The sequence below is a fragment of the Streptomyces sp. Act143 genome, from assembly GCF_003143935.1.
GTDB lineage: Bacteria > Actinomycetota > Actinomycetes > Streptomycetales > Streptomycetaceae > Streptomyces.
In genome coordinates, this window is the sequence record NZ_QFRX01000001.1 from 9009356 (window position 1) to 9065578 (window position 56223).

The 56223-nt window shown below is 70.9% G+C and carries 56 protein-coding genes and 1 riboswitch (1 of these 57 running past the window's edge); of the genes, 36 read left to right on the top strand and 20 right to left on the bottom strand.

Translation table 11 applies throughout. From position 1 onward, the window contains the following. Positions 1-175 precede the first annotated feature (175 nt). From DI272_RS41165 to DI272_RS41210, 10 genes are all read left to right on the top strand, one after another. Positions 176-784, top strand: coding sequence for a CDP-alcohol phosphatidyltransferase family protein (locus DI272_RS41165; protein WP_109500250.1), 609 nt, complete (start codon positions 176-178; stop codon positions 782-784). Positions 785-898: 114 nt separating this feature from the next. Then, positions 899-3394, top strand: a complete 2496-nt coding sequence (locus tag DI272_RS41170; protein ID WP_109500251.1) for a mannose-1-phosphate guanyltransferase — start codon at positions 899-901, stop codon at positions 3392-3394. 167 nt (positions 3395-3561) lie between these two features. Further along, positions 3562-4398, top strand: a complete 837-nt coding sequence (locus DI272_RS41175; RefSeq protein ID WP_258314820.1) for a DUF881 domain-containing protein — start codon at positions 3562-3564, stop codon at positions 4396-4398. Continuing rightward, positions 4395-4727, top strand: a complete 333-nt coding sequence (locus DI272_RS41180; RefSeq protein ID WP_003988855.1) for a small basic family protein — start codon at positions 4395-4397, stop codon at positions 4725-4727. The genes DI272_RS41175 and DI272_RS41180 overlap by 4 nt, the downstream gene beginning before the upstream one ends. Before the next feature lie 5 nt (positions 4728-4732). Next, entirely contained in the window at positions 4733-5566 is an 834-nt protein-coding gene (locus DI272_RS41185) for a DUF881 domain-containing protein (RefSeq protein WP_109500253.1), read from the top strand. A gap of 61 nt (positions 5567-5627) precedes the next feature. Further along, positions 5628-6521, top strand: a complete 894-nt coding sequence (locus DI272_RS41190) for an FHA domain-containing protein (RefSeq protein ID WP_109500254.1) — start codon at positions 5628-5630, stop codon at positions 6519-6521. Between the two features lie 18 nt (positions 6522-6539). Then, entirely contained in the window at positions 6540-7277 is a 738-nt protein-coding gene (locus tag DI272_RS41195; RefSeq protein WP_109500255.1) for a MerR family transcriptional regulator, read from the top strand. Between the two features lie 77 nt (positions 7278-7354). After that, complete coding sequence (locus tag DI272_RS41200; RefSeq protein ID WP_004002801.1) at positions 7355-7828, top strand: bifunctional nuclease family protein; 474 nt, start codon at positions 7355-7357, stop codon at positions 7826-7828. Positions 7829-8087: 259 nt separating this feature from the next. Further along, positions 8088-8774, top strand: a complete 687-nt coding sequence (locus DI272_RS41205) for a MerR family transcriptional regulator (protein ID WP_109500256.1) — start codon at positions 8088-8090, stop codon at positions 8772-8774. A 59-nt stretch (positions 8775-8833) separates the two neighbouring features. After that, positions 8834-10219: a DNA polymerase IV gene (locus DI272_RS41210; protein ID WP_109500257.1), complete on the top strand. Its 1386-nt coding sequence runs from the start codon at positions 8834-8836 to the stop codon at positions 10217-10219. A gap of 76 nt (positions 10220-10295) precedes the next feature. Here the strand turns inward: DI272_RS41210 and DI272_RS41215 are convergent, their stop codons facing one another. Next, positions 10296-10673, bottom strand: coding sequence for a PRC-barrel domain-containing protein (locus tag DI272_RS41215; protein WP_109500258.1), 378 nt, complete (start codon positions 10671-10673; stop codon positions 10296-10298). Positions 10674-10804: 131 nt separating this feature from the next. Further along, positions 10805-10901, top strand: a riboswitch (glycine riboswitch). Positions 10902-11075: 174 nt separating this feature from the next. Between DI272_RS41215 and gcvP the strand changes: the two genes are divergently transcribed. Next, positions 11076-13961 carry an aminomethyl-transferring glycine dehydrogenase gene (gcvP, locus tag DI272_RS41220; protein ID WP_109500259.1) on the top strand — a complete coding sequence of 962 codons (2886 nt, stop codon included), beginning with the start codon at positions 11076-11078 and terminating at the stop codon, positions 13959-13961. 105 nt (positions 13962-14066) lie between these two features. Here the strand turns inward: gcvP and DI272_RS41225 are convergent, their stop codons facing one another. Further along, positions 14067-14486, bottom strand: a complete 420-nt coding sequence (locus tag DI272_RS41225; RefSeq protein ID WP_109500260.1) for a molybdopterin-binding protein — start codon at positions 14484-14486, stop codon at positions 14067-14069. A 96-nt stretch (positions 14487-14582) separates the two neighbouring features. Beyond that, positions 14583-14978, bottom strand: coding sequence for a molybdopterin-binding protein (locus DI272_RS41230; protein ID WP_109501305.1), 396 nt, complete (start codon positions 14976-14978; stop codon positions 14583-14585). Positions 14979-15581: 603 nt separating this feature from the next. Between DI272_RS41230 and DI272_RS41235 the strand changes: the two genes are divergently transcribed. From DI272_RS41235 to DI272_RS41255, 5 genes are all read left to right on the top strand, one after another. Then, positions 15582-17075 (top strand): glycoside hydrolase family 43 protein, encoded by a 1494-nt coding sequence (locus tag DI272_RS41235; protein WP_181387474.1) that lies wholly within the window; start codon positions 15582-15584, stop codon positions 17073-17075. Positions 17076-17294: 219 nt separating this feature from the next. Then, on the top strand, positions 17295-18590 hold the full coding sequence (locus DI272_RS41240) for an extracellular solute-binding protein (protein WP_109500261.1): 1296 nt from the start codon (positions 17295-17297) through the stop codon (positions 18588-18590). Between the two features lie 6 nt (positions 18591-18596). Beyond that, positions 18597-19595 (top strand): carbohydrate ABC transporter permease, encoded by a 999-nt coding sequence (locus DI272_RS41245; RefSeq protein WP_109500262.1) that lies wholly within the window; start codon positions 18597-18599, stop codon positions 19593-19595. Continuing rightward, complete coding sequence (locus DI272_RS41250; protein ID WP_109500263.1) at positions 19592-20452, top strand: carbohydrate ABC transporter permease; 861 nt, start codon at positions 19592-19594, stop codon at positions 20450-20452. The genes DI272_RS41245 and DI272_RS41250 overlap by 4 nt, the downstream gene beginning before the upstream one ends. Before the next feature lie 47 nt (positions 20453-20499). Further along, positions 20500-21537: an endo-1,4-beta-xylanase gene (locus DI272_RS41255; RefSeq protein WP_109500264.1), complete on the top strand. Its 1038-nt coding sequence runs from the start codon at positions 20500-20502 to the stop codon at positions 21535-21537. A 99-nt stretch (positions 21538-21636) separates the two neighbouring features. On the opposite strand, the gene DI272_RS41260 is transcribed toward DI272_RS41255, so the two are convergent. From DI272_RS41260 to DI272_RS41270, 3 genes are all read right to left on the bottom strand, one after another. After that, complete coding sequence (locus tag DI272_RS41260) at positions 21637-22683, bottom strand: LacI family DNA-binding transcriptional regulator (RefSeq protein WP_109500265.1); 1047 nt, start codon at positions 22681-22683, stop codon at positions 21637-21639. A 238-nt stretch (positions 22684-22921) separates the two neighbouring features. After that, positions 22922-23128, bottom strand: coding sequence for a DUF5999 family protein (locus tag DI272_RS41265; RefSeq protein ID WP_109500266.1), 207 nt, complete (start codon positions 23126-23128; stop codon positions 22922-22924). A gap of 279 nt (positions 23129-23407) precedes the next feature. Further along, positions 23408-23998: a hypothetical protein gene (locus DI272_RS41270; RefSeq protein WP_109500267.1), complete on the bottom strand. Its 591-nt coding sequence runs from the start codon at positions 23996-23998 to the stop codon at positions 23408-23410. Between the two features lie 554 nt (positions 23999-24552). Here DI272_RS41270 and DI272_RS41275 point away from each other — a divergent pair. Next, positions 24553-26070 (top strand): glutamate-cysteine ligase family protein, encoded by a 1518-nt coding sequence (locus tag DI272_RS41275; RefSeq protein ID WP_109500268.1) that lies wholly within the window; start codon positions 24553-24555, stop codon positions 26068-26070. A 125-nt stretch (positions 26071-26195) separates the two neighbouring features. On the opposite strand, the gene DI272_RS41280 is transcribed toward DI272_RS41275, so the two are convergent. Then, positions 26196-27968: a substrate-binding and VWA domain-containing protein gene (locus DI272_RS41280; RefSeq protein ID WP_109500269.1), complete on the bottom strand. Its 1773-nt coding sequence runs from the start codon at positions 27966-27968 to the stop codon at positions 26196-26198. 207 nt (positions 27969-28175) lie between these two features. Between DI272_RS41280 and DI272_RS41285 the strand changes: the two genes are divergently transcribed. Beyond that, a complete protein-coding gene (locus tag DI272_RS41285) occupies positions 28176-28976 on the top strand; it encodes a CPBP family intramembrane glutamic endopeptidase (RefSeq protein ID WP_109500270.1) in 801 nt (266 codons plus the stop codon). Positions 28977-28994: 18 nt separating this feature from the next. Here the strand turns inward: DI272_RS41285 and DI272_RS41290 are convergent, their stop codons facing one another. Further along, a complete protein-coding gene (locus DI272_RS41290) occupies positions 28995-29804 on the bottom strand; it encodes a PhzF family phenazine biosynthesis protein (protein WP_109500271.1) in 810 nt (269 codons plus the stop codon). Positions 29805-30197: 393 nt separating this feature from the next. Between DI272_RS41290 and DI272_RS41295 the strand changes: the two genes are divergently transcribed. The 3 genes from DI272_RS41295 (at position 30198) to DI272_RS41305 (ending at position 33378) form a co-directional block, all read left to right on the top strand. Then, positions 30198-30998 carry a cyclase family protein gene (locus tag DI272_RS41295; RefSeq protein WP_109500272.1) on the top strand — a complete coding sequence of 267 codons (801 nt, stop codon included), beginning with the start codon at positions 30198-30200 and terminating at the stop codon, positions 30996-30998. Further along, positions 30995-32635 carry a thiamine pyrophosphate-binding protein gene (locus DI272_RS41300; protein WP_109500273.1) on the top strand — a complete coding sequence of 547 codons (1641 nt, stop codon included), beginning with the start codon at positions 30995-30997 and terminating at the stop codon, positions 32633-32635. Before DI272_RS41295 ends, DI272_RS41300 begins: the two co-directional genes overlap by 4 nt. A 116-nt stretch (positions 32636-32751) precedes the next feature. After that, positions 32752-33378, top strand: a complete 627-nt coding sequence (locus tag DI272_RS41305; RefSeq protein ID WP_109500274.1) for a PadR family transcriptional regulator — start codon at positions 32752-32754, stop codon at positions 33376-33378. Positions 33379-33447: 69 nt separating this feature from the next. Here the strand turns inward: DI272_RS41305 and DI272_RS41310 are convergent, their stop codons facing one another. Then, positions 33448-33876, bottom strand: coding sequence for an SRPBCC family protein (locus DI272_RS41310; protein ID WP_109500275.1), 429 nt, complete (start codon positions 33874-33876; stop codon positions 33448-33450). Between the two features lie 114 nt (positions 33877-33990). Further along, the gene (locus DI272_RS41315) at positions 33991-34179 is read right to left on the bottom strand and encodes a hypothetical protein (RefSeq protein ID WP_181387589.1); all 189 of its coding nucleotides are present in this window, start codon (positions 34177-34179) and stop codon (positions 33991-33993) included. Positions 34180-34403: 224 nt separating this feature from the next. On the opposite strand from DI272_RS41315, the gene DI272_RS41320 reads away from it, so the two are divergent. The 3 genes from DI272_RS41320 to DI272_RS41330 all read left to right on the top strand — a co-directional run bounded on the left by DI272_RS41320 (position 34404) and on the right by DI272_RS41330 (position 37377). Then, on the top strand, positions 34404-35015 hold the full coding sequence (locus DI272_RS41320; RefSeq protein ID WP_375138096.1) for a Clp protease N-terminal domain-containing protein: 612 nt from the start codon (positions 34404-34406) through the stop codon (positions 35013-35015). A 218-nt stretch (positions 35016-35233) separates the two neighbouring features. Continuing rightward, the gene (locus tag DI272_RS41325; protein ID WP_375138097.1) at positions 35234-36253 is read left to right on the top strand and encodes a DMT family transporter; all 1020 of its coding nucleotides are present in this window, start codon (positions 35234-35236) and stop codon (positions 36251-36253) included. A 170-nt stretch (positions 36254-36423) separates the two neighbouring features. Then, the gene (locus DI272_RS41330) at positions 36424-37377 is read left to right on the top strand and encodes a DMT family transporter (protein WP_258314821.1); all 954 of its coding nucleotides are present in this window, start codon (positions 36424-36426) and stop codon (positions 37375-37377) included. A gap of 5 nt (positions 37378-37382) precedes the next feature. Here the strand turns inward: DI272_RS41330 and DI272_RS41335 are convergent, their stop codons facing one another. Together DI272_RS41335 and DI272_RS41340 are read right to left on the bottom strand one after the other, a co-directional pair. Continuing rightward, positions 37383-38015 carry an FMN-binding negative transcriptional regulator gene (locus tag DI272_RS41335; protein ID WP_109500278.1) on the bottom strand — a complete coding sequence of 211 codons (633 nt, stop codon included), beginning with the start codon at positions 38013-38015 and terminating at the stop codon, positions 37383-37385. After that, on the bottom strand, positions 38015-38701 hold the full coding sequence (locus DI272_RS41340) for a pyridoxamine 5'-phosphate oxidase family protein (RefSeq protein ID WP_109500279.1): 687 nt from the start codon (positions 38699-38701) through the stop codon (positions 38015-38017). Before DI272_RS41340 ends, DI272_RS41335 begins: the two co-directional genes overlap by 1 nt. 71 nt (positions 38702-38772) lie before the next feature. Between DI272_RS41340 and DI272_RS41345 the strand changes: the two genes are divergently transcribed. Then, positions 38773-40104, top strand: a complete 1332-nt coding sequence (locus DI272_RS41345) for an aminotransferase class I/II-fold pyridoxal phosphate-dependent enzyme (protein ID WP_109500280.1) — start codon at positions 38773-38775, stop codon at positions 40102-40104. Positions 40105-40359: 255 nt separating this feature from the next. Here DI272_RS41345 and DI272_RS41350 read toward each other — a convergent pair whose 3' ends face one another. Continuing rightward, positions 40360-41433 carry a DMT family transporter gene (locus DI272_RS41350; RefSeq protein WP_258314822.1) on the bottom strand — a complete coding sequence of 358 codons (1074 nt, stop codon included), beginning with the start codon at positions 41431-41433 and terminating at the stop codon, positions 40360-40362. Between the two features lie 74 nt (positions 41434-41507). Between DI272_RS41350 and DI272_RS41355 the strand changes: the two genes are divergently transcribed. After that, positions 41508-42410 (top strand): LysR family transcriptional regulator, encoded by a 903-nt coding sequence (locus tag DI272_RS41355; RefSeq protein WP_109500281.1) that lies wholly within the window; start codon positions 41508-41510, stop codon positions 42408-42410. A gap of 6 nt (positions 42411-42416) precedes the next feature. Here DI272_RS41355 and DI272_RS41360 read toward each other — a convergent pair whose 3' ends face one another. Next, positions 42417-42884 (bottom strand): pyridoxamine 5'-phosphate oxidase family protein, encoded by a 468-nt coding sequence (locus DI272_RS41360; RefSeq protein ID WP_109500282.1) that lies wholly within the window; start codon positions 42882-42884, stop codon positions 42417-42419. Between the two features lie 129 nt (positions 42885-43013). On the opposite strand from DI272_RS41360, the gene DI272_RS41365 reads away from it, so the two are divergent. Beyond that, positions 43014-43655 carry a cysteine hydrolase gene (locus DI272_RS41365; protein WP_109500283.1) on the top strand — a complete coding sequence of 214 codons (642 nt, stop codon included), beginning with the start codon at positions 43014-43016 and terminating at the stop codon, positions 43653-43655. Between the two features lie 3 nt (positions 43656-43658). Here DI272_RS41365 and DI272_RS41370 read toward each other — a convergent pair whose 3' ends face one another. Then, positions 43659-44078 carry a Rieske (2Fe-2S) protein gene (locus tag DI272_RS41370; protein WP_109500284.1) on the bottom strand — a complete coding sequence of 140 codons (420 nt, stop codon included), beginning with the start codon at positions 44076-44078 and terminating at the stop codon, positions 43659-43661. Between the two features lie 92 nt (positions 44079-44170). Between DI272_RS41370 and DI272_RS41375 the strand changes: the two genes are divergently transcribed. From DI272_RS41375 to DI272_RS41405, 7 genes are all read left to right on the top strand, one after another. Continuing rightward, positions 44171-44926 (top strand): HipA family kinase, encoded by a 756-nt coding sequence (locus tag DI272_RS41375; RefSeq protein ID WP_109500285.1) that lies wholly within the window; start codon positions 44171-44173, stop codon positions 44924-44926. Next, entirely contained in the window at positions 44923-45372 is a 450-nt protein-coding gene (locus DI272_RS41380; protein ID WP_109500286.1) for a DUF3037 domain-containing protein, read from the top strand. The genes DI272_RS41375 and DI272_RS41380 overlap by 4 nt, the downstream gene beginning before the upstream one ends. 183 nt (positions 45373-45555) lie before the next feature. Next, positions 45556-46317, top strand: a complete 762-nt coding sequence (fabG, locus tag DI272_RS41385; protein ID WP_109500287.1) for a 3-oxoacyl-ACP reductase FabG — start codon at positions 45556-45558, stop codon at positions 46315-46317. Between the two features lie 11 nt (positions 46318-46328). After that, on the top strand, positions 46329-47096 hold the full coding sequence (locus tag DI272_RS41390) for an SDR family oxidoreductase (RefSeq protein WP_109500288.1): 768 nt from the start codon (positions 46329-46331) through the stop codon (positions 47094-47096). A gap of 213 nt (positions 47097-47309) precedes the next feature. Then, entirely contained in the window at positions 47310-48890 is a 1581-nt protein-coding gene (locus DI272_RS41395; protein WP_109500289.1) for an ABC transporter substrate-binding protein, read from the top strand. A gap of 89 nt (positions 48891-48979) precedes the next feature. Next, positions 48980-49663 carry a uracil-DNA glycosylase gene (locus tag DI272_RS41400; protein WP_109500290.1) on the top strand — a complete coding sequence of 228 codons (684 nt, stop codon included), beginning with the start codon at positions 48980-48982 and terminating at the stop codon, positions 49661-49663. 107 nt (positions 49664-49770) lie between these two features. Beyond that, positions 49771-50298: a hypothetical protein gene (locus tag DI272_RS41405; protein WP_109501309.1), complete on the top strand. Its 528-nt coding sequence runs from the start codon at positions 49771-49773 to the stop codon at positions 50296-50298. 24 nt (positions 50299-50322) lie between these two features. Here DI272_RS41405 and DI272_RS44790 read toward each other — a convergent pair whose 3' ends face one another. Both DI272_RS44790 and DI272_RS41415 read right to left on the bottom strand, forming a co-directional pair. Further along, positions 50323-50820 carry a hypothetical protein gene (locus tag DI272_RS44790; RefSeq protein ID WP_109500291.1) on the bottom strand — a complete coding sequence of 166 codons (498 nt, stop codon included), beginning with the start codon at positions 50818-50820 and terminating at the stop codon, positions 50323-50325. A 160-nt stretch (positions 50821-50980) separates the two neighbouring features. Beyond that, positions 50981-51565: a TetR/AcrR family transcriptional regulator gene (locus tag DI272_RS41415; RefSeq protein WP_109501310.1), complete on the bottom strand. Its 585-nt coding sequence runs from the start codon at positions 51563-51565 to the stop codon at positions 50981-50983. A 175-nt stretch (positions 51566-51740) separates the two neighbouring features. On the opposite strand from DI272_RS41415, the gene DI272_RS41420 reads away from it, so the two are divergent. Together DI272_RS41420 and DI272_RS41425 are read left to right on the top strand one after the other, a co-directional pair. Beyond that, positions 51741-52925, top strand: coding sequence for an FAD-dependent monooxygenase (locus DI272_RS41420; RefSeq protein ID WP_109500292.1), 1185 nt, complete (start codon positions 51741-51743; stop codon positions 52923-52925). 12 nt (positions 52926-52937) lie between these two features. Next, positions 52938-53843 carry a Gfo/Idh/MocA family protein gene (locus DI272_RS41425; protein WP_109500293.1) on the top strand — a complete coding sequence of 302 codons (906 nt, stop codon included), beginning with the start codon at positions 52938-52940 and terminating at the stop codon, positions 53841-53843. Here DI272_RS41425 and lnt read toward each other — a convergent pair. The 3 genes from lnt to DI272_RS41440 all read right to left on the bottom strand — a co-directional run. After that, complete coding sequence (gene lnt / locus DI272_RS41430) at positions 53767-55335, bottom strand: apolipoprotein N-acyltransferase (RefSeq protein WP_109500294.1); 1569 nt, start codon at positions 55333-55335, stop codon at positions 53767-53769. The two genes, DI272_RS41425 and lnt, sit on opposite strands and share 77 nt — an antisense overlap. Before the next feature lie 72 nt (positions 55336-55407). Further along, positions 55408-55902: a nuclear transport factor 2 family protein gene (locus tag DI272_RS41435; protein WP_109500295.1), complete on the bottom strand. Its 495-nt coding sequence runs from the start codon at positions 55900-55902 to the stop codon at positions 55408-55410. Between the two features lie 100 nt (positions 55903-56002). Continuing rightward, positions 56003-56223, bottom strand: the final stretch of a protein-coding gene (locus DI272_RS41440; RefSeq protein WP_109500296.1) for an FAD-dependent monooxygenase. The gene runs 958 nt beyond the window's last position; 221 of the gene's 1179 nt are visible here — the last part of the coding sequence; its start codon lies beyond the right edge, outside the window — the gene reads right to left on this strand; its stop codon occupies positions 56003-56005.

Consider the following 56223-nt stretch of genomic DNA (forward strand, 5'->3'; position numbering starts at 1 on the left):
GCTAAGCCTTACAGCGCCGATGGTACTGCAGGGGGGACCCTGTGGGAGAGTAGGACGCCGCCGAACTCCTTTCATAGCTCCGGCTCTTGGGCATACCGCCCGAGAGCCGGAGCTTTTTTGTGTTGAGGTAGGGTCAGGGGGCATCGTTGGTACGTTTCCCACAGGAGGCCCCCGGGTGGAGGTCCAGGAGACTCGCGTCCAGACGGATCGAGTCCTCACCATCCCCAACATCCTCAGCATGGCGCGGCTCGTTGGCGTGCCTCTCTTCCTGTGGTTGATCCTCAGGCCCGAGTTCGGAGGCCCCGAGAGCGATGGTTGGGCGCTTCTGGTCCTCGCCTTCAGCGGTGTCAGTGACTACCTGGACGGCAAGCTCGCCCGGCGCTGGAACCAGATCAGCAGTCTTGGCCGGCTTCTGGATCCTGCCGCGGACCGGCTATACATTCTCTCGACTTTGGTCGGACTGACATGGCGCGAGATTCTGCCCATCTGGTTGACCGCTGTACTGCTGGCGCGTGAGCTGGTTCTGCTGGTGATGGTGGGTATCCTCAGGCGCCACGGCTATCCGCCGCCCCAGGTGAACTTCCTTGGCAAGGCCGCCACGTTCAACCTGATGTACGCCTTCCCCTTGCTTCTGCTCAGTGACGGAAGTGGCTGGCTCCCCTCACTCGCTGCTATTTTCGGATGGGCGTTCGCGGGATGGGGTACAACGCTGTACTGGTGGGCAGGAGTCCTCTACGTGGTTCAAGTCCGCCGCCTGGTTCGTGCGGACGCCATGGCCGATTGAACTCGCCGATTGGTGCAGTTGTAGGGCGCGATGGCCCGCCGTGGAAAAGTGCGGGACAATCTGGACGGGTGAAGTCGGCTAGACCGTCGTCTCTTGGAGGAGGACGCTTCCGACATGAAGGCCGTCGTGATGGCCGGAGGCGAAGGCACGCGCCTTCGCCCCATGACCTCGAGCATGCCCAAGCCGCTCCTACCCGTGGCCAACCGCCCGATCATGGAGCACGTTCTGCGGCTGCTCAAAAGGCATGGGCTCAACGAGACCGTCGTTACTGTCCAGTTCTTGGCTTCGCTGGTCAAGAACTACTTCGGTGACGGTGAAGAGCTCGGAATGGAGCTCTCCTATGCCAATGAGGAGAAGCCACTCGGTACCGCCGGAAGCGTCAAGAACGCCGAAGAGGCGTTGAAGGACGATGCCTTCCTCGTCATCTCCGGCGATGCCCTGACCGACTTCGACCTCACCGAGCTGATCAATTTCCACAAGGAGAAGGGCGCGCTGGTCACCGTCTGCCTGACGCGCGTTCCCAATCCGCTGGAATTCGGCATCACCATCGTCGACGAAGAGGGGAAGGTGGAGCGGTTCCTCGAGAAGCCCACCTGGGGGCAGGTCTTCTCGGACACGGTGAACACCGGTATTTACGTGATGGAGCCGGAGGTCTTCGACTATGTCGAGGCCGATGTGCCCGTCGACTGGTCCGGCGATGTCTTCCCTCAGCTGATGAAGGAAGGCAAGCCGATCTACGGCTTTGTGGCCGAGGGGTACTGGGAGGACGTCGGTACTCACGAGAGCTATGTGAAGGCCCAGGCCGACGTCCTGGAGGGCAAGGTCGACGTCGAGATCGACGGCTTCGAGCTCTCGCCCGGTGTGTGGGTGGCCGAGGGTGCGGAAGTGCATCCGGACGCTGTGCTCCGGGGCCCTCTCTACATCGGGGACTACGCCAAGGTCGAGGCCGGCGTCGAGATCCGTGAGCACACCGTCGTGGGATCCAACGTCGTCGTGAAGAGCGGGGCGTTCCTGCACAAGGCCGTGGTGCACGACAACGTCTATGTCGGGCAGCACAGCAATCTGCGCGGCTGTGTGGTCGGGAAGAACACCGACATCATGCGTGCGGCCCGGATCGAGGACGGCGCGGTCATCGGCGATGAGTGCCTCATCGGTGAAGAATCGATCGTGCAGGGCAATGTGCGGGTCTATCCGTTCAAGACCATCGAGGCCGGTGCTTTCGTCAACACCTCGGTGATCTGGGAGTCCCGGGGGCAGGCGCATCTCTTCGGTGCCCGCGGTGTCTCCGGGATTCTGAACGTGGAAATCACGCCCGAGCTGGCCGTGCGTCTCGCCGGCGCCTACGCGACGACGCTCAAGAAGGGGTCGACGGTCACCACCGCCCGCGACCACTCGCGTGGTGCGCGGGCACTGAAGCGCGCGGTCATCTCCGCGCTCCAGGCCAGCGCCATCGACGTACGAGATCTGGAAAACGTACCGCTGCCTGTGGCCCGGCAGCAGACCGCGCGGGGCAGTGCTGGCGGGATCATGATCCGGACCACGCCCGGGGTGCCGGACTCCGTGGACATCATGTTCTTCGACGGGCGCGGCGCCGACCTGTCGCAGGGCAGTCAGCGCAAGCTCGACCGGGTGTTCGCGCGGCAGGAGTACCGGCGCGCGTTCCCTGGTGAGATCGGGGATCTGCACTTTCCTGCGAGCGTGTTCGACTCCTACACCGGGTCGTTGCTGCGGAACGTCGATACGACGGGGATCGCCGAGTCGGGGCTGAAGGTCGTCGTCGACGCGTCCAACGGCAGTGCGGGGCTTGTGCTGCCCAGTCTGCTGGGCAAGCTGGGTGTGGACTCGCTGACCATCAATCCCGGTCTGGACGAGTCGCGGCCCACGGAGACCGCGGATGTGCGTCGGTCGGGGCTGGTGCGCCTCGGTGAGATCGTGGCGTCGTCGCGGGCCGCGTTCGGGGTGCGGTTCGACCCGGTCGGTGAGCGGTTGTCGCTGGTCGACGAGAAGGGGCGGATCATCGAGGACGACCGGGCGCTGCTCGTCATGCTCGACCTGGTGGCCGCGGAGCGGCGCAGTGGGCGGGTGGCGCTGCCGGTGACGACCACGAGGATCGCCGAGCAGGTGGCGGCGTACCACGGGACGCAGGTGGAGTGGACGACCACGTCGCCGGACGACCTGACGAGGGTGGGGCGCGATGACTCGACGATCTTCGGCGGTGATGGCAAGGGCGCGTTCATCGTCCCGGAGTTCAGCAGTGTCTTCGACGGTACGGCTGCCTTTGTGCGGCTCATCGGGCTGGTGGCGCGGACGCAGCTCACGCTCAGCCAGATCGACGCGCGGATTCCGCGGGCGCATGTGCTGAAGCGGGATCTGGCGACTCCCTGGGCCGTCAAGGGTCTCGTGATGCGGCGGGTCGTGGAGGCGGCCGGGGATCGCTTTGTCGACACGACCGACGGTGTGCGGGTCGTGGAGACCGACGGACGGTGGGTCATGGTGCTGCCGGATCCCGCCGAGGCGGTCACCCATCTGTGGGCGGAAGGCCCCGATGACGCCTCCGCCCAGGCGCTGCTGGACGAGTGGGCGGCGGTCGTGGACAGCGCCGGGCGCTGAAAACGGCAGCACGCGTGCGTGCCGGACAAGTGTCCCCAAGGGGGCCTGTCCGGCACGCCGGTGGGGCCATTCGGAGGTAGTGGTCGCGACGTGCGACGATGTGCGGCATGCCGCAGCCGCCCCCCGTTCGGAGCACTCCTCCACGCCCCTCGCGTCCGGACGCGTCCATGTCGCTGCTCACCAACGTCATGGACCACAGCCTTGATGACGGCTATGCCGAGGCGGCCGTTCGCAAGAAGGCCGCCGGCGAGGGGGGTCTGCCCAAGACGCTGCGGGCGAAGCTCGGCCTGGCTGCCGGGCTGGTGCTGGCGGCGCTGGTCGTGACCGTCGGAGCGGCGCAGGCGCGCGTCGCGGCGCCCGTGGTCGCCAAGGAGCGCGAGGAGCTGATCGACCGCATCGACCGGGAGACGGACGCGGCCGACACGCTGGAGGGCACGGTTGACGACCTGCGCGACGAGGTGAGCGCCATGCAGCGCGCCGCGCTCCGGGACAGCGGCGGCAGCGGACAGGCGGACCTGGTCGGCATCCTGTCCGGGGCCACGGCGGTGCACGGTCCTGGGGTGAAGCTGGTCGTGGACGACGCCAAGGAGGCCACCACCGGTGGTGACGGCGATCCGCGGGAGACCTCAGGGTTCTCGGACACCGGCCGGGTGCGGGACAGGGACATGCAGCGCGTGGTCAACGGGCTCTGGGAATCGGGCGCGGAGGCCATCTCCATCAACGGGCAGCGGCTGACGGCGCTGTCCGCGATCCGGGCCGCGGGCGACGCGATACTGGTCGACAACAGGCCGCTGGTGCCGCCGTACACGGTGCTCGCGGTGGGGGACGGGCAGCGGCTGAGCACCAGGTTCCAGAACAGCGCCGACGGCCTGTATCTGAACGCCCTGCAGGAGAACTACGGCATCCGGACGAGCATCTCCGCGGAGGCGGATCTCCGGCTGCCCGCAGCAACGAGTGTGATCGTACGTACAGCACAGCCGAGAACTGAGAAGGGCACATCGTGATCGCCGTACTGGGCCTCGTCGTGGGAGTCGTGGCCGGCCTGTTGGTCCGGCCTGAGGTTCCGGCGGTCGTCGAGCCTTATCTGCCGATCGCCGTCGTGGCGGCGCTCGACGCCGTCTTCGGCGGGCTGCGGGCCATGCTCGACGGCATCTTCGACGACAAGGTCTTCGTGGTGTCGTTCCTGTCCAACGTGGTCGTCGCCGCGCTGATCGTGTTCCTGGGCGACAAGTTGGGCGTGGGCGCGCAGCTGTCCACCGGTGTGGTCGTCGTCCTCGGCATCCGCATCTTCTCGAACGCCGCGGCGATCCGTCGGCACGTCTTCCGGGCGTGAGGCCGATGAGCGAACAGGACGGTACGCCGGGGAACAGGCTGCGCAAGGAGCTGCCCGAGGAGGCCCCCGCGGCGCCCTCGGAAGCGGTGTCTCCGGCCAAGGACGAGGAGCCCGGGCTCACCGGGCGCCAGCGGCTGGTTCAGGGGCTGTGGCCGCCGCGTGTCACGCGGGCCCAACTGATCGTCGCCGTGCTGCTGTTCGGCCTCGGATTCGGGTTGGCCGTGCAGGTGGCGTCGAACAGCGACGGCGACAGCGCGCTGCGCGGCGCCCGGCAGGAAGATCTTGTTCGCATTCTCGATGAACTGGATGACCGTACTCAGCGTCTTGAGGACGAGAAGACGGGTCTCGAGAAGCAGCGTGACGAGCTGGAGAACAGCTCGGACCAGGCGGAGGAGGCCCGGAAGCAGACGCTGGAGAAGGAGCGGCAACTCGGCATCCTGGCGGGCACGGTGGCCGCGCAGGGTCCCGGGATCACCATGACGATCGAGGACACGAAGGGGACGGTCGAGGCGGACATGCTGCTCGACGCGGTCCAGGAGCTGCGCGCGGCCGGTGCCGAGGCGATCCAGGTGAACGGCGTGCGAGTGGTCGCCGGCACCTATCTGACCGACTCCGGCAAGAGCGTGAGCGTCGACGGGAACAAGATCAACGCGCCCTATCGTTTCAAGGTCATCGGCAAGCCGCAGGACCTCGAACCGGCGCTCAACATTCCTGGAGGCGTGGTGCAGACTCTGGAGAAGGAGCAGGCCACGGTCACCGTAGAGCGGTCGACCAAGATCGTCGTAGACGCCTTGCGAGCCGTGAAGCAGCCTGACTACGCTCGGTCGTCCTCCCGGTGAACCGCGGGTGCATGAGGGACGTCCGGCCAGGGCATGAGGTTGCGGGGGGTCGGCGCACCGATTGGGTGGTGCGTGGTGGAAACTGTCTGGTGGATACGGACGTTGTCAGGATGTCCGGGTCGGCCGGTGTATGCAATCAGGGTTCGTCCTGCCCCACGGGCGGGTCTGTTTCGGTCAAGGGGAATCGCCCGTGAAGTTGTTTGCGAAGTTGTTCGGCAAGAGCGCGCGAGAGGGCAGCGACAATGCGAACGCGACCGCTCGCCATCGCGCACAGCCAGACGCGGAGGGCCAGCGCCCGCTGTTCCGGGACCAGGTGGGCGGTGACGTTCGCGGAGGTCAGGGCGCGCCGTCTGTTGACCCTGCGCAGTCCGGCGGCATAGGTTTCGGGCAGCCGTCAACCTCAAGTACGGGTGGAGAGTTTTCCATGTCGGCCCTGGTGTGTACGAGGTGCGGTAACCGCAACGCGGAGAACAGCCGCTTCTGTTCCAACTGCGGTGCGCCGCTGCGCGGTGGACCCGAGCGTCCGTCGGAGACGACCTCCACCATTTCCATCTCCGGTCTCGAGGCCTACGACGCCGAGGCCACCGGGCAGACGCAGATGCCGATGCTCTCCCCGGAGGCGCAGGCGGCCGTGGACGCGCTGCCGCTGGGTTCCGCGCTCCTGGTCGTGCGCCGCGGGCCGAACTCGGGCAGCCGCTTCCTCCTGGACGGCGACCTGACGACGGCCGGGCGTCATCCGCAGAGCGACATCTTCCTCGACGACGTGACGGTGTCGCGTCGGCACGTGGAGTTCCGTCGCCAGCCGGACGGCTCGTTCACCGTGGGTGACGTCGGCAGCCTCAACGGCACGTACGTGAACCGCGAGCGGATCGACACGGTGCCGCTGCACAACGGGGACGAGGTTCAGATCGGCAAGTACCGGCTGGTCTTCTACGCGAGCCAGCGGGGCTACTGACCCCGTCAGGGAAGGTCCATGCTTCAAACACCGAGCGGCGGTGCCGGTCACGGTACCGCCGCCGCGGACAGTGGGCTGATGAGCATCGGCTCGGTGCTCAACGTGCTGCGCGACGAATTCCCCGAAGTCACCATCTCCAAGATCCGCTTTCTGGAGTCCGAGGGGCTCATCGAGCCGCAGCGGACGCCTTCGGGGTACCGCAAGTTCAGCGCGGACGACGTCGAGCGTCTCGGCCATGTGCTGCGGATGCAGCGGGACCACTATCTGCCGCTCAAGGTCATCCGGGAGCATCTGGACGCCATGGCGCGCGGTGAGGCCGTGGCGCTGCCGGTGGTGGGGCGGCAACGGGACGGGGAAGCCCTCCAGGAGCCCTGGGAGGCTCCTACGGCGGCGCGGATCGGCCGGTCCGAGCTGATGGCCGCCGCCGAGATCGGTGAGCGGGAGCTCGCGGAATGGGAGTCGTACGGGCTCATCGCGCCGCTGCCGGACGGGGCGTACGACGCCGAGGCGGCCACCGTTGCGGCGCTCGTCGTCGAGCTGGGGCGGTTCGGGATCGAGCCGCGGCATCTGCGGGCGATGAAGGCCGCCGCCGACCGTGAGGCGGGGCTGGTGGACCAGGTGGTGGCTCCGCTGAAGCGCCACCGCAATCCGCAGACCCGGGCGCACGCCGAGGCCCGTACGAAGGAACTGGCGGGGCTGACGGTGAAGCTGCACGCTGCCCTGGTGCAGACCGCCCTCGGGGTGCGGCTGCCCTGAGGGGTGCGGACGCCGGATCGGGCCCCCGTTTCCTGCCCGACTACCCAAACGTCCCGGGCACGGCCTAGGGTTGCTGTGTGAACGAGCTCGATGTCGTAGGTGTCCGGGTCGAAATGCCCTCCAACCAACCGATCGTGCTCCTGCGTGAAGTGGGAGGCGACCGCTACCTCCCCATCTGGATCGGGCCGGGGGAGGCGACGGCGATCGCTTTCGCCCAGCAGGGCATGGCCCCCGCACGACCGCTGACCCACGACCTGTTCAAGGACGTGCTGGAGGCCGTCGGCCAGGAGCTCACCGAGGTGCGCATCACGGATCTGCGTGAGGGTGTCTTCTATGCGGAGCTGGTCTTCGCCAGCGGCGTAGAGGTGAGCGCTCGCCCTTCCGACGCCATAGCGCTGGCCCTGCGTACCGGAACGCCGATCTACGGCAGTGACGGTGTGCTCGACGACGCGGGTATCGCGATCCCGGACGAGCAGGAGGACGAGGTGGAGAAGTTCCGCGAGTTCCTCGACCAGATCTCGCCCGAGGACTTCGGTACCAGCAGCCAGTGAGACGGGGCCGGCCCGGCGGACCGGCCGTCCGAGACGGGTCGGCTGTGTGCGGTCGTCACGGAAATGCTGGCATTTGCCACCGGCGTGTGAGAGCGTCCTACGGCCCGTCTCAAGCGCATTCGGCTAGCCTTTCCCCGCGGTGGGGTACGGGAAACCACTCCTAGGGTGATTATCACTCGGCGTGCCGAGTGTGGCGATCGTTGACGCACCCCGGGTGACTGCCTACCGTCGAGAAGGCAGGTCAAGGACGGAGGTCGGCGTGAGAAGCAGCGGCGACGGTACGGCTGGGGGTGCCCCCGGACGCAGTCTCGGGGCGAGCGGTCCGTACCCTCCCCAGGGCTCTCAACTTCGTTCGAGTTGGGGGGACCCCCATCACGGCAGCGCGACCGACCACGCTCCGCAGCGACCGGCGGCCGTGCCGAGCAGTGGCGGAGGGGCGACGTCCATGGCGTCCGAGCAGATCGGCTACCGTGGTCCGACGGCCTGTGCGGCCGCCGGCATCACTTATCGGCAACTCGACTACTGGGCGCGCACCGGCCTCGTCGAGCCGAGCGTACGGCCCGCTCACGGGTCGGGAACACAGCGTCTGTACAGCTTCCGGGACGTCGTCGTCCTGAAGATCGTCAAGCGGTTCCTCGACACCGGTGTGTCGCTCCAGAACATCCGTACCGCAGTGCTGCACCTGCGGGAGAGCGGTTTCCGGGACCTGGAGCGCATGACGCTGATGAGCGACGGCGCCACCGTGTACGAGTGCACCTCGCCGGACGAGGTGCATGCGCTGCTCCAGGGTGGCCAGGGCATCTTCGGGATCGCCGTGGGCGTGGTGTGGCGGGACGTCGAGAGCGCCCTGTCGCAGCTGCACGGGGAGCGCATCGACACCGGTGAGACGCTCGTGGGCCACAACCCCGCCGACGAACTGGCGCGGCGACGCAACCGGGCGGTCTGAAGGGCCGCTTCCGGGCTCCGGGGGCGGCATTGTCAGTGGCGTAGGGCAGCATCGGAGATGTGAGAACCGCGCCCACGATTCTGCATCTCGACATGGATGCCTTCTTCGCCTCGGCGGAGCAGGCGTCCAAGCCGAGTCTGCGCGGGAAGGCCGTCGTCGTGGGCGGGCTGGGGCCGCGTGGTGTGGTGGCCACCGCGTCGTACGAGGCCCGGGTCTTCGGGGTGCATTCCGCGATGCCGATGGCGCAGGCGCGGCGGCTGGCGCCGAACGCCGCGTATCTCGTCCCGCGCTTCGGGTTCTACCGGTCGATCAGTGAGCAGGTGATGGCGCTGCTGCGGGCGTTGTCTCCGTTGGTGGAGCCGTTGAGCCTCGACGAGGCGTTCGTGGATCTGGAGGCCGGGGGAGCGGCCTGGGACGAAGGGTCCGCGAGGTTGACGGGGGAGAAGCTGCGCGCCGACATACGGGCGGTCACCGGGCTGACGGGGTCCGTGGGGCTGGCGGCGTCCAAGATGCTCGCGAAGATCGCCTCCGAGCAGGCCAAGCCCGACGGGCTCGTGGTCATCGAGCCGGGGACCGAGCGGGGGTTGCTCGGGCCGATGTCCGTGCGGATCCTGCCGGGGGTGGGGCCGGCGACGGGGGACCATCTGCGGCGGGCCGGTATCCACACGGTGGAGGAGATCGTCGAGGCGGGTGAGGACGAGCTCGTACGCCTGCTCGGAAAGGCCCATGGGCACGGGTTGTACGCGATGGCGCTGGCGCACGACGAGCGGCCCGTGGTAGCGGAGCGGGAGACCAAGTCCGTGTCGGTCGAGGACACGTACGACGTGGACATCCACGACCGGCTGCGGGTGGGGATGGAGGTGCAGCGGCTGGCCGACCGGTGCGTGCGGAGGCTGCGGGGGGCCGGGTTGTCGGGGCGGACCATCGTGCTGAAGGTGCGGCGGTACGACTTCTCGACGCTGACTCGGTCGGAGACCCTGCGGGGGCCCACGGATGATCCGGCCGTGGTGCGGGAGGCCGCGGCACGGTTGCTGGAGTCCGTGGACACTACGGGGGGTGTGCGGCTGCTGGGCGTAGGGGTTTCCGGGCTTGCCGACTACACGCAGGAGGATCTGTTCGCTCAGGCCGCGGGGGATCTCGCGGAGGTTCCCGAGGAGGAGTCGGGGGAGGCGGCCGGCGAGAGAGTGGAGGTGCCGGTCGAGCGGCGGTGGGTCACGGGGCATGACGTGACGCATGCCGAGTACGGGCATGGGTGGGTGCAGGGGAGTGGGCTGGGGCGGGTGACGGTGCGGTTCGAGACGCCGGATTCCGAGCCGGGGCGGGTGCGGACGTTTCGGGTGGAGGATCCCGCGTTGGCTGTGGCTGAGCCTTTGCCGGTGGTGCCGGTTGTGGACGGGACATCCGGACTTCGGCCTGAGGTGTGTTCCCGCCCGCACAACCCGTGACGGTTTCATGGCCGGGTACGGGTGGCCCCTGGGGTACGGGACCGCCGTCGGCGGCAGCGGGTGGTCGTGCGATGTTTCAGGCTTCCGCTTCCTCTGTTCCCGCCAGCTTGCCGAAGTCCCTGTCCGGGAGTGCGGGCGGTGCGGCCACGTCCAGGCCGTAGTGGTGGTACAGCTGGAGTTCCTGGTCGGGGGAGAGGTGGCGGCCGACCCCGAAGTCCGGGGCGTCCTTGATCAAGGAGCGTTCGAAGGGGACGCGGAGGGCGCCCTCGATCAGCTCGCTGGGCTCCAGAGGGACGAAGGCGTCCCGGGAGAACAGGCCGGTGCGTATGGCCGCCCACTCCGGCACGCCGGTCGCGTCGTCGAGGTAGACCTCGTCGATCGTGCCGATCTTGGTGCCGTTGCGGTCGAACGCCTTGCGGCCGATCAGGTTGCGCGGATCGATGTCGGTCTGCACAGGCCCTCCACTAGGTCGCGAATCGCAACTCATCCGTAAGCACTACAAAAGAGCACATCGGGGCGCGTGGCCACTCGAGGGCTCCTCTAGGAAGCGGCTTTTCGGGCGCTGGTAGGCTGGCAAGCGGCTGTTGACCCCGCGCGGGAGAGTCCTCCGGAGATCATCCGGGGGCGCCGAAGGAGCAAATCCTCCCCGGAATCTCTCAGGCCCACGTACCGCACGGGTGAGGTCACTCTGGAAAGCAGAGCGGTTGTCGACGGCTGCCGCTCTCACCGACGGTGAAAGCCGGACAGCACGCGTGTCCTGGTGAAGCTCTCAGGTTGAGATGACAGAGGGGGAGGCCGCCGGGACCCGCAGCCGTGGTGTCCCTCGAAGGTCGCGTCAGACCAGGAGGCCTCCGCAATGACCGCCCAACGCACTCCGCTCACCGAACTCGAGCAGGGGATTCCCTTCGAGCAGCGTCACATCGGCCCCGACCACGAGGCTCGGGCGAAGATGCTCGCGCACGTCGGGTACGGCTCGCTGGACGAGCTCACCGCCGCAGCGGTGCCGGATGTGATCAAGAACGCCGATGCCCTTGATCTGCCGGGAGCGCGTACCGAGGCCGAGGTGCTGGCCGAGCTCCGGTCGCTCGCCGATCGGAACCAGGTGCTCGGGTCCATGATCGGGCTCGGGTACTACGGAACCTTCACCCCGCCCGTCATCCTGCGCAACGTCATGGAGAACCCCGCCTGGTACACGGCGTACACGCCCTACCAGCCGGAGATCTCCCAGGGGCGGCTCGAAGCCCTCCTCAATTTCCAGACCGTGGTCGCCGAACTCACCGGGCTGCCGACCTCCGGTGCCTCGCTGCTCGACGAGGGCACGGCCGCCGCCGAGGCCATGGCGCTGTCCCGGCGCATGGGCAAGAACAAGAAGGGTCTGTTCCTCGTCGACGCGGACGCGTTGCCGCAGACCATCGCCGTGATCGAGACCCGCGCCGAGCCGACCGGCGTCGAGGTCGTCGTCGCCGACCTCAGCGACGGGATTCCCGCCGACGTGGCTGCGCGTGAGATCAACGGCGTGCTCATCCAGTACCCGGGCGCCTCCGGTGCCGTACGCGACATCAAGGCGGTCGTCGACCAGGCGCACGAGCTGGGTGCCCTGGTGACCGTTGCCGCCGATCTGCTGGCGCTGACGCTGCTGAAGTCGCCGGGCGAGCTCGGCGCGGACATCGCCGTGGGCACGACGCAGCGTTTCGGTGTCCCCATGGGATTCGGCGGGCCGCACGCCGGCTACATGGCGGTGCACGAGAAGTTCGCGCGCAGCCTGCCCGGGCGGCTCGTGGGCGTGTCCGTGGACGCGGACGGCAACAAGGCCTACCGGCTCGCCCTGCAGACCCGTGAGCAGCACATCCGGCGCGAGAAGGCGACCAGCAACATCTGCACCGCTCAGGTGCTGCTCGCCGTGATGGCGGGGATGTACGCCGTCTATCACGGGCCGGAAGGCCTCAAGGGCATCGCCCGGCGGACCCACCGGTACGCCCGTGTCCTCGCCGCGGGGCTGGCCGCCGGTGGGGTCGAGGTCGTGCACGCGGCCTATTTCGACACCCTGACCGTGCGGGTGCCAGGCAAGGCCGGTGAGGTCGTCGCCGCCGCCGCGGCGAACGGGGTCAACCTGCGTCTCGTCGACGCCGACCACGTCTCCCTCGCCTGCGACGAGACCACCGACCGCGCTCAGCTGGCCGCCGTATGGGCCGCGTTCGGGGTCGAGGGAGACGTCGAGGCGCTGGACGCCGTGGCCGAGGACGCGCTGCCGGGAGCGCTGCTGCGAAAGGACGAGTACCTGACGCACCCGGTCTTCCACCAGTACCGGTCCGAGACCGCGATGCTGCGCTACCTGCGCCGGCTGGCCGACCGGGACTACGCGCTCGACCGGGGCATGATCCCGCTGGGCTCCTGCACCATGAAGCTCAACGCGACCACCGAGATGGAGCCGGTCACCTGGCCGGAGTTCGGGCAGCTGCACCCCTTCGCGCCCGCCGAGCAGGCGCAGGGCTATCTGACGCTCATCCAGGAGCTGGAGGAGCGGCTCGCCGAGGTCACCGGGTACGACAAGGTCTCGCTCCAGCCCAACGCCGGATCGCAGGGTGAGCTGGCCGGTCTGCTCGCCGTACGGGGATACCACCGGGCCAATGGCGACGAGCAGCGGACCGTGTGTCTGATTCCGTCGTCCGCGCACGGCACGAATGCCGCCAGCGCTGTGATGGCGGGCATGAAGGTCGTCGTCGTCAAGACCGCCGAGGACGGTGAGATCGACGTCGAGGACCTGCGGGCGAAGATCGAGCAGTACCGGGACGAGCTCGCCGTCCTGATGATCACGTATCCCTCGACGCACGGTGTGTTCGAGGAGCACGTCGCCGACATCTGCGCTCAGGTGCACGAAGCCGGCGGGCAGGTGTACGTGGACGGCGCCAACCTCAACGCGCTGGTGGGGCTGGCCAAGCCCGGGCACTTCGGCGGCGACGTCTCGCACCTGAACCTGCACAAGACCTTCTGCATCCCGCACGGCGGCGGCGGACCCGGTGTCGGTCCGGTGGGTGTGCGGGCGCACTTGGCGCCGTACCTGCCGAACCACCCGCTGCAGCCCGCCGCCGGGCCCGAGACGGGCGTCGGGCCGATCTCGGCCGCGCCCTGGGGCTCCGCGGGGATTCTGCCCATCTCGTGGGCGTACGTGCGGCTCATGGGCGGTGAGGGGCTGAAGCGGGCCACGCAGGTCGCCGTCCTCAGCGCCAACTACATCGCCAAGCGGCTGGAGCCGCACTACCCCGTGCTCTACACCGGGCCCGGCGGGCTCGTGGCGCACGAGTGCATCATCGATCTCCGGCCGCTGACCAAGGCGACCGGCGTGAGCGTGGATGATGTCGCCAAGCGGCTCATCGACTACGGGTTCCACGCGCCGACCATGTCGTTCCCGGTGGCCGGGACGCTGATGATCGAGCCGACCGAGTCGGAGGACATCGTCGAGCTGGATCGGTTCTGCGACGCGATGATCGCCATCCGGGCCGAGATCGAGAAGGTCGGGGCCGGCGAGTGGCCCGCACAGGACAACCCGCTGCGGAACGCCCCGCACACCGCCAAGGCGCTCGGCGGGGCGTGGGAGCACGCCTACAGCCGTGACGAGGCCGTGTTCCCGGGCGGGGTGGTGGCCGCCGACAAGTACTGGCCGCCGGTCCGGCGGATCGACCAGGCCTTCGGGGACCGGAACCTGGTGTGCTCGTGCCCGCCGCTGGACGCGTACGAGGACTGAGTCCCGGTTGTGCGCAAGGGCCCCGCTTCGGCGGGGCCCTTTTCGTCGTGCCGGCCTTTCGGGCGTGCGGGGCGCCGTCGGGCGGGCCGGGCCGGCGCGTCGGGGTTACGCCGTCGCCAGCGACACCTCGGTCGACTTGATCAAGGCCACGACCGTGGTGCCGGCCGCGAGGGCGAGGTCCGCGGCGGCTTCCTTGGTGATCGCCGCGGTGATCTCGGTGCCGTCGAACGCGACCTTCACGGAGGCCATGGCCGCGCCCGTGGCGACGGCGGTGACCGTGCCGGGGAGCTGGTTGCGGATGGAGAGACCCTCCACCGGCCCGGTGGCGAGGGCCACCTCCGTCGACTTCACCAGGGCGCGGACGGCGGAGCCCGGGGCGAGGCCGAGGTCGGTCACGGCCTCCTTGGTGATCGCCGCGGTGAGGTTCTGGCCGCCGGTGAGGCGGATTCCCACGGTGGACATGACCTCGCCGGAGGTGATGGCGGTGACGGTACCGGGGAGTTGGTTGCGGATGCTCAGGGTCATGAGCATCAACCGTAGGGTGCCGTGCGGCTTATGCCGGGTATGCGGGCGCCTGCGGGATTTCTGTGTTCGGCCTTGCGTTCGGCTTCGTGTTCGGCTCTACGCGCGGTCGATATGGACGTTCGTCGACTTCACCCGGGCCGTGGCCTCCATGCCGACCTCCAGGCCGAGCTCTTCGACGGCCTCGCGGGTGAGCAGGGAGACGAGGCGGTGCGGGCCGGCCTGGATCTCCACCTGGGCGGCGACGTCGCCGAGTTTGATCGCTGTGACGATGCCGGGGAAGGCATTGCGGACCGAGGTGTACGACGGCTCGTCGTCGGCCGCGGTGCCCTTGGCCAACTCCACGGAGAACGCGGCGAGATCGCGGCCGTCGATGAGGCGGCGGCCGCTGTCGTCGCGGTGGGTCGGCACTCGGCCGGCGTCCGCCCAGCGGCGTGCGGTGTCGGGGCTGACGCCGAGCAGCCGTGCCGCCTGGCCGATCGTGTAGGACTGCATGCCGATCACGATAGTGCCGCGTGTTCTCGTGAAGGGCCGGTGGCCCAGGGGGCGGGGCGTCAGCCCGCGTGGACCCGGGGCGGGGGGCTCGGTCCGGTTCTGCTTCATGTCGGACAGGCCCTTCAGCATCCAGGCGCGCAGGCGACTGGGTGGGGTGTTCGGTGGTGGCCGTCGATCGGCTCCCCATGTGCGGCGCGGTGCGGTGCAGTCGGCCATCCCGAGGACGGCCGATTCGGCGTAGGCGGAGAGTGACGCGTGGGCCCATGGATCTGAGGTCCGGAGGCGTCGAGCTTCCGTCAAGGCTGGCCTGGCAGTGCTCACCGTCTGGGCAAAACCGATGGTCAGGAGGGGTGGAGGAGCGGATGCGCTGCGTGCGGACGGCGGCGCCAGGGGGCGCGGGGCGGGCGCCCTGTGTGACGGGGGGGCCGGGCTCGCGGAGGGGCGCCGGGTTCTCGTGGTCGGGCGGTCATGGGCTGCTCGGGCGACGAGGCGGGAGCAAGCGCTGTCTTGTCCCGGCCTCGGCATCCTCGTACAGTCCGCTTTCGTAATGTTCGCCAACGGGGCCGAATGTTTCGATCGGCCCGTCGGAAGGGCTGACGCTCCATGCGGATGTACGACAACCCCGTCCTCGGTGGATTTCACCCGGACCCGAGTGTGTGCCGGGTCGGGGACGACTACTACCTGGTCTGTTCCAGCTTCGAGTACTTTCCCGGCGTTCCGCTCTTCCACAGCCGTGACCTGGTGCACTGGCGGCAGATCGGCAACGTCCTCGACCGGCCCGAGCAGTTGGAGCTGACCGACGACATCCCGGCGTCCGCGGGCATCTACGCCCCCACCCTGCGCCATCACGACGGCCGCTTCTACATGATCACCACCGTCGTCGGCACCCGCGGCAACTTCATCGTCAGCAGCGAACGTCCCGAGGGTCCGTGGTCCGACCCGGTGTGGGTCGACGTGCCCAGCATCGACCCCGACCTGGCCTGGGACGAGGACGGCAACTGCTGGTGCACGGTCGCCGGTTGCCGCCTCGCGCGCATCGACCCCGGGACGGGGAAGGTCCTGGAGGGGCCCCTCCCGGTGTGGTCCGGGACCGGGTTGGAGCACCCGGAGGCGCCGCACCTGTACCGCATCGGCGACTGGTGGTACCTCATGCTCGCGGAGGGCGGCACCGCCCAGGGGCACTGCGTTTCGATCGCTCGCGCCCGCTCGCCGCGCGGACCCTATGAACCGGCCCCGCACAACCCCGTGCTGAGCCACCGCAGCACCGACTCGCCCATCCAGTGCACCGGCCATGCCGACCTGGTCGAGGCGGCCGACGGCACCTGGTGGATGCTGCTGCTGGGGACACGTCCGCGGGGCTATTTCCCGGGGTTCCACGTGCTCGGCCGGGAGACGTTCCTGACCCCGGTGGAATGGGTCGAGGGATGGCCCAGGGTCGGTCCGGTCCTGGAGCGCCATCCGGCGCCGGCCGCCTGGCACCCCGTGCCGCCGCCGCCCGAGCGGGACGACTTCGACGCCGCCGTGCTCGCCCCGTACTGGATCTCCCCGCGCAGCAGGCCGGCCGGCTCGTGGTCGCTGAGCGAGCGGCCCGGGGCGCTGACCCTGCACGCCACCGGCGACAGCCTCGACCGCCCCGGTCACACCTTCGTCGGGCGCCGTCAGCAGCACCCCGGCTGCCGGGCGGAGACCCGCCTGGAGGCCGGGGTCGGGCGCGCCGGGCTGTCGGTCCGGATCGACGAGGCCCACCACTACGACCTGGAGATCGCCGGAGGGGAGGCGTGTGTGATCGCCCGGATCGGGCCGGCTCGCCAAGTCGTCGCGCGGCGGCCGGTACCGGCGGGCCCGCTCACCCTCACCGTCTCCGTGCGCACCGAACCGCTCGTGACCGCCACCGGCGAGGACCTGCCCGGACTGCGGGCCGGCGGCCCGGACGCCGTCGTCTTCGCCGTCGACGGCGAGCCGCTCGCCGAGCTCGACGGCCGCTATCTGTCCACGCAGGTGGCCGGTGGATTCACCGGCCGGGTGATCGGGATGTACGTCACCGAGGGCAGCGCCGCCTTCGACTGGTTCGCGTACACGGCCGAGCCGGCGAGGTAGTTCCGGAAGTCACCGGAAACGTTCGGTCCGGTTGTGGCGGGGGCGGATGCCGTGGATGCCGGGGAAGTCGGCCGCAGATTCACCGCGTACAAGGGGTTGCCACCGTTTGGGAGCTGTCTCTAGGGTGCGGCAACAACGAAGCTTTCTGGATCAACTCCGAAACTTTCGGTCTTGAGGGCGGTGTAGTGGACACGCCGCCCCGTACCCAAGGAGTGCAAAATGGGCGACCCGGCACTGTCTCGCCGCGGCTTCCTGGCGGCGTCCGCCGCGACCGGTCTGGGCATGACGGCACTGAGCGGCTGCGGCGGCGATTCGGACGGTGGGTCGTCCGACGGAACGACCACGATCGAGTGGTGGAACATCTCCACCACCGAACCGGCGCACACCGTCTGGGCGGGCCTCGCCAAGAAGTTCGAGGCCCAGAACCCCAAGGTGAAGGTAAAGATCGTTCAGATGGAGAACGACGCCTACAAGTCGAAGATGACGGCGCTGATCGCCTCCGGGAAGCTCCCCGACATCTTCCACACCTGGGGCGGCGGTGTCCTCAAGCAGCAGGTCGACGCGGGCCTCGTCGAGGACCTCAGCGACAAGACCAAGCCGTGGTCCGACGACCTGCTGAAGGTCTCCAAGGAGGCCTACCTGATCGACGACAAGGTCTACGGCATCCCGTTCGACATCGGCATGATCGGGTTCTGGTACAACAAGGCGCTCTTCAAGCAGGCCGGCATCGCCGAACCGCCCACCACCTGGGCCGCGTTCCTCGAAGCCGTCAGCAAGCTGAAGGCGAAGAACATCACGCCCATCGCCCTCGCGGGCAAGGAGAAGTGGCCCGGCATGTACTACTGGGCCTACCTCGCGATGCGCACCGCGGGCGCGAGCGCCGTGCAGAAGGCCTACGACGACAAGGACTTCACCGGCCCCGAGTTCGTCCAGGCGGGCGCGCACCTGAAGGAACTCGTCGATCTCCAGCCGTTCCAGAAGGGCTTCCTCAACGCCGCCTACTCCACCCCGACCGGCCAGGCGGCCAGCGTCGGCAACGGCAAGGCGGCCATGGAGCTCATGGGCCAGTGGGCGCCGCAGGTCGAGGCCGACGCGGGCAAGGGCCTCGGCAAGGACCTCGGCTTCTTCCCGTTCCCGGCGGTCGAGGGCGGCAAGGGCGCCATCACCGAGGTGTTCGGCGGCGGCGGCGGGCACGCCCTGCGCCGGGGCGCCCCGCAGGCGGCCGTCGACTTCCTGAAGTTCTTCGCCTCCGAGGCCACCGACCTGGAACTGGTGAAGAAGACCGGCACCCTCCCGGTGGTCCCCGGCGCCGAGAGCGCCATATCCGACCCCAACCTCAAGGCCGTACAGACCCAGTTGAACGCCGCCACCGGCTTCCAGCTCTACCTCGACCAGGCGTACGCCCCCGCCGTCGGCCAGGAGGTCAACGACAGCGTCGCCGCGCTCATCGCCGGCTCCAAGTCCCCCGAGCAGGTCGCCCAGTCGATCACGAAGTCGGCGAAGGAAGAGCAGTAACCGGCGATGACCTCCACGTTCCTCGCAGACAAGCGGAGCCGTCCCGGCGCCGACGCCCCGCCCCCGGACACCGTCAGGGACCGGGGGCGGGCCCGCCGCCGCGCGCTCAACTGGCTCACCGCGGTGGGCTTCCAGCTCCCCGCGATGGTCCTGTTCATCGGGCTCGTGCTGCTGCCGATGCTGTTCGCGCTGTACGCCGCCTTCTTCCGCTGGGGCGGCTTCGGGATGCCCGAGGACTACGTCGGTGTCGACAACTTCACCGACCTGTTCGACAACCCGGTGTTCATGGGCGACCTGTGGCGCTGCCTCCTGCTGGTGCTGCTGACGCTCGCGCTGCAACTCCCCTTCGCGCTCGCCATGGCGGTCCTGCTCAACCAGCGGCTGCGCGGCCGGGCCGTCTACCGGATGCTGTTCTTCGCGCCCTACGTGCTGTCCGAGGCGATCACCGGCGTGCTCTTCAGCATGGTGTTCGCGCCGGACGACGGTCTCGCCGACCATCTCCTCGGCGGCATCGGCCTCGACAGCCTCGGCGGCGAGTGGTTCGCCGACCCGTCCTGGGTCATGGCGACCCTGTTCATCGTCATGACCTGGAAGTACTTCGGCTTCCACATGATGCTGTACCTGGCCGGACTCCAGTCCGTACCCAGGGAGTTGACCGAGGCGGCGCTCATCGACGGCGCCAACGCCTGGCAGCGCTTCCGCAGCGTCACGCTGCCGCTGCTGATGCCCACCATCCGCATCAGCATCTTCCTCGCCGTCATCGGTTCCCTCCAGCTCTTCGACCTGGTGTGGGTGATCACGCAGGGCGGTCCCGACCACCACTCCGAGACCATGGCCGTGACCATGTTCCAGTACGGCTTCAAGCGCTACCAGGTCGGCTACGCCAGCGCGATCAGCGTGGTCATGTTCGGCATCTGCCTCGTCTTCGCCCTCGCCTACCAGCGCTTCGTGCTCCGCCGTGACCTGGAAGGGGCGACCACCACGATGAGGGGAGCCGGGAAATGAGCCTCAAGAGCGAGGGCGTCAGCCGCAGGAGCAGGAGCCGGACCACCCGCACGCTGCCGCTGCACATCATCCTCATCGCCGTCGGCGCGCTCATGGTCGTACCCCTGGTGTACGCCGTCCTGTCCGGCTTCAAGTCGACCGACGAGCTCTCCAGCAACCCCTTCGGGCTGCCCGACCGCTGGCTGACCGGCAACTACACCGGCATCCTCGGCTCCGGCGACTTCTGGAGGCTGCTCGGCAACAGCACCCTGATCGCGGTCGCCACGACCGTGCTGGTGGTGGCGGTGTCGGCGCTCGCGGCCTTCTCCTTCGCCCGGTTCGCCTTCCGCGGGCGGGAGGTGATGTTCACGCTCTTCACGATGGGGCTGATGTTCCCCTTCGCGGTCGCCGCCCTGCCGCTCTTCCTGCTGCTGCGCTATCTCGGCCTGCTGGACAACCCGCTGGGCGTGATCCTGCCGCAGGCCGCGTTCGGGCTGCCGATGACCATCATCATCCTGCGGGCCTTCTTCCGGGAGATCCCCGGCGAGTTGGAGGAGGCGGCCACCCTCGACGGGTGCAGTTCCTTCGGGTTCTTCTGGCGGGTGCTGCTGCCGATGGCCCGGCCCGCGCTCGGCACGGTCTCGGTGCTCGCCGTCGTGACCAGCTGGAACAACTTCATGCTGCCCCTGCTGGTGTTCACCGACAACACCTGGTGGACCCTGCCCATCGGCGTCCAGCAGTTCCAGGGCCAGTACTCCTCCGACTACGCCCGTGTCTTCGCCTACCTCGTCCTCGCGATGGTCCCCGCCCTCGCCTTCTACTCGGTCGCCGAGCGTCAGCTCGTCGGCGGCCTCACCGCCGGCGCCACCAAGGGCTGACGGCGGTCGTACGGCCCCCACCCCCGCACGTGAGGAGTCGCACCACCATGCACAAGAACCGCCTCAGACTCGTCGGCGCCCTCGCCGCAGTCCTGGTGGCCACCGGCCTCGGCACCCCCGCCCAGGCCCACGGCAAGCAACCCACCCTCGCCGACCTGGCCCAGCGCCACGGCCGTTACTTCGGCAGCGCCACCGACAATCCCGAACTCGTCGACGAGCCCTACAAGGCCATCCTCGGCAGCGAGTTCGACCAGATCACGCCCGGCAACGGCATGAAGTGGTATGCCACCGAGCCCCAGCAGGGCGTCTTCGACTGGACCGCCGGCGACGAGATCGTGAACCTCGCCCGCGCCCACCACCAGAAGGTGCGCGGCCACACCCTCGTCTGGCACAGCCAGCTGCCCGACTGGCTGACGAGCAAGGAGTGGACGGCGAGCGAACTGCGCGCCGTGCTGAAGAAGCACATCCAGACCGAGGTACGGCACTACCGCGGCAAGGTGTTCGCCTGGGACGTCGTCAACGAGGCCTTCAACGAGGACGGGACGTACCGGGAGACGATCTTCTACAAGACGCTCGGCCCCGGCTACATCGCCGACGCCCTGCGCTGGGCCCACCAGGCCGACCCGAAGGTCAAGCTCTATCTGAACGACTACAACATCGAGGCGATCGGCGCGAAGAGCGACGCCTACTACAACCTCGCCAAGGAGCTGAAGGCCCAGGGCGTCCCGCTGAACGGCATCGGCCTGCAGACCCACCTCGCGCTCCAGTACGGCTATCCGACCACGCTGGAGGACAACCTCCGCCGGTTCTCCGAGCTCGGGCTCGACACGGCGCTCACCGAGGTCGACATCCGGATGATCCTGCCCGCGACCGAGGAGAAGCTCGCCGAGCAGGCCGAGTGGTACGCGGACCTGACCGACGCCTGTCTGGCGGTGCGCAGGTGCGTCGGGATCACCATCTGGGACTACACCGACAAGTACAGCTGGATACCGGCGTTCTTCGAGGGCGAGGGCGCGGCCCTGCCGTACGACGAGCAACTCCAGCCCAAGCCCGCCTACTTCGCGATCAGGAACGCGCTGAAGTAGCGGCGCTTGTGTGAGACGCCCGGCGGCTGGGCAAGGAGGGGAGTCCGCCGGGGTGCGGCCCGGCCCGGCGATGCGTCCCGTCGCCGGGCCGGTGCCGTGTCAGCGGGTGAGGGGTGCCGTGCTGGCCCGCACCACCAGCTCCGTGCCCAACTCCACGCGCGGCGAGTCCGGTTGTTCACCGCGGGCCAGCCTGAGCACCGTACGGACGGCCAACTTGCCCATGTCCCCGAGAGGCTGGCGGACGGTGGTGAGGGGCGGGGCGGACCACCGTACTTCCGGAAGGTCGTCGAAACCGACCAGGCTCATGTCCTCCGGCACCCGGAGACCGCGCCGGCGCAGCGCCTCGATCGCGCCGAGCGCCATCTGGTCGCTGGCGGCGAAGATCGCGGTGGGCGGCTCGGGCAGGTCCAGCAGGGCGTTGCAGCCGGTGAATCCGGACTCGGGGTGGAAGTCGCCGGGGACGACGAGAGCGTCGTCGACCGTGAGTCCCGCGCCCTCCAGGGCGGCGCGGTAGCCGTCGAACCGGGCCCGGGAGCACAGCAGTCGGGGCGGGCCGGCGATCAGGGCGATCCTGCGGTGCCCGAGGGACAGCAGATGCTCGGTGGCCGCCAGACCGCCCGACCAGTTGGCGGCCCCGATGGTCGGGGCGTCGAGCGCGGGGGAGCCCGCCGGGTCGACGACGACCAGCGGGACGCCGAGGATGCGCAACTCCTCGTGCAGCATGGGTTCCAGGGCCGAGGTGACGAGGATGACGCCGTCGGAGGCGCGGGCCCGCAGGTTGCGCATCCACTCGCGGGCGTCGCCGGTACGGCCGTGGATCGCCGAGACGACCGTGCCGACGCCGGTCGCGTGGGCCACCTCCTCGACACCGCGGATGATCTCCACCGCCCAGGGGCTGTCCAGGTCGTTGAAGACCAGGTCGAGCAGGGCGGCGCCGGTGCCGGTGGACGTGGGGCGCTTGCGGTAGCCGTACCGCTGGAGCAGTTCCTCGACCCGGGCCCGGGTCCTGGGGGAGACGTCGGAACGGCCGTTGACGACCCGGGACACGGTCGGCACCGAGACGCCGGCCTGCCGGGCGATCTCGGTGATCGTGACCCGGTTGCCGGGCGTGGCCGGCCCCTCGGTGCCGACCTCGTGTGCTGCCAACTCCCCACCTCCGTGGACGGATCGCCGTGGGCGGAGCCACGGACGGATCGAAACTTCCAGGAGTCTTCCGGAAAACGGGCACGGATGGGAAGGGCGGTCCGCGTCCATCACCGTTTTCCGTCCGCGGGACTACGCGGAGTGAGCGGCCCCGGACATGCGTCGGGGCCGGTTCGCAGCGTGGGTCTGCGGGCCGGCCCCAGTAGGTCTGCGGGCGGTGCGCCGGCCGCCCGGCGATGCCTCAGGCGGCGGTCATCACCTGGTCGGTGCCCAGCGGGCGGTGCGGGGCGATGATCTGGCCGTCGGGCAGGAGCTCGCCGGTGTCCTCGAAGAGCAGAACGCCGTTGCACAGCAGGCTCCAGCCCTGCTCCGGGTGGTGCGCCACGAGGCGGGCGGATTCCCGGTCGGCGGAGTCGGCGGTCGGACACGGCGGCTGGTGCTGGCACATGGGTGGGATCTTTCGCTTTGTCGTGGTTTTCATCGCTGCCCCCGTTGTGATAAGTCGGTCGGAACCAGTGTTGCCCCACGGGCGTCAATCCGCAGGGATTTGGCAGCACCGCTACTCACAGGTTCATGACGCGTCACCCGCGCGGACGGTTCATCCCAACTGCACTGTCCCTTCGGGTGGTTCGCGATGGCCGGATGGGGCTAGTCCGGATGGGTGCGGGTATAAAATATGGCTCGTACGAGCGTTGTAGTGCTCGTACGAGCCGATCTCGTCGTGGGGTCAGGCGGGCTGGCTCAGCAGCGGTGCGGGTGCCGGTGTCGCCCGGTGGGTCAGTACCGGGAGCAGGTCGGCGACCCGGTGCGGCCGGTGGGCGGGGATGCCGGGCGGTGCGGGGGCGAGCGGGACGAGCAGATCGGTGGCGGCGGGGTGGCCGGTGGTGCCGTCCGCGGCGCAGTCGCCGTGCAGCCAGAGGGTGAGCATGTACAGGCCGGGGACCGACAACAGGCGGGGCTGGTAGGGCTGTTGCATGGTCTCCGCCTGGCGCAGCGCGCGCTCGGTGGAGGCGATGTAGGGGCCCTCGAAGAAATGCGAGAAGGCCCAGCCGTCGGGGGTCAGCCGGGTCTCGGCGGCGGCCACGGCGCGGTCGCCGCACCGGATCAGGAAGCGCCACCCGGCCAGCCGGGTGGCGGTCGCGCCCGCGGGCGTGAGCTCGTCGAGTACGTGGATGGGCAGCGGGAGTTCGGGGGTCGCGGGGCCTGGTGAGGTACGCAGTGAGGGTGTCCGGGCCTCGCGGACCGCGGTGGGCGAACCGAGCGCAGTGAGGACGGAGCGAAGGGCGGGCGCGGGGGCCGGGGGTACAAGCAGCGGCATGGTGGGTCGCCTCTCATTCGACAGGCACGGTGGCGCGAGGGCGTGGGCGGACGGCGCTGTCAGCTCGCGGGGCCAGAGAGGCGGGGGCCGGGTCGTGCGTACGCGTGATGAGGGTGGGGCCTGCCGTAGGTCACCTCGACGGCAGGATCATTCGACCGGGGGCGCCAACCTTCTGCCTCGTTCGCGGAGTTTATACGACACGTGTTCAGACGGTGTTTCGTCTAGCCGTTTCCGGGGTGCCCGGCAAGGGTTCATCCGGTCGCCGATACGCGGGAATCATCCCGATTCCGAGTCGGCTGTACGGCGATGACCTCGGAAAACGCCGTAAGAGTGGACGGCTAATTGTCGTCGGCGTTTTTCACGAGATGTTCAGGGCACTCGAAACTGCACAGTGCCACATGCCCGGTGAATGTGCCTCCCGTCACCTGCGCCAGCGTAGCGGGTGCCGGGGGCGCGCGGGACGTTATCGATCGCCTCCGCTGGGCATCATCCCACCTGACCCGGGACGCCCGGCGGCCGATCTACGGCACGCCCATCCGAGGAGGGACGCTTCGATGGGGGAGAAGGTCGTGGCAGGTCGGTTCGATCTGTCCGATCGCCAGCACTACCGCGGCAAGCTCCGGCAGTGCCTGACGGGCCTGGAGCGGCTGCTGGAGGAGAAGCGGTTCGATCGGCCGAAGAACCTCATGGGGCTGGAGATCGAACTGAATCTCACCGGCGCCGACGGCATGCCGAAAATGCTGAATGCGCAAGTACTGGAACGTATCGCGAGCCGAGATTTCCAAACAGAACTCGCCATGTTCAATCTGGAAGTCAACATAGCCCCACACCCATTGGGCGGTCGGGTATTCGACCGGCTGGCCGAGGAAATACGCACCTCGCTGGCATATGCGGACCGGAAAGCGGGTGAGCTCGACGCGGGGATCGTGATGATCGGCATTCTGCCGACCCTGGACCGGGACGACCTCGTCTCCTCCAACCTCTCCGCGGTCGACCGCTACACCCTCCTCAACGACCAGATCGTGGCCGCCCGCGGCGAGGACTTCACCCTCGACATCGACGGCGTGGAACGGCTGAACTGCACGTCCAAGTCCATCGCCCCCGAGGCCGCCTGCACCTCCGTGCAGCTCCACCTCCAGGTCACCCCGGGGCGCTTCGCCGACGTGTGGAACGCCGCGCAGGCCGTCGCGGCCGCGCAGATCGCCGTCGGCGCCAACTCGCCTTTCCTTTTCGGCAAGGAGCTGTGGCGCGAGTCCCGGCCCCCGCTGTTCCAGCAGTCCACCGACACCCGCCCGCCGGAGCTCCAGGCCCAGGGGGTCCGCCCGCGCACCTGGTTCGGGGAGCGGTGGATCTCCTCGGCGTACGACCTCTTCGAGGAGAACCTCCGCTACTTCCCCGCGCTGCTGCCGATCTGCGACGACGAGGACCCGCTGAAGGTGCTCGACGAGGGCGGCGTCCCGAGCCTCGCCGAGCTCGTCCTGCACAACGGCACGGTCTACCGCTGGAACCGCCCGGTCTACGGCATCGCCGACGGCGTCCCGCACCTGCGCGTCGAGAACCGCGTGCTGCCGGCCGGGCCCACCGTCATCGACGTCATCGCCAACGCCGCCTTCTACTACGGCGTCGTCCGCGCCCTCGCCGAGGAGTCGCGGCCGGTGTGGACCCGGCTCCCCTTCGAGTCGGCCGCCGCCAACTTCGACGCGGCCTGCCGGCACGGCATCGACGCCCGCTTCGACTGGCCGCGGCGCGGCCGCTACGGCGGGCTGACCCAGGTCGACGCCGTCACCCTCGTACGCGACGAACTGCTGCCGCTCGCCGAGGCCGGGCTGAACGCGTGGGGCGTCGAACCCGCCGACCGGGACCTGTACCTCGGCGTCATCGACGAGCGCTGCCGACGCCGCGCCAACGGGGCGACCTGGCAGTCGGCGACGTACCACCGGGCGCGCGAGAAGGGCCTCGGCCGCGATGCCGCACTGGCCGCGCTGACCCGGCGGTACTGCGAGCTGATGCACCTCGGCGAGCCGGTGCACACGTGGCCGGTCGGGCTGCCGGAGCCGGTGCCGCTGGGGTGACGGACGGGTGGCGGGGACGGTGGAGGGCCGCGGCGAGCGGGCACCGCCCGGCGGCGCCGTGGCGGCTGGACGCCGTTGCGGCCCCCTCCTCGCGGCAGGCGGAGGCGACCTGCCGGTGGGAGGGCTCAGCCGGCGCCGCTGCCCTTCGCCCCCGCCGCCACGATCGCCTTCAGGATCACCTCGTGGATCTCGGACGGGTCGGTGACCTCCTGGCCGGAGCCGCCGGTCGCCCTGGCTATCTGTTCGGCCTCCGTGCGGTCGGCGTCGGGGCCCACGGCGATCATGATGATCGGGACCGGGCGGTCGGGGTCGCCGAGTTGCTGGAGGCGGCTGATCAGGGCGCCGCGGGAGATGCTGCCGGGGTCCTGGTTGACGCCGTCGGTCAGGATCACCAGGGCGTTGAACTTGCCCTTCGCGTAGGAGGAGACGGCCGCCTTGTACGCGGCCAGCGTGGTGTCGTACAGGCCGGTCGCGCCGTTCGGGACCGGGGTCAGGCCGCTGAACGCCGTGGTGAGCCGGTCGCGCTGGGTGCCGGTGCCCCTCGTGGCGCCGAGGCGTTCCGTCGGTACCAGGACGCGGTAGTCCTTGTCGCCGTCCAGCTTGGTGGAGAAGTCCCACAGCCCGATCTCGTCGTCCGGCGTGAAGGTCGCGAGGGCCTGGAGCAGGGAGGCCTTGGTGACGTCCATCCGGGACCGGCCGGTGTCCGTGACCGCCTCCGACATCGAGGAGGACGCGTCCACGACGGTGGTGATCCTGGCGCTCTGCACCGTGATCGTCCAGGTGCCGAGGGCCTGCTGGAGCGCCGGCTCGGAGGCCGGCTGGAGAGCGGGCTTCGTGTACGGCTGAGGCTTGCCGCCGCCGGCCCGGCTGACGACGGACGGGTCCACCGTGTCGCCGGAGGTGCGGAAGCCGTACCGGTGGAGCAGCTTCTGCTGTTCCGGCTTGCACAGGTAGTTCACGAACCGCAGCGCCGCCCGGCTCTCGTCCGTGGTCAGCGCCGCCTGGTCGACGAGGGCGAAGGGGAAGTCGAGCCGCGGTGAGCCGTCCTTCGGGTAGAAGAGGTCGAGGCCGTCGCCCCCGGCGGCGGTGTTGTACGCGAACGCCGCCTGCTCGCTGAGGATCAGCGCCTGATTGCGCCGGGGATTGCCCTGCTCGGTGCCCGAGGAGTCGCGGGGCAGCGTGTCGAGGACCTGGGTGTCGCTGTCGGACGTCCGCTGCGACAGCGCCTTCATCATGGCCGCGGCCTGGGTGTCCCCGCCCTCGATCGTGCCGGCGGCCGTGGCCAGCCGGGTGAGGGCCAGCAGGCCGGTGGCGCTCCGCGCCGGGTCGGCCGCGCCGAGCCTGAGGCCGTCGTCCCGCAGGGTGGCACCGGCCAGTTCGATCCAGCTGTACGTCTTCCGCGGCCAGCCCAGCGACTTCGCGGCCTTCGGCACCACCGCCACGCCCACGGGCGAGGACGCGAAGCTGCCGACCGGCGTCACCTCCGTCGCCCCCGTGTCCGCCGCGACCCGCTCCAGCCACAGCTCCGAGTCCGGCACCCACACCTGCGCGTCGGCCTTCCGGCCGGCCAGCAGCGCGTCCGCCACCTTGTACGAGTCACGCGCGGTGACCGTGACGTCCACGCACCGCCCGTCGGAGGTGAGGCTGGTGTCACGGGCCCGTTCCGCCGCCGCGCGCAGGGCCGGGACCACGTCGGGAGAGGCCGCGACCGACAGCCGTACCGCGTCCTCCTGGCAGGAGGAACCGAAGGAGAGCAGTCCGCTCTGGACGGCGGCCGCGGTCCCGCCGGCGACGGTGAGGACGAGGACGGTCGCGATGGCCACCGTGCGGCGCCGGGTGCGTGGACGGGGGTCGCTGCCGCCCGCCCCATACTGATCGGGCAAGCTGTGACGTCCCATGACGGTGGTGCCCCTCCCTGTTGAACCTTCTGCCGGTTTCATCCGTTTCGCAGGCAAAGGGGAGGCGTGCCCTCGTACGGTGTCCGTCCCCCAACGGCCTGTCGCGCGCACGATCGTCGTAAGTTCTCACGATCTTCGTAAGTTCTTTCGAGGACCCTAGCCGGGCCGCGGAGGGGATGAGACTGGATTACTGAATTGGAGTCAGTTGTGCAGGCAGAGGCGGGTGCGGTGGCTGATTCTTTTCCGCCGGAGCGGTCCTCGCGGCGAATCCTCCGGGACGAGACCCTGCTCGTCCTGGGGCTCTCGCTCGGCGCGAGCGGTGTGTCCGCCCTGATCAGCTTTGTCGGATCGGTCACCAAACCGGGCGGCCTCAAGGATCAGGCGGCCACCCTCAACGCCTCGGCCGCTCCCGGCCGCCCCTGGCTCGATCTCGCCTGGCAGCTCTTCGGGATCGCCTCGTCGCTCGTCCCCGTCGCCCTCGTCGCGCATCTGCTGCTGCGCGAGGGGAGCAGCCTGCGCGCCCTCGGCTTCGACCGCACCAGACCGTGGTTCGACCTGGCCCGGGGCGCGGCCGTCGCGGCGGTGATCGGCAGCACCGGAATCGCCTTCTACCTGGCCGCACGCGGCCTGGGCTTCAACCTCACGGTGGTGCCGGAGGCGCTGCCCGAGGTGTGGTGGAAGTACCCCGTGCTGGTGCTGTCCGCGCTCCAGAACGCGATCCTCGAAGAAGTCATCGTCGTCGGATATCTGCTGCGCCGGCTGCGCCAGTTGGGCTGGACGCCGGGGACCGCGCTGGTGGCCAGTTCCGTACTGCGCGGGTCGTACCACCTCTACCAGGGCATCGGCGGCTTCGTCGGCAACATGGCGATGGGTGTGGTGTTCGTCTACCTCTACCGCCGGTGGGGCCGGGTGGGGCCCCTGGTGGTGGCGCATTCGCTGCTCGACATCGGGGCGTTCGTCGGGTACGCGCTGCTGGCCGGGAAGGTGGGCTGGCTGCCGACGGCGTAACGCGTTCGGGGGCGGGCGTCAGACGAGCAGTTCGCCCTCGATGGTGGTGACCGCGCGGCCGGTGAGGAGCGTGCGGTCGCCGCGCAGTGCGGTGCGGACCCGGCCGGAGCGCGGCGAGGCCTGAAGCCCGGTCAGTTCGGCGCGGCCCAGGCGCTCCGCCCAGAACGGGGCCAGCGCGGTGTGGGCGCTGCCGGTGACCGGGTCCTCGTCGATGCCCACGTTCGGGAAGAAGCAGCGGGAGACGAAGTCGTAGCCCAGGGACGGGTTCTCGGCGCGCGCGGTGGCGATGACGCCGCGCCGCGAGTAGGCGCCGAGGGCCTTGAAGTCGGGCCGGAGGGCGTGCACCGTCTTCTCGTCGGCGAGCTCGACCAGCAGGTCGCCCACGTTCGGGCCGGTGTCGAAGGCGTGCAGCGGCTCGGCGCCGAGAGCCTCGCCGACCCCGTGGGGCAGCTCGACCGGGGTGAGCGGCGCCGTCGGGAAGTCCAGGGTGATCCAGCCGTCCTCGCCCGGGGCCGCGATGAGCACCCCGCTCCGGGTGGCGAACCGCACCGGACCCTCGTGGGCGCCGGTCGTGTGCAGCACATGGGCCGTGGCCAGCGTGGCGTGCCCGCACATGTTCACCTCCGCGGCCGGCGTGAACCAGCGCAGCGCCCAGTCGGCGTCCCCGCCCTCGGGCAGCCGGTGCGCGAAGGCCGTCTCGGCGTGATTGACCTCGACGGCCACGTTCTGGAGCCGGTCGTCGTCCGGGAAGGAGTCGAGGAGCAGGACTCCGGCGGGGTTGCCGGCGAAGGGACGGTCGGTGAAGGCGTCGACGATTCGGATACGCATGACGTCGACGCTAGGCGTGAGTGGCGGGTCGGACCAAGGCCAATTCGGGTCCACTGGACTGAATTCCGCGCCCGGGGGGTGGAGCGGGACGCGCCGGGTTGGTGGTGTCAGGCGCTGTCCGGATGCGCGGGGCTGGTGGTGTCGGGCGTTGTTCGGGCGTGCGGGGTTGGTGGTGTCGGGCGTTGTTCGGGCGTGCGGGGTTGGTGGTGTCGGGCGTTGTTCGGGCGTGCGGGGTTGGTGGTGTCGGGCGCTGTCCGGATGTGCGGGGTTGGTGGTGTCGGGCGTTGTTCGGGCGTGCGGGGCTGGTGGTGTCGGGCGTTGTCTGGACGTGCTGCGTCACCGGTGCGACCGTCGTCAACGCGTCACCTACTCACGACAGTTCAGGAGGCCGCCATGTCCCAGCCGTCCGTCCTCCAGGCCCTGCTGGCCGGGCTGCGCGGCGGTGCCATCGAGGTCGTCGATCTCACGGCGCCGCTGTCCTCGGACACACCGGTGATCCAGCTGCCCGAGCCGTTCGGGCAGACCCAGGTGTTCGAGCTGGAGGAGATCAGCCACTACGACGACCGGGGGCCGGCCTGGTACTGGAACAACTTCCGTACGGGTGAGCACACCGGCACCCATTTCGACGCCCCCAACCACTGGGTCACCGGCAAGGACCTCGCCGACGTGGCCTCCGTGCCGGTGGGCCGGCTGATCGCGCCCGCGGTCGTGCTGGACTTCTCCGCCGCGGCGGCCGAGGACCCCGACTTCCTGGTCGAGGTCGACCACATCAAGGCATGGGAGGCCGAGAACGGGCCGTTGCCCGACGGCGGTTGGCTGCTGCTGCGCACCGGCTGGGACGCCCGCTCCGACTCCCAGCGGGACTTCCTGAACGCCGACGACAGCGGCCCGCACACGCCCGGTCTCTCGCCGGAATGCGCCCGCTGGGTCGCCGAGGAGTCCCCGGTGATCGGCCTCGGGACCGAGACGGTGGGCACCGACGCCGGGGCGGCGCATGCGTTCGACCCGGCCTTCCCCTGCCACTCGTACCTCATGGGCAACGACAAATACGGGCTGACACAGCTCCAGAACCTCGGCGAGCTGCCGCCCACCGGTGCGGTCGTCATCGCCGGGCCGCTGCCGATCGTGCGGGGTTCGGGCTCACCGGCCCGCGTCCTCGCCCTGGTGGAGCGGGCTCTCGGGACGCGGTCATGAAGGTCGCCGAGGCCGTCGGACGGGCCCTGACCGCGGCCGGTGTGCAGCAGGTGTTCGGCGTGGTCGGCTCCGGCAACTTCCACCTCACCAACGCCATGGTCGCGGCCGGCGCCCGCTTCGTCGCCGCCCGCCACGAGGGCGGAGCGGCCACCATGGCCGACGCCTACGCCCGCATCAGTGGTACCGTCCCCGCCCTCAGCGTGCACCAGGGGCCCGGCCTGACCAACGCCCTGACCGGCATCGCCGAGGCCGCGAAGAGCCGCACCCCGCTCCTCGTCCTGGCCGCCGAGGTGACCCGGCCCACCTCCAACTTCCACGTCGACCAGACGGCGCTGGCGGAGGCGGTGGGCGCTGTCACGGAACGGGTGACGTCCGCGCACACCGCCGTCGAGCAGGCCTGCGGGGCGGTACGGCGCGCCCTGCGCGAGCGCCGCACCGTGCTGCTCAACCTCCCGCTGGAGGTGCAGGCGCTGGACGTGCCCGACACCGCCGCGAGCGCCGCGCCGCCGCCTGCCGCGCGGGCCGCCGTCGAACCGTCGGAGTCCGAGGTGTCGGCGCTGGTGGCGGTCCTCGCCCGGTCCCGCCGTCCGGTCTTCGTGGCCGGCCGGGGCGCCCGTGCGGCGGACGGCCGGGACGCCCTGCGCGCGCTCGCCGACCGGTACGGCGCCCTCCTGGCGACCTCGGCCGTCGCCCACGGCCTGTTCCACGGCGATCCCTGGTCGCTCGGCATCTCCGGCGGCTTCGCCACGCCCCTGGCGGTCGAACTGATCCAGGGCGCCGACCTGATCGTGGGCTGGGGCTGCGCCCTCAACATGTGGACCATGCGGCACGGCCGGCTCATCGGCCCGGACGCCACGGTCGTCCAGGTCGACGACGACGCGTCCGCACTCGGCGCCCACCGCGAGGTCCGCCTCGGCGTCACCGGCGACGTCGCGCGCACGGCGCGCCGGGTGCTCGAAGCGGCGGGTGACCGTCGGCGGGGTTACCGCACCGACGACATCGCGCGGGCCATCGCCTCACGGGGCCGGTGGCGTGACCTCCCCTACGCCGACGAGAGCGACCGGGACCGCATCGACCCGCGGACCTTGAGCGCCGCCCTCGACGCCATCCTCCCGGCCGAGCGGGTCGTCGGCGTCGACTCCGGCAATTTCATGGGCTACCCCAGCGCCTACCTGTCGGTCCCCGACGAGGACGGCTTCTGCTTCACGCAGGCCTTCCAGTCGATCGGCCTGGGGCTCGCCACGACGATCGGTGCGGCCCTGGCCCGGCCGGACCGGCTGCCGGTGGCGGCGCTCGGGGACGGCGGCGCGCTGATGGGCGCGGCCGAGCTGGACACCGTACGACGGCTGGGGCTGCCCATGGTCGTGGTCGTCTACGACGACGAGGCATACGGGGCCGAGGTGCACCACTTCGGCCCCGACGGCTTCCCGCTGGACACGGTGACCTTCCCGCCCACCGACATCGCCGCCGTGGCTCGCGGCTACGGCTTCGAGGCGGTCACCGTGCGCGGCCGGGCCGATCTGAAGGCGGTGGAGGACTGGGTGGCGGGGCCGCGCTCGGCGCCGCTGCTGATCGACGCCAAGGTGACCGCGGAGCACGGGGCCTGGTGGCTGGAGGAGGCGTTCCGGGGGCACTGATCGTCGGGCCGGTGTCGTGCGATCCCGGCTCGGCGGACTGAAGCCTTGCCATGCGAACTATTCCGATATATCGTTGACGCATCGCGACAGATCAACGATGGATGGAAGTGATTGTGATGCGTTCCCATGGATTCGAACGAGGACACGGTGGACCCGGCCCCCGCGGCGGCCGAGGCGGTTTCGACGGGCGGCGTGGTGCCTTCGGCCCCTTCGGGCCGGGCGGCCCCGGTGGTCCCGGCTTCGGCGGACCGGGCTTCGGTCCGGGCCCCTGGGGGCCACGAGGGCGCGGCGGACCGAGGGGGAGGGCGCGGCGCGGCGACGTGCGCGCGTCGATCCTCGCCCTGCTCAGGGACCGGCCCATGCACGGGTACGAGATGATCCAGGAGATCGCCGAGCGCAGCGGCGGGGCGTGGAAGCCCAGCCCCGGTTCGGTGTACCCCACCCTTCAGCTGCTGGAGGACGAGGGCCTGATCGCCAGCGAGAGCGAGGGCGGCAAGAAGCTGTTCTCGCTCACCGAGGCGGGTCGCGCGGCGGCCGAGGAGGGTCCCGACGCACCCTGGGAGGAAGCCTCCCGTGGTGTGGACTTCGAGGCGCTGGGTGAGATCCGGCAGGCCGGCTTCGGTCTGATGGAGGCCTTCGGGCAGGTCTGGAAGACCGGCAGCAAGGATCAGCGCGAGAAGGCGGTCGGCGTCATCAACGACGCCCGCAAGAAGCTGTACCTGATCCTCGCCGAAGAGGACTGACGGCGGCCGTACGGCCATGAGGCGGCGCCCCGCGGAGTGATCCGCGGGGCGCCGCGGCGCGTTGCGGCCTCAGGCCACCAGCGCCGCCAGCTTCCGCAGTGACTCGTTCAGCGCGGCCGTCGCCGAGTCCTTGAGCTTGCCCGCCATCAGGGACACCGCCGCGCCCGTGAACTCGCTGTCGATCCGGACCGTCGTGGCGTCGCCGTCGGGGACGAGCGTGTAGCGGTTGAGCAGGCTCACCGCCATCGGGCCCTTGCCCCGCGTGGCGAACACCCGGGCCGGCTCCAGCTCGTCGATGGTCCACTCGACCTCGGCCGGAAAGCCCATCAGCTTCATGTTCTCCTGATAGGTCCCGCCCACTTCGAGGCTCTTCGGACCGCCCTCGGGGAAGCTGGTGTGGGTGGCGTTCCACTCGCCGTACGAGGACCAGTCCATGAGCCGGTCCCACACCTTCTCGGCCGGCGCCTCGATCCGTGCCTCCGCGCTGACTTCGGCCATGCGACCACCCCTTCGTCTCCAGCTACGGTGTCGCGGAACGTAGCCGCAGGGCCTGCAACATTCAATGCTGATGAACCGTCAGAAAATGTGGAGGCGGCCCGAGTCGGCAGCCGGTCAGGCCACCAGCCGGATCACCGCCGCGTCGAACACGTCCCACGCCCGCGGGAACGCGCTCTCGTCGTGGCAGTGCCACGCCTCCCAGAACAGGTCGGCGAGCCGTGCGTCCTCCGGGGCGTACACCCGGTACACGTACTGCATCCCGTCCACGGCCGGCAGCGCCACCAGCCAGCACCTGCTCTCCATGTCCCTGTGGGACGAGCGGGGGAGCACGGCGGTTGCGTACCGGGCGCGAATCAAGGCGGCGCGCGCTCCCGTCGGAGAAACGGCCTGATCTCCTCCCCAAGGAGGAGATTCCGGCCGCCCGGTCCACTCTCCGTGGGACGTGAAGATGGTTCCCGCCGGGGATGACCCGGCCCGGCGGTGCTGATGGGGTGAGGGATGTGCACCCCCGTATACCCCGGCAGTCGGTGAGCGAGCCGGGAGACCACCATCGCGTGGACCACGACGCCCGGCTCGGCGAGGAGCTGGCAGTGGTGGTGTCCGGCGCGCGCCGGCGGGCGGTACGGGACGGGGACCGGCAGATCGACACCGCCCATCTGCTGCACTCCCTCCTGGAGCACGACCCCGAGGTGCGGGCCGTCTTCGAGGGCGGGCCGCAGCTCGCGCGGCTGCTCGCCTACCTGGTGCAGCGCAGCATCGGTTACGGGCTGCGCTGGCAGGGCAGCGTCGAGGACTCCGGCGCCGTGCCCGTGGTGACCCGCGCGGACGGTTTCTCGCCGCTGGCCGCGGGCGCGCTGGAGTACGCCCACGAGCGCGGCGCCCGCCGCGGCGCCGACCGGGCGAGCGGCATCGACCTGCTCGCGGCCGTGGTCGTCGATCCGGGGGCGCGAGCCGTCGAGGTGCTGACCCGGGCCGGGATCAACGCGGACGGGGTGCTCGCGAGGATCGAGAACCTGCCTGATGGTCGTGTGCTTGACGGCCGTGTGCCTGACGGCCGCGTGCCTGGCAGCCGGGTGCGCGACAGTCGTGTGCCTGACGGCCCCGTGTCCGACGGCGGCCCCGTGTCCGACGGCCGCTGACGGGGTAGTTGCCCGCCTGACGGTCACTGGCCGGGAGGTCGCGTGCCTGATAGCCGGGTGTCCGACTACGGCCCCGTGTCCGACGGCCGCTGACCGGGGTGTCGCCCGTCTGACGGTCACTGGCCGGGAGGTCGTGCGACCGGCAGTCGCCGGCCGGTGGGTGGGGCTTGTGACGTCCAGCCGCTGAGACAGGTGTCATCGGGGGTGACGCTCATGTCATGGCCTGTCATCATGTGCCGGTGCAGACGATTCACAGCAGTGCCGGTCACCGCGGCAGGGGCGTCGGGCTCGGGCTCGCCGTCGCGTCGGCGGTCGCGTTCGGAGGTTCCGGGGTCGCGGCCAAGCCGCTGATCGAAGCGGGCCTCGACCCGCTGCACGTGGTGTGGCTGCGGGTCGCCGGCGCGGCCCTCGTGATGCTGCCGCTCGCCGTGCGCCACCGCGCGCTGCTGCGTCGACGTCCCGCCCTGCTCGCCGGGTTCGGACTGCTCGGCGTGGCCGGGGTCCAGGCCTTCTACTTCGCCTCGATCTCCCGGCTGCCGGTGGGCGTCGCGCTGCTCATCGAGTACCTCGCGCCCGCCCTCGTGCTCGGCTGGGTGCGGTTCGTGCAGCGGCGGCCGGTCACCCGCGCCGCCGCGGTCGGCGTGGTCCTCGCCGTCGGTGGGCTCGCCTGTGTCGTCGAGGTGTGGGCGGGGCTCAGCCTGGACGCGGTCGGTCTGCTGCTCGCGCTGGGCGCGGCCTGCTGCCAGGTCGGCTACTTCGTCCTGTCCGACCAGGGCACCGACTCCGGCACCGACGCCCCCGATCCGCTCGGCGTCATCGCGTACGGCCTCCTCGTCGGCGCCGCCGTGCTCACCGTCGTCGCCCGCCCCTGGACGATGGACTGGGCCGTGCTCGGCGGCACGGCGGAGATGAACGGCAGCTCCGTCGCGGCCGCCCTGCTGCTGTCCTGGATCGTCCTCGTCGCCACGGTCGTCGCCTACGTCACCGGTGTGGTCTCCGTGCGTCGGCTCTCCCCGCAGGTCGCGACGGTCGTCGCCTGTCTCGAAGCGGTCGTCGCGACGGTGCTGGCCTGGGTCCTGCTCGGCGAGCACCTGTCCGCCCCGCAGATCGTCGGCGGCGCGGTCGTCCTGCTCGGCGCCTTCATCGCGCAGTCCTCGACCCCGGTCAAGCCGTCCCCGGAACCCGTGGCGAGCGGCGGCCCGGAAAGGGAGTTGTCCCGCCGTTCGTCGGCCGCCTAGGCTGCCGATCATGCATACGCACCGCGTCATCGCACCGCCGGCCGCCTGAGGCGGGCCCTCCGGAACCCCCGCCCTGCCGCGCGCCGGGCGGAACGGTGCTGCCCGCAGACGAAGTCCACGGACCCCGCTGAGCCGGGTCCCCCACTTCTGTGTGTCTGCGGAGACGACAAGTGTCGAATGCTTCTCCTGCTTGCTCCGGCCTGCCCATCGGGCGAGGCCTGCTCTTTCTGACCATCGCCGGTGTCACCTGGGGCACCGCGGGCGCGGTCGCCGCGCTGGCCTACGCCGTCAGCGATCTGGGACCCGTCGCCCTGTCCTTCTGGCGCTGTGCGTCCGGGCTCGTCCTGCTGGGCGCCGCAGACCTGGCGCGTCCGCGGCCCCGCACCGCCGTACGCGAAGCGCTCGGACGCAAGGCGCTGCGGGCGGTGACCACCGGCCTCGGGCTCGCCGTGTTCCAGACGGGCTACCTGGCGGCCGTGCGGTCCACCGGACTCGCCGTGGCCTCGGTCGTCACGCTCGGCGCCGGGCCCGTCTTCGTCGCGGTCGGCGCCCGGTTGCTGCTGGGGGAGCGGCTCGGGCGCGGTGGCGTGGTCGCCGTCGCCGGGGCTCTCGCCGGGCTCGGAGTACTGACGCTCGGGGGCGGCGGGTCGGCCGTGCGGCCCTGGGGCGTGCTGCTCGGACTGCTGGCGGCGGCCGGGGGGTCCGCGATGACCCTGCTCACCCGCCGCTGGGGCCGTGACGGCGGGGCGGACGCGGCGGGTACGTCCGTCGGGGTGTTCGCCGTCACCAGCGCGCTGCTGCTGCCGTTCGCCCTGGCCGAGGGCCTGGTCCCGCACACCGCCGAACCCGGCCTGCTGCTCTGGCTGCTGGCCTACCTCGCCGCCGTGCCCACGGCCCTCGCCTACGCCCTCTATTTCGCGGGCGCGGCGGCCGTACGGTCGGCCACGGTGTCCGTGATCATGCTCCTGGAGCCGGTCAGCGCCGCGGTGCTCGCCGTGGTCCTGCTCGGCGAGCACCTGACGGCGACGACCCTGCTGGGCACCCTGCTGATGCTGGTGTCGGTCACGGGCCTCGCGGTCGCTGAGACCCGTGCCGCGCGGCACGGAGAACCCGTACCCGCGTAGCGCACTCAGCCGACGCGGCGGCGCAGCAAATGCGCACGCGCCGCCGCGTCCCGCGGGCCGGCCCGCTCCGCCAGCCGGACGGCGATCGAGTCCTGGATCTCCCCGGTCCGGCGCCCTCCGAACTTGAACTTCGCGCGGACGCCGGTCACTTCGAGCCGCACCCCGCGCAGTCCGGACAGCAGGCGGTCGAACGGCACCTCGCCGACCGCCACTTCGGCCGTGCCGCCTTCCGGCTGGAAGTGGCCCACCTGCCGGTTGAGGAGGTCGGCCTTCGCGGCCGGGTCGTCCACCACGTGCGCCCGGCAGCGGAGTTGGACGGCCGCGTAGAAGCTGGTCGGCGTGCCGTGCTCGGCGGGGAGGTCCGGTCCGGCCTGCCAGGGCCCGGGCACGTACACGTAGTCGTCGACCACGCTCAGCACGACGTCCGGGTTCGCGGCCAGTGCCGCCCACATCGGGTGGGGGCGGGCCAGGTGCGTGAGCGCCTCGCCGCGCTCGGCGTCGTAGGTGAAGTGCAGCGGCTGGGCGTACGGCGGCTCGCCGGCCTGTCCGTTGACGACCAGCGTGCCGAAGTCGTGGGCGGCGAGCCACTGTTGCCACTCGGCGTCGGCGTGCGGCGCGTCCCAGGGGTGGATCAGCATCACGGGGTCGCCAGGTAGTCGGGGAGCGCGGTGCCGGGGGCCAGGCCGGGGTCGCCGACCGGTGTGTCGTAGCCCTTGCGCAGCGGGACGAGACCGGCCCAGTGGGGGAGGGCGAGGTCCTCGGGCTCGTCGTTCACCCCGCCGGTGCGCAGCTTCGCGGAGACCTCGTCGAGGTCGAGGCGGATGACGGCGGTGGCGGCCAGCTCCTTCTTGTTGGCGGGCCGCGAGTCCTTGGACCGGCCGGCCACCACGTGGTCGACCAGCGCGTCCAGGGCGAGGCGCTTCTCCTCCGGGTCCGTCACGTCGTACGCCGTGCCGTGCACCACCACGGACCGGTAGTTGATCGAGTGGTGGAAGGCCGAGCGGGCCAGGACCAGCGCGTCGACGTGCGTGACGGTCAGGCAGACCGGCAGACCGGGGTCGGCCTGGCCGGTCATCCGCAGCGGGCGCGAGCCGGTCGAGCCGTGCACATAGAGGCGTTCGCCGACCCGGGCGAAGAGCGTCGGCAGCACCACCGGGGCGCCGTCGCGGACGAAGCCGAGGTGGCAGACGTAGGCCTCGTCGAGTATCGCGTGCACGACGTCCTTGTCGTACGTGGCGCGCTCCGCGGAGCGGGTGGGCACCGTGCGGTCGGTCGCCGGGTAGGCGGCGGTCGGTGCTGTCGTCGGCTGCGTGGTCCCCTGCATGGCGGTCTCCAGAGCGGTACGGGTGGCATACGTGTTGCGATGATGTATTGCACTAGTGCATAATCTGCTTTGTGCTAGGAGGATATCGGATCGAAGGGCGCGGTGCAGCCGAGATTGCGGCGAGCATCGAGCGCGCGGTGGGCGGCGGCGAGCTGGAGCCCGGACAACTTCTGCCGCCCATGCGGGAGTTGGCGGGCGAGCTGGGGGTGAACCCGAACACGGTCGCGGCGGCGTACCGCGTCCTGCGCGAGCGCGGGGTGATCGAGACCGCGGGGCGCCGGGGCAGCCGTGTGCGGCCCAAGCCGGCCACCACCGCGCGCGAGTCGATCCGGGTCGAGGTGCCGGAGGGTGTACGGGACGTGGCGAGCGGCAACCCGGACCCGGCGCTGCTGCCGAGTCTGGCGGGGGCGTTCGCGGCGGCGGCCGGGCGGAACGACCGCGAGCCGGTGCTCTACGGGGACGCGGCCGTCGACCCGGAGCTGGTCCGGCTCGCGCGGGCCGCGCTGCATGCCGACGGCGTCCCGGACGGCCCGCTCGCGGTGGCCTCCGGCTCGCTCGACGTGATCGAACGGGTCCTGGCGGCCCACCTCAAGCCGGGCGACACGGTCGCCGTCGAGGACCCGGGGTGGGGCAGCCTGCTGGATCTGATCCCGGCCGTCGGACTGCGCACGGCCCCGGTCGGCGTCGACGACGAGGGCCCGGTCCCGGACGACGTCCGCGAGGCCCTCCGGTCGGGCGCGCGTGCTCTGATCATGACCGACCGGGCGCAGAACCCCACCGGCGCCGCGGTGACCGCCGGCCGCGCGCGTGCCCTGCGCGCCGTGCTGAAGCAGCACCCGGACACCCTGCTCATCGAGGACGACCACGGTCACGGCATCGTCGACCTGCCCCTGCACCCTCTGGCCGGCACCACCCGCAGCTGGGCCTTCGTCCGCTCGGTCGCCAAGGCCTACGGCCCCGACCTGCGGCTCGCCGTCTTCACGGGCGACCCCGTCACGGTCGACCGGGTGCGCGGCCGGCAGCGTCTCGGGCCCGGCTGGGTCAGCAGGATCACCCAGGGGGCGGTGGCCCGGCTGTGGGCCGACGGCGCGATCGACCCGAAGGCGGTGGCGGCGGCCTACGGCGTCCGCAGGGACGCCCTGATCGAGGAACTGGCGAAGCGTGGCGTGGCCGCGCACGGCCGCAGCGGCATGAACGTCTGGATTCCGGTCCCGGACGAGACGGGCGCCGTGGCCCGCCTCCTGCACGCGGGCTGGGCGGTCGCGCCGGGCGCCCGCTTCCGGATGGAAGCCGCACCCGGCATCCGCGTCACGATCGCGACGCTGGACGAGTCGGAGGCGGCCCCTCTGGCATCGGCGATCGCGGCAGCGGTGGGGCCGGGGCCGGGGCGGGGGTACGTGTAGCGCTGCCGGTCGACGGGGCCGGCTTCGCTCGTGCCGGTGCGGCTCTGCTGTCGGGGGCTGGGCCGGGCTGGGCTTGGTGCGTGTGCGTCGGTGCGGCTCCGTTGTCGGGGAGCGGGCTTGATGCGTCCGCGTCGGGTGGCTCTGCTGTCTGAGAGTCGGCCGGGCTCAGCTCGGTGCGTCGGTGTGGCTCCGTTGCCGGAGGGGTGGGCTGGTTCGTCCGTGTCGGGCGGTTCTGCTGTCGGAGGGTAGCCGGGCTTAGTTCGTGTGCGTCGGTGTGGCTGCGCTGTCGGAGGGGCGGGCTTGGTTCGTCCGTGCCGGTGCCGCATCGCTGCCGGACGTTCGCGTTTGCGGCGCCTGCGCCAGTGCCGTGCTGCCGTCGGCCGGTCGCGTTTGCGGCGCCCGTGTCGGTGCCGTCCTGCCGGCGGACGGTCGTGTTTGCCTCGCCTGGGTCAGTGCCGCCCCCGCCAGCACGATCACCGCTCCCACCGGCGTCGACCAGGTCAGCGATTCACCGAGGATGGTGACGCCCGCGCCCGTGGCGATGACGGGGATGAAGTACGTGACCATCTGGGCCGTCGTGGGGCCGACCTCGGCGACCAGGCCGTACTGGATGAGCACCGCCAACCCGGTGCCGAGCGCGCCCAGCGCGGCGATCGCGAGCAGTGGCACGCCCGCGAACCGCGTCGGGAAGGAGGTGAACAGTGGCGTGAAGATCGCCAGTTGCAGCGTCGCCAGCAGCAACTGGGCCCCGGTCATGGAGAGATGGGAGTGCTCGGACCCGGCCAGGGTGCGGCGGACGTAGATCCAGCCGATCGGGTAGCTCAGCGAGGCCAGCAGGGCCATCGCCGTGCCCCCGGCGTCCAGGCCGTGGAAGCCCTGCCAGGCGCCCAGCACCGTCAGCACCCCGAGGAACCCGATCCCGAGCCCCGCCACCCGGACCCGCGTCGGCCGGTCCTCGGAGAGGGCGACCAGGGACAGCGCCATGCCCCACAGCGGCGAGGTCGCGTTGCAGATGCCCGCGAGTGTGGACGGAATGGACAGCTCCGAGTACGCGAAGAGTGAGAAGGGCAGGGCGTTGAGCAGCAACGCGGCGACCGCCAGATGGCCCCAGGTCCGGGCGCCGCGCGGCAACCGCTGCCGCTTGACCGCCATCGCGACCGCCAGCACCGCCGTCCCGAACAACAGCCGCCCGAAGGTGACCTGGAACGGGGCATACCCCTCGGTGCCCACCTTGATGAGCAGGAAACTGAAGCCCCAGATCAGGGCGAGCGCGCCGAAGCGCAGACGCCAGTCGAGCGCAGGCGTGCGAGAAGCGGTGGCGGTGGTCATGGAAGCAACCATCGCGCCGAAAACCTCGTAGCACAACCAAGATTTCCGACCCGGTACCTCGTAGTATCGCTTACATGTTGAACCTGGAACGCCTCCGCACCCTCGACGCCCTCGCCCGTCACGGCTCGGTGAGCGGGGCCGCCGAAGGTCTGCACATCACGACCTCCGCCGTCTCTCAGCAGATGTCCAAGCTGGAGCGGGAGGTCGGGCAGCAGCTCCTCGCCAAGAACGGCCGAGGGGTGCGGCTCACGGACGCCGGGCGGCTGCTCGCCGAGCACGCGGCGCGCATCCTGTCGCAGGTCGAGCTCGCCCAGTCCGATCTGGAGGCGCAACGCGGTCAGGTGGTGGGCGAGTTGCGGGTCTCCGCGTTCCCCACGGCCGCTCGCGGGCTGTTCCCGGCCGCGCTCTCCGCGCTCGTCGCCGAGCACCCCGCGCTGCGGGTCCGCTCCTGCGAGCTGGAGCCGGAGCTCGGCATCGCCGGTGTGGTCCGCGGCGACCTCGACCTCGCCGTGGTCCTGGACTGGTACAACAAGCCGATGCCGCTCCCGGACGGCCTGGTCAAGGCCTCCGTCCTGGACGACCCGGCGGACGTGGCGATGCCGGTCGGGCACCGGCTCGCCGACCGTGCCGAGGTGGACCTCGCCGAGTTCGCGGGGGACGAGTGGATCACCTGGGGGGAGGGCGAGTTCTGTCACGAGTGGCTGATGTTCACCCTGCGCTCCAAGGGCATCGAGCCCATCGTCGGCCACCGCGCCGCCGAGACCCACACCCAACTCGGCCTCGTCGCGGCCGGGTTGGGTGTCTGTATCGCCCCGCTCCTGGGGCGGCACCCGATGCCCGAGGGTGTGGTCACCGTCCCGCTCAAGCAGCGGGTCCGGCGGCATGTGTACGTCGTCTGGCGGGCGGACGCCGACCGCCGCCCGTCGATCAGGGCCGCGGTCGAGGCGCTCCGGACGGCGGCGGCCGACCTCGGCTGAACCGCCTCACAGGGCAGCCAGCTTGCGGAAGTCCCAGGACACGATCTTCTCCGGCGTCAGTCGCATCCACGCGTGCCGCCCGTCGTGCGGCATCTCGTCGAGGCCGAAGTTCTTGCGGGCGAACAGCGTCTCGGGGACGTCGAGTTCGGCGTGCAGATCGCCGACGCGAGGCGCCTCGCCCACGAACTCCACGGCCCCCGACAGCTCGACGCCGCGCAGTTCGTCGTACTCCTCGCCGGTGTCGACCACGATCGCGACCCGCGGATCGCGGCGCAGGTCGGTCCAGCGCTTGCTCTTCACCACCGAGTACAGCCACAACGAGGTGCCGTCCCAGGCGAACCAGAGCGTGCTCACATGCGGGGCACCGTCCTTGGACACGGTGGCGACCCGGCACGTGCGCTGGCTGACGAGGAACTCGTCCAGCTCGCCCGGCGTCATCATGATCTTCCGGCCCCGGCGCTGAGTGACGGCCATGCGCCCCCTCTTTCTCTCTTCTGCTGCAGAATCTGACAGTGCGTCAGAAAAACAATGCGGTGTCTTCCCTCGACACGCAATGGTGGTTACGCTCGCCCGCCCGCACCGTCGGCGACAAGGGGGAAGAACGTGCCGTCGCACGAGCAGTTGAGCGAGCTCCTCGACCCGGCGACCACCGTGCTGCTCACGGTCGAGTGCCAGCAGGGCGTCGTCGGCCCGGACAGCGCCCTCCCCGAACTCGCCGAGGAGGCACGCTCGTCGGGTGCCCTCGCCAACGTGGCCCGGCTGGTGAGGGCCGCCCACGACAGCGGCGTCCAGGTCGTCCACGCGATCGCCGAACGCCGCCCCGACGGCCGCGGCGCCAACCGCAACGCCCGCCTCTTCCGCGCCGCCGAACGGCTCCCCGTCCAGCAGCTGTCCGGCACCACCGCGGTCCGGCCGGCGGCCCCGATCGAGGTCGCCGAGGAGGACTTCGTCGTACGACGACTGCACGGGCTGTCGCCGATCCAGGGCACCGACGTCGACCCGCTGCTGCGCAACCTGGGCTGCCGCACCCTCGTGGTCACCGGCGTCTCCGCCAACGTGGCGATCCCGAACGCCGTGTTCGACGCGGTCAACCGCGGCTACACCGTGGTGGTGCCCACGGACGCCATCGCGGGGGTGCCCTCCGACTACACCCCCGCGATGATCCGCAACACCCTCGCCCTGGTCGCCACCCTCACCACGACGGGCGACCTGCTGGCCGTGCTGAGCGCGCGCCGACGAGGTTGACGTTCACGCGAGGGTGATCGATTCCCCGCTCACGGTGATCTTCTCCTCCGGGAGCGGCTGGGTGGCGGGGCCCTTCTTCACGCTGCCGTCGGTCACCGAGAACTCGCTCTTGTGGCACGGGCAGGTGATCACCCCGTTCGCGATCCCCGTCACCGCGCAGCCCTGGTGGGTGCACTTGGAGGAGAACGCCTTGTACGTGCCCGCCGTGGGCTGGGTCACCACCACCCCCGCGTCCGCGAAGATCTTGCCGCCGCCCTCCGGGATGTCCGAGACCTTCCCCAGGGTGGTCCCGGCCGCGGAGGCCGAGCCGTCGTCCTCCGAGCCGCACGCGTTCAGCGTGATGGCGAGCCCTGCCGCCCCCACCGCCGCCACGACCGTACGGCGGCTCGGAGCCGAAGCGGGATGAAGCGATTCGCTGGCCATGCTGACGTCCCTTCCGCGGATACCTCGTGAACTGCCCTGAGGTACGGCCCCGGAGTGCGGGTTGTTCAGCGGAGCCCCAGTAACCTGGGGCGATGCTCAAGGAAGCCATCGCGACCCGCTACATCACGCCCCTGCGTGAGGGCGGTTCGCTGCCGGGACTCGTCGAGGCCGACGATCTCGGGACGTACGTCATGAAGTTCACCGGCGCCGGACAGGGCCGCAAGACGCTGGTCGCCGAGGTCCTCTGCGGGGAGCTCGCCCGACGGCTCGGGTTCCGGGTGCCGCGGCTCGTGACGCTCGACCTGGACCCGGTGCTCGGTCTCGGCGAGCCCGAACAGCAGGTGCAGGACCTGCTGCGGGCCAGCGGCGGCACCAACCTCGGCATGGACTTCCTCTCCGGCGCCCTCGGCTTCGACCCGCTCGCCTTCACGGTGGACCCGGCGGAAGCCGGGCGGATCGTCTGGTTCGACGCGCTGATCAACAACGTCGACCGGTCCTGGCGCAACCCCAACCTGCTGATGTGGCACGGCGAGCTGTGGCTCATCGACCATGGCGCCACCATGATCTGGCACCACAACTGGCCCGGCGCCGAGAAGTCCGCGGCCCGCCCCTACGACGCCGCCGACCACGCCCTCGCCCGCTTCGCCCCGGACCTCGCGAGCGCCGCCGCCGACCTGGCCCCCCGCGTCACCGAGGACCTCCTCGCCGAGGTCACGGCCGAGATCCCGGACGTCTGGCTGGCCGGCGAACCCGGCTTCGACACCCCGGACGAGCTGCGCCGGGCCTACGCCCGGACCCTGCTGGCCCGGGCCGCCGTCATCCGCGACCGCATCCAGGGGATCAAATGAGCGAGCGCCACATCCACATGGCCGGCAGCGTGGTCGAGCGCCACATCATCAAGGGCGGCGGTGGCAGCGGACGCGACGTCTTCGAGTACGCCCTGCTGCGCGTCGTCCCGCGCGTGGAGCGCGGCGAGTGCATCAACGCCGGGGTGCTCGTCTACTGCCGCGCGCAGGGGTACGTCGGTGCCCGCACCCACCTCGACGAGGCCCGGCTGCGCGCCCTGGACCCGGACGCGGACGTGGCCGGCATCAGGGCGGCGCTGGCCGCCGTGGAGCGGGTCTGCGGCGGTGGCGACACCGCCGGTCAGGCCGCCTCCGACGACGCCGGACGGCGGTTCCGCTGGCTGATCGCGCCCCGCTCCACCGTCGTCCAGCCGGGCCCCGTGCACACCGGGGTCACGCTGGACCCGGCGGCCGAGACCGAGCGGTTGCTGGAGCTCCTGGTCAGGTAATGGATCACACCCGGGCCGCGCGGCGTTGACACCGGGTGCCAGGGCTTCTAGCGTCTCGTCTGCCGAAGGTACTAAGCGGTCGCTCACCGGATGGGAAGCGATCGGGCAGCGATCCGCAAGCGATCGGGCACTGGTCGGGCATCGATCGGGCCGCACATTCTTCAAGGGCGAGGAGAAGCAGCAATGTCCACCACTGAGCAGCGGGTAGCCATCGTCACCGGCGCCGCGCGCGGCATCGGTGCCGCCACCGCCGTACGACTGGCCGCCGAGGGCCGCGCGGTCGCCGTCATCGACCTCGACGAGGCCGCCTGCAAGGACACCGTGGAGAAGATCACCGCGGCGGGCGGCCGGGCCGTCGCCGTCGGTGCCGACGTCTCCGACGAGGCGCAGGTCGAGGCGGCCGTCGCGCGCGTCGTCGCGGAACTCGGCGCGCCGACCATCCTCGTCAACAACGCGGGCGTGCTCCGCGACAACCTGCTGTTCAAGATGAGCGCCTCGGACTGGGACACCGTCCTCAACGTGCATCTGCGCGGCTCCTTCCTGATGACGAAGTACGTCCAGAAGCACATGGTCGACGCCGGCTTCGGGCGCGTGGTCAACCTGTCCTCCTCCTCCGCGCTCGGCAACCGCGGCCAGGCCAACTACTCGGCCGCCAAGGCCGGTCTGCAGGGCTTCACCAAGACCCTCGCCATCGAGCTCGGCAAGTTCGGCATCACCGCCAACGCCGTCGCCCCCGGCTTCATCGCCACCGACATGACCGCGGCCACCGCCGCCCGCGTCGGCATGGGCTTCGAGGAGTTCAAGGCCGCCGCCGCCACCCAGATCCCGGTCGCCCGCGTGGGCGAGCCCGAGGACATCGCCAACGCCATCGCCTTCTTCACGAACGAGGCCGCCGGCTTCGTCTCCGGCCAGGTGCTGTACGTGGCCGGCGGACCGCTCGACTAGGGAACAGGAACATGACTGCGGTGGAACTCCCCGAACTCTCCGGCAAGGTCGCCCTGGTCACGGGCGCGAGCCGCGGCATCGGCTACGGCGTCGCCGAGGCGCTCGTAGCCCGCGGTGACCGCGTGGTCATCACCGGCCGCAACGAGGACGCCCTGAAGGAGGCCGTCGAGCAGCTCGGCGCCGACCGGGTCATCGGTGTGGCCGGCAAGGCCCACGACGAGGCCCACCAGGCCGTCGCCGTCGAGCGCGCCATGGAGGCCTTCGGTCGCGTCGACTTCCTGGTCAACAACGCCGGTACCAACCCGGTGTTCGGCCCGATCGCCGACCTCGACCTCAACGTGGCCCGCAAGGTGTTCGAGACCAACGTGATCTCGGCGCTGGGCTTCGCGCAGAAGACCTGGCACGCCTGGCAGAAGGACAACGGCGGCGCGATCGTCAACATCGCCTCCGTCGCGGGCCTCGCGCCCTCGCCCTTCATCGCCGCCTACGGCGTCAGCAAGGCCGCCCTGATCAACCTGACCCAGCAGCTCGCCCACGAGTTCGCGCCCAAGGTGCGGGTCAACGCGATCGCCCCGGCCGTGGTGAAGACCAAGTTCGCCCAGGCCCTGTACGAGGGCCGGGAGGAGGAGGCCGCGGCGGCCTACCCGCTCGCCCGGCTCGGCGTGCCCTCCGACATCGGCGGCGCCGCGGAGTTCCTCACCTCCGAGAAGTCGGACTGGATCACCGGCCAGACGCTCGTCGTCGACGGCGGCATCTTCCTCAACGCCGGCGTCGGCTGACCCGCGACGCGTGACACGGGCGCCGCTCGACAGAAACGGCGCCCGTGTCGACGTACGAACGCCCTATACGGGGACGTACAACAACCGCACAGACTCCTGACAGCGTTGCCACGATCCCGGCGGCCGAGAACCCGCCGGAAGACCCGGTTCGGCTCGCCCGGGGCTGCGGTATGGTCTGCCAACCCTTGGCATGGCAGATCGAGGAGCGTGCGCGTGTTCAACCGGAACCGAGGCCTTCGTCGGATGGCGGCCTTCGCGTCCATATCGTCGCTGGTGGCCGGGTGCGGTGTCCTGTCGTCGGACTCCTCCGACGACAAGGGGCCGATCGTCGTAGGGACCACCAGCGCCCCCAGCACCCTGGACCCCGCCGCCTCCTGGGACAGTTCCTGGGAGCTGTTCCGCAACATCTACCAGACCCTCCTCAGCTACCCCTCCGGCGCCACCACGCCCCAGCCGGACGCCGCCGAGAGCTGCGAGTTCAGCGACAACTCCAACCGCACCTACCGCTGCACGCTGCGCGCGGGACTGAAGTTCTCCAACGGGGACCCGCTCGACGCCAAGGCCGTCAAGCACTCCATCGACCGGATCGGCAAGATCAACGTCAACGGCGGCCCCGCCGGTCTGCTGGGCAGCCTCGAACGCGTCCAGGCGCTCGGCGACCGCGAGGTCGTCTTCCACCTCAACAAGGCCGACGCGACCTTCCCGTTCGTCCTCGCCACCCCCGCCATGTCGATCGTCGACCCCGAGGAGTACCCGGCCGGTGCGCTGCGCAAGGGCGACAGCGTCGTCGGCTCCGGGCCGTACACGCTGAAGTCGTACAGCGAGGACAAGGCCGAACTCGTCAAGTACGGCGACTACGACGGGTACGCCGAGCGCAAGAACGACGCGGTGACCATCCGCTACTTCAAGGACTCCGCGCCCATGGTCCAGGGCCTGAAGGACGGCTCCCTGGACGTCGCCTTCCGGGGACTGGGCGCCGACGACATCGTGACCCTGGACAAGGAGCAGTCCCACTCCGACCTCCAGCTCTTCGACGGTGTGGGCACCGAGATCAGTTACCTGGTCTTCAACCCCAAGGACCCCTGGGCCGGCAAGGCCGCCGTCCGCAGGGCCGTCGCCCAGATCGTCGACCGCGCGGCGATCGCTCACAAGGTCTACAAGGACACCGTCGAGCCGCTGTACTCCATGGTCCCGAAGGGCCTCACCGGCCACACCACCGGCTTCTTCGACGACTTCGGCAACCCCAGCGTCGCCAAGGCCAAGAAGATCCTCCGCGGCGCCGGCATCACCCAGACCGTGCCCCTCCAGCTCTGGTACACCACCGACCGCTACGGCTCGGCCACCAAGGCCGAGTTCGAGGAGCTGAAGAGCCAGCTGGAGGGCTCCGGCCTCTTCCGGATCACCCTGAAGAGCCGCCCCTGGAAGACGTATGTGACGGGTTACCAGAACGGCGAGTACCCGGTGTTCGGACGCGGCTGGTTCCCCGACTTCCCCGACGCCGACAACTTCATCGCCCCCTTCGTCGGCGACAAGAACGCCCTCGGCACGCCCTACCCGCAGCCCCAGATCACCGGCATCCTGCTGCCGCGCTCGCGCGGCGAGAGCGACCGCGCCAACGTGGTCAAGGACTTCGAGGAGGCCCAGCAGATCATCACCGACGACGCCCGGCTGGTGCCGCTGTGGCAGGGCCGGCAGTACGTCGCCGCGAACGACGACATCTCCGGCGGCGAGCAGGCCCTGGACCCGTCGACGATCATGATGATGGGCGAGCTCTACCGCAAGACGAGCTGGTGAGTGGGGGCTTTCGGGGTGTGCGGTCCGTTGTCAGTGGTCGCCTGTAGGTTCTGAGCACTGAAGTGACCGCACGACATAAGGACGTTGACGTGACCGACATCGCCATGCTGCCCGAGTCCTGGCGCGGGGTCCTGGGCGACGAGCTCCAGCAGCCCTATTTCAAGGAGCTGACGGAGTTCGTGGAGGAGGAGCGGGCGAAGGGTCCCGTCTACCCGCCGCGCGAGGAGGTCTTCGCCGCGCTCGACGCCACTCCGTACGACCAGGTGAAGGTCCTGATCCTCGGCCAGGACCCGTACCACGGCGAGGGCCAGGGCCACGGCCTGTGCTTCTCGGTCCGCCCCGGGGTGAAGACCCCGCCCTCGCTGCGGAACATCTACAAGGAGATGAAGGAGGAGCTCGGCACGCCCGTCCCGGACAACGGCTATCTGCTGCCGTGGGCCCAGCAGGGCGTGCTGCTCCTCAACGCGGTCCTCACGGTCCGCGCCGGCGAGGCCAACTCGCACAAGGGCAAGGGCTGGGAGAAGTTCACCGACGCGGTCATCCGCGCGGTGGCCGACCGGCCCGACCCGGCGGTCTTCGTCCTGTGGGGCAACTACGCGCAGAAGAAGCTCCCGCTGATCGACGAGACCCGCCATGTCGTGGTCAAGGGCGCCCACCCCTCGCCCCTGTCGGCGAAGAAGTTCTTCGGCTCCCGCCCGTTCACGCAGATCAACGAGGCGGTGGCGCTCCAGGGCCACGAGGCGATCGACTGGACGATCCCGAACCTGGGCTGACCTGCCACGGGGCCGGTGCACCGGGTCGGCCCCGCTTCGCCCTGATTGTCGGTGCCTGCGGTTAGCGTCGGGTGCGACCAGGACGGCTTGAGGGTGTGGAGGACGCGGTGGCGGAGCGACAGGAGCAGGCGGCGCCGGACGCCGTGATGACGCGGATCGGACAGGTCGTCATGCTGCACCACGCGGGGGACCGCGAGGAGGCCCGGCACCGCTTCCTGGACCTGTGGGCGGAGATCGGCGAGGACGGCGACCCCCTGCACCGCTGCACCCTCGCCCACTACATGGCCGACGCCCAGGACGATCCCTCGGACGAACTGGCCTGGGACCTGCGGGCGTTGACGGCCGCCGAGGAACTGACCGACGACCGCCTCGCCGAGCACGAGAGCGCACTGGCGGTGCGCGCCCTGTATCCGTCGCTGCATCTCAATCTGGCCGCCGACTATGTGAAGCTCGACCGCTCCGACGCCGCCCGCAGCCACCTCCGCCGGGCGCGGGGCGCGGCGGACGCCCTCGCCGACGACAGCTACGGCGACGGGGTGCGAGCCGCGATCAGCCGGCTGGAGCTGCGGCTGGGGGAGGGGGACGGGGGCCCGTCGGGGGAGGGCGGGTGGGCGCCGCCGAGACAGCGCCCCTGACTCGCCCGGGCATCGACGCCGGGGTCAATGCCCGTACGTCTGCTCGCAGATCCTCGCCTCGGGGCTGTCCTTGTGCCAGCCGCCGTACTGCCTGCCGAGGCCGCACACGTCCGGGTTCTTCGGTACCGCCGTCGCCACGTCGGGGATCTCGACGTGCGGGCGCCCCGGGTGCTGCGGCCGGCCGGCCTCGGGGTGCGCCGGGTGGGCGGGGTGCTCGGGGTGCGTCCGCGGGGCCTGCTGCCGCGGCGCCGGTTCCGGGGCGGCGGACGGTGGCGCCGCACGGCCCGGGTCGGCCGTGCCGGGCTTCGCGTCAGGGGACGGGCCGATGAGTTCCAGGGCCTCCCGCGCCGGTGCCTGCACGATCTGCGGCTCGGCCTGACCGTCCGGCCGGGGCGCCGTCGCCGGCAGGGACGGCGCCGCCGGTGGGCCCGGGACCGGCGGGCGCTGGACCGTCACACAGCCGGAGAGGGCCGAGACAGCCACGGTGACCAGGAGCGTTGCGGTGGTCGTCGTTCGATGCACCTGCGCAACTCTGCTGCTTACCGCCGGGTTCGGGACAGCGGACAAGCGGAGGTTGCCCCGCACGGGTGATCTCCGGCCCCGTACGGAGGGCGCGGCGGCGTCGGGGGTGACGGTGCCGAGGCGGGCGGGAAGGGCGACGCGGCACAGCGCTACCGCGGGTTCACGCTCCCAGCATGCCGTCCAGCAACTCCCGCAATCCCGCTCGCAGTTCGTCCAGGCCCGGCAGCTGCGCCCCGAACGACCCGGCCACGCAGGAGAACATCAGTCCGTCCGCCCAGGCGGCCAGCGACAGCGCATGCCGGGCCGGGTCGGTCGAGCCCAGTGCGGTGACGAGGACGGTCAGCCGGTCGCGGAAGCGGGCGCCGGCCGCGTCGAAGTAGGCGCGCAGCTCGGGGCGGCGGGTGGCCTCCAGGGCCAGCTCGTAGCGGGCCAGCGTCAGCGCGCGGTTGTGGGTCAGCGACCGGTGGGTCGCCAGGGCGAGGGCGTCCACCAGCGCGGGGAGGCCGGCGTCGGCGGCGGGCATCTCGTGCAGGCCCAGCACCTTCGCCTCGCGGTCCGCGAGTCGCCGTACGGCCAGCTCCAGGAGGGCCTGGCGGGTGCGGGCGACGTTGGACGTGGAGCCCGGCGGCAGCGCCGCCTCGTCGTCGACCGCCCGGTGGGTGAGACCGCGCATGCCCCGCTCGGCGAGCAGCGCGAGGGCGGTGTCGGCGACGAGGTCGGCGCGGGAGGCGGCGGTGGCGGACATGGTGGCCTTGGTGGTCGCGGCGGTCTTGGCGGTCGTCGTGCGTGCGGGCATGGGGCACAACCTACCCGGCGTACTACAGGTGTAGTAATCGACACTACGGGTGTAGTAATCTCGGCATCGCTTCGCACTACACCTGTAGTGAGCGGATGGTGGGTGTCCCTGCCCAGGAGGAGTCATGGCACAGCCCAAGAACGTCATCGTCATCGGAGGCGGTATCGGCGGCCTGGCCGCGGCCGCCGCCCTGCACCTGGGCGGTCACCGGGTCACCGTCCTGGAACGGGCCCGCTCGCTGGAGCCCGTCGGCGCCGCCATCTCCCTCGCCCCCAACGCGCTGCGCGCCCTGGACGTGCTGGGCATCGGCGACCTGATCCGCGACCTGGCCGCCTGGCAGGGCGACGGCGGACTGCGCACACCCCGTGGACGCTGGCTCTCCCGCACCAGTGCCACCGCCGCGGCGGAGCGGTTCGGCGGCCCGCTCGTGCTGCTGCACCGCGCCACCCTCGTCGACCGCCTCGCCGCCCTGCTCCCGCCCGGCACCGTCCGCACCGACGCCGCGTCGACCCTCCTCGACCCCGGGGACGCCCGCTGCCCGGCCCGCGTCCGGACGCCCGACGGCGAGCTGGAGGCCGACTTGGTCGTCGCCGCCGACGGGGTCCGCTCCGCCGTACGGGGTGCGCTCTTCCCCGGCCACCCCGGTGCCGTCTACTCCGGCTTCACCACGTGGCGGGTCGTGATCCCCGTCCCCGGCGTCGAGTTCGCCTCCCACGAGACCTGGGGCCGGGGCCGCATCTGGGGCACCCACCCGCTCAAGGACGGCCGGGTCTACGCGTACGCGGCCGCCGTGACCCCCGCCGGACAGCACGCACCGGACGACGAGCGGGCCGAACTGCTGCGCCGCTACGGCGACTGGCACGACCCGATCCCCGCCGTGCTGGCCGCCGCCCGCCCCGAGGACGTCCTGCGCCACGACGTGCACCACCTCGCCGACCCGCTGCCCGCCTTCCACCACGGCCGGGTAGCCCTCCTCGGCGACGCCGCGCACGCCATGCCCCCGACCCTCGGCCAGGGCGGCAACCAGGCCGTCGAGGACGCGGTCGTCCTCGCCCACCACGCCGACGACCTCGCCGCCTACACCGCCGCCCGCCTGCCCCGGACGACGGGCATCGCCCGCCAGGCCGTCCGGATCAGCCGCCTCAACATGACTCGCAACCGTGCCCTGATGGCCGCCCGCGACACGGCTCTCACCGCGCTGTCCCAGGTCGGCCCCGCCCTCTTCCTGCGAGGTTTCGACGGCATCGCCGACTGGCGGCCCCCGCAGCCCCCGTATGCTGCCGTCGTGTCGGACACGGGCAAGCGTTAGGGAGATCTATCAGTGAAGGTCGGCTGCATCGGACTCGGCGACATCGCCCAGAAGGCCTACCTGCCGGTGCTCGGCGGCCTGCCCGGCGTCGAACTCCACCTCCAGACCCGGACGCCCGCCACCCTGGCCAGGGTCGCCGACGGCCTTCACCTCCCCGAGGGACAGCGGCACCAGGACCTCGACACGCTGCTCGCCACAGGCCTGGACGCGGCCTTCGTGCACGCGCCGACCGCCGTGCACCCGGAGATCGTGACGCGGCTGCTGGAGGCGGGCGTACCGACGTACGTCGACAAGCCGCTGGCCTACGAACTCGCCGACTCCGAGCGGCTGGTGACGCTCGCGGAGGAGCGCGGGGTGTCGCTGGCCGTCGGTTTCAACCGGCGGTTCGCGCCCGGGTACGCGCAGTGCGCCGACCACCCGCGCGAGCTGATCCTCATGCAGAAGAACCGCATCGGGCTGCCCGAGGAACCGCGTTCGATGATCCTCGACGACTTCATCCACGTCGTCGACACCCTGCGCTTCCTCGCCCCCGGCCCGGTCGACGACGTGACCGTGCGCGCCCGCGTCCAGGACGGTCTGCTGCACCACGTCGTCCTCCAGCTCGCCGGGGACGGCTTCACCGCGCTCGGCGTGATGAACCGGCTCAGCGGCTCCGCCGAGGAGATCCTGGAGGTCTCCGGCCAGGACACCAAGCGTCAGGTCGTCAACCTCGCCGAGATCGTCGACCACAAGGGCCAGCCGACCGTGCGCCGGCGCGGGGACTGGGTGCCGGTGGCCCGGCAGCGCGGCATCGAACAGGCGGTGCTCGCCTTCCTCGACGCGGTGCGCGCGGGCAAGGTGCTCAGCGCCCGGGACGCGCTGGCGACCCATGAGCTGTGCGAGCGGGTGGTACGCGCGGTGCGGGAGCGGTCCGCCTGAGCCGTACGGCCGTCAGGCCCTGTACGACGCACCAGGCGGCCAGGATCAGCAGCGCCACGTCCGTCGGCCAGTCGCCGAGGCGGACGTACGGGGTGACGCCGGTGGCCAGCGGGACGTCGTAGACCGCGGACGTGCTCGCGTCCGTGGGCAGCCAGGAGCCGACCCGCTGTCCTTCCGGGCCGTACACCGCCGACACCCCGGTCAGCGTCGCGTGCACCATCGGGCGGCCCGTCTCCGCGGCACGCAGGGCGGCCAGCGAGGCGTGCTGTTCGGGCGCCCAGCTCTCCTGGAACGTCGACGTCGCCGACTGCGCGATCAGCACCTCGGCGCCGGCCTCCGCGAGATGGCGGCTCATGTCGGGGAACGCGGACTCGAAGCAGACCATCGGGCCGATCTGCAGCCCGTGCCCTACGTCCATCACGACCTGTTCGCTGCCGCGCCGCCGGTCCTCGCCCGCGGCCTTGCCCACCGAGGTCGCCCAGCCGAGCAGGGAGCGGGCCGGGATGTACTCGCCGAACGGCACGAGCCGCATCTTGTCGTACCGGTCCCCGGTGAGCCCGTCCGGGCCGACCAGCACCGAGCTCTTGTAGATGCCGGGCTTGTCGGAGCGGCGGGCGTCCACGTTGACGAGGATGTCGGCGCCGGTCTCCCGGGAGAGCGCGGCGAGCCTTCCGGCCAGGTCGGGCCGGTCGCCGAGGTCGAAGCCGACACTGCTCTCGCCCCACACGACCAGGTCGACGTCCCGCCCGGCGAGTTCGCGGGTCAGCCGCTCCTCGCGGGCGAAGCGCTTGTCGCCGCTGCCCAGCCCGTCGATGACACCCGGCTGCACGACCGCGATCCGCACCCGGCCGTCCGCTTCGGGACGCGGTGACCACGTCCAGGCCGCGGAGGTGACGGCGGCGGTGGCGACGAGACCGGCGACCGCGGGCACGCGGGACCGGGGGAGGACCACCAGGACGGCGACCGCGACGTTCACGGCCACGATCAGGAAGCTGATCAGCCACACTCCACCGACCGAGGCCAGCCGCAGCGCGGGCTCCACCTGCCACTGACTGGAGCCGAGCACGCCCCACGGCCCGCCCAGCCCCTGCCAGGAGCGGACCAGCTCCACCAGCAGCCAGCCCGACGGGAGGACGAAGAAGGCGCCGACGACCCGCCGGCCGGGGCCGGTCAGAAAGTGCCGGACCAGCCATCCCCAGGGCGCCCACAGCCCGCCGAGCAGGGCCGCGATGACGAGCGTGAAGACATGCAGGCTCGGCAGCAGCCAATGGTGCATCGCCAGCATGAAGCCGAACCCGCCCGCCCAGCCGTCGTACGCCGCCCGCTTCCCGGTCGGTGCGGAGCGGGCCAGCGTGATCCAGGGGACCAGGGCGACGTAGGCGAACCACCACAGCGAGGGGGCCGGGAAGGCGAGCACGGGCAGCGCCCCGGCCAGGGCGGCGACCGCGGATCTCCGCCACGGGGTGGTGAGCCAGTGGCCGAGCGTCTTCATGCGGCGCCTCCCTACCCCGTGCGTCCCTCCAGTGTGCTCGGTACGGACGCCCCGGGGACAGAGGGCATCGCCTCAGTTGATCACGGGCGCGGGCCGGGGGCCCGGAAGGCGCCGCCACTTCTCGTGCACGACCACCTCGCGCAGCCGCCAGCCGTCGGCCGTGCGCAGCAGCCCGAAGGCGTACCGGCCGCCGCACACGAAGTCGGGCGCCGAGGACGCCTCGCCGTCCTGGCCGTCCCGCACGAAGCGCATCGGATTGATGTAGTCGGCCTGCACCCGGGCCGTGTCTCCCGTGTCGTGGTCCAGCGTGCCGAAGGTGACGCGGCGGTTGACGATCAGATGCTGCCGCATCGAGAAGAGGCTCAGGCTCTCCGCCAGCCAGGCCGCGACCTGCCCGGCGTCCCCCTCGACCCCGCCGGCCGACCGGTAGTCCGCCCGCCCGTCCGGGGCGAACAGGCTTCGGTACGCCGTCCAGTCGCCGTCGTCCACGGCCACCGCGTAGTCGGTGATCAGTCCGTCGACGGCCAGCCGGTCCATCACGGTGGCGAGCTCCACACGCTGCGTCATGGGCCGAGTGTTGGGCATGGGACGGGCCGGGCCAAGGGGTGTGCGCCGACAATCGGGCCGCGGAGGGCTCCAGTCGGGTCCGTGGTCGGGGGCGCGGCGCTCATCGCGGCGCCGGATCGTCGAGGACGTCGGCGGCCCAGGCGCTCGACGCCGACCAGAAACGGTGCTCCGCCGCGTGGGCCGCCATCCGGGCGTCGCGCGCACGGGCCGCCGGGCCGTCCGGCAGATGGAACTCCTCGCCCGCGCGCGCGGAGCGGGCCTGCATGCCGGTGGCGGCGGCCAGGCGCCTGCCCACATACCGGTCGAGCGCCTCGGGTACGT

Coding starts and splice junctions, on each gene's coding strand:
- DI272_RS41250 (WP_109500263.1), top strand. CDS start 19,592: ATGAGCCTCAAGAGCGAGGGCGTCAGCCGCAGGAGCAGGAGCCGGACC.
- DI272_RS41175 (WP_258314820.1), top strand. CDS start 3,562: ATGTCGCTGCTCACCAACGTCATGGACCACAGCCTTGATGACGGCTAT.
- DI272_RS41420 (WP_109500292.1), top strand. CDS start 51,741: ATGGCACAGCCCAAGAACGTCATCGTCATCGGAGGCGGTATCGGCGGC.
- DI272_RS41270 (WP_109500267.1), bottom strand. CDS start 23,998: ATGCCGCTGCTTGTACCCCCGGCCCCCGCGCCCGCCCTTCGCTCCGTC.
- DI272_RS41255 (WP_109500264.1), top strand. CDS start 20,500: ATGCACAAGAACCGCCTCAGACTCGTCGGCGCCCTCGCCGCAGTCCTG.
- DI272_RS41240 (WP_109500261.1), top strand. CDS start 17,295: ATGGGCGACCCGGCACTGTCTCGCCGCGGCTTCCTGGCGGCGTCCGCC.
- DI272_RS41370 (WP_109500284.1), bottom strand. CDS start 44,078: ATGGCCAGCGAATCGCTTCATCCCGCTTCGGCTCCGAGCCGCCGTACG.
- DI272_RS41185 (WP_109500253.1), top strand. CDS start 4,733: ATGAGCGAACAGGACGGTACGCCGGGGAACAGGCTGCGCAAGGAGCTG.
- DI272_RS41415 (WP_109501310.1), bottom strand. CDS start 51,565: ATGTCCGCCACCGCCGCCTCCCGCGCCGACCTCGTCGCCGACACCGCC.
- DI272_RS41390 (WP_109500288.1), top strand. CDS start 46,329: ATGACTGCGGTGGAACTCCCCGAACTCTCCGGCAAGGTCGCCCTGGTC.
- gcvP (WP_109500259.1), top strand. CDS start 11,076: ATGACCGCCCAACGCACTCCGCTCACCGAACTCGAGCAGGGGATTCCC.
- fabG (WP_109500287.1), top strand. CDS start 45,556: ATGTCCACCACTGAGCAGCGGGTAGCCATCGTCACCGGCGCCGCGCGC.
- lnt (WP_109500294.1), bottom strand. CDS start 55,335: ATGAAGACGCTCGGCCACTGGCTCACCACCCCGTGGCGGAGATCCGCG.
- DI272_RS41230 (WP_109501305.1), bottom strand. CDS start 14,978: ATGCAGTCCTACACGATCGGCCAGGCGGCACGGCTGCTCGGCGTCAGC.
- DI272_RS41375 (WP_109500285.1), top strand. CDS start 44,171: ATGCTCAAGGAAGCCATCGCGACCCGCTACATCACGCCCCTGCGTGAG.
- DI272_RS41290 (WP_109500271.1), bottom strand. CDS start 29,804: ATGCGTATCCGAATCGTCGACGCCTTCACCGACCGTCCCTTCGCCGGC.
- DI272_RS41235 (WP_181387474.1), top strand. CDS start 15,582: ATGCGGATGTACGACAACCCCGTCCTCGGTGGATTTCACCCGGACCCG.
- DI272_RS41335 (WP_109500278.1), bottom strand. CDS start 38,015: ATGCTGATCCACCCCTGGGACGCGCCGCACGCCGACGCCGAGTGGCAA.
- DI272_RS41280 (WP_109500269.1), bottom strand. CDS start 27,968: ATGGGACGTCACAGCTTGCCCGATCAGTATGGGGCGGGCGGCAGCGAC.
- DI272_RS41355 (WP_109500281.1), top strand. CDS start 41,508: ATGTTGAACCTGGAACGCCTCCGCACCCTCGACGCCCTCGCCCGTCAC.
- DI272_RS41310 (WP_109500275.1), bottom strand. CDS start 33,876: ATGGCCGAAGTCAGCGCGGAGGCACGGATCGAGGCGCCGGCCGAGAAG.
- DI272_RS41340 (WP_109500279.1), bottom strand. CDS start 38,701: ATGCAGGGGACCACGCAGCCGACGACAGCACCGACCGCCGCCTACCCG.
- DI272_RS41305 (WP_109500274.1), top strand. CDS start 32,752: ATGCGTTCCCATGGATTCGAACGAGGACACGGTGGACCCGGCCCCCGC.
- DI272_RS41225 (WP_109500260.1), bottom strand. CDS start 14,486: ATGACCCTGAGCATCCGCAACCAACTCCCCGGTACCGTCACCGCCATC.
- DI272_RS41325 (WP_375138097.1), top strand. CDS start 35,234: ATGGCCTGTCATCATGTGCCGGTGCAGACGATTCACAGCAGTGCCGGT.
- DI272_RS41195 (WP_109500255.1), top strand. CDS start 6,540: ATGCTTCAAACACCGAGCGGCGGTGCCGGTCACGGTACCGCCGCCGCG.
- DI272_RS41295 (WP_109500272.1), top strand. CDS start 30,198: ATGTCCCAGCCGTCCGTCCTCCAGGCCCTGCTGGCCGGGCTGCGCGGC.
- DI272_RS41170 (WP_109500251.1), top strand. CDS start 899: ATGAAGGCCGTCGTGATGGCCGGAGGCGAAGGCACGCGCCTTCGCCCC.
- DI272_RS41265 (WP_109500266.1), bottom strand. CDS start 23,128: ATGTGCCAGCACCAGCCGCCGTGTCCGACCGCCGACTCCGCCGACCGG.
- DI272_RS41315 (WP_181387589.1), bottom strand. CDS start 34,179: ATGGAGAGCAGGTGCTGGCTGGTGGCGCTGCCGGCCGTGGACGGGATG.
- DI272_RS41275 (WP_109500268.1), top strand. CDS start 24,553: ATGGGGGAGAAGGTCGTGGCAGGTCGGTTCGATCTGTCCGATCGCCAG.
- DI272_RS41300 (WP_109500273.1), top strand. CDS start 30,995: ATGAAGGTCGCCGAGGCCGTCGGACGGGCCCTGACCGCGGCCGGTGTG.
- DI272_RS41350 (WP_258314822.1), bottom strand. CDS start 41,433: ATGACCACCGCCACCGCTTCTCGCACGCCTGCGCTCGACTGGCGTCTG.
- DI272_RS41360 (WP_109500282.1), bottom strand. CDS start 42,884: ATGGCCGTCACTCAGCGCCGGGGCCGGAAGATCATGATGACGCCGGGC.
- DI272_RS41435 (WP_109500295.1), bottom strand. CDS start 55,902: ATGACGCAGCGTGTGGAGCTCGCCACCGTGATGGACCGGCTGGCCGTC.
- DI272_RS41245 (WP_109500262.1), top strand. CDS start 18,597: ATGACCTCCACGTTCCTCGCAGACAAGCGGAGCCGTCCCGGCGCCGAC.
- DI272_RS41380 (WP_109500286.1), top strand. CDS start 44,923: ATGAGCGAGCGCCACATCCACATGGCCGGCAGCGTGGTCGAGCGCCAC.